A 57671-nucleotide genomic window follows, 5' to 3' on the forward strand; every position below is an offset into this window, starting at 1 on the left:
GGCGGCGGTGGGTGGCGGGCGGTGGGGGTGAGGGGGTTGGTGGTGTGGGGCGGGGGTTGGGGGCGGTCCTCTTTGTTTCAACCGACGCTTCAGGGGCGGGATAACGGCGTTTTGGTTTGTTGGTTTTTTAGGTTCACCCGGTTGGGTGGCCGGGGTGAGGGGTGGGTTGTTGCTGTTTGCGCTGGTCTGGGTGCTGGCGGGTGGGTTAGACCGGGTCGGCGGCGGGCTCGCTTGTGCTGGGGTGGGGTGCGTCTTGGAGGGGGTCTGCGGTGGGGTGTTGGTCGCGTTGGGCCTTTGGCTGGTGGTCGGCGCGTGGTGAGCGGTCGGGACGGCGCCAGGGCAGTTCCGGGTAGGTCGCCAGTTCCACGTGGGTGGTGCAGCGGGACAGTTCGGCGTAGGCGCCGGCCAGGACGGCGGCTCTGATGCGGCGCACCTGACCGACCGTCGGCAGCTCCCCCACCAGCAGGAACGGCAGCAGCAAGCGCCACGCGCCGACGGTGGCGGCACGGTGGCGGTGTGGTGCGCGCAGCACCGCGCGAGCCACTCGCAGCGCGTGCTCGCCGGCGTTGATCGCCACCGGGTACCCGGCGTGGTCCCACGACCAGCGCAGGGCGTCGGCCATGGCGCAGCGCACGCAGTCGGCGGGCCCGGTGGCCAGTTCCTCGCCGCACTGGGAGCACGCGAGCAGCGTCATCGCCCAGTCGGTGCAGGTCCACGGGTGCCGTCCGACCTCGTCGGCGAGGACGAGCTCGGCCAGTTCGCGTTCTCCGGCGCCGCCCTCGGCGAGCTGTTCGGCGGCCAGCAGCTCCTGCCAGTCGAGCAGCCAGTACTGGTCGACGAGCTCCGCGCAGAACCGGCACGCCGGGTAGCCGCGGCCGGCCAGGTCGCCGCACGACGGGCACGGCGAGACGGCGGCGGGGCGGGCCACGCGCCGGGCGCCGGGCGGGAACGGCTGGTGATCAGCCACGCGAGAAAGGTACGCGCAAACGGTGGCGCTTGGCATCCGCACCTTGGCATCGGCACCTGGCCGTGGCTATGGTCAGGCCGACAGCTCGACTCACACCGATAACTCAACACACGCGGGAGCTCGCGCCACAGCGGGCTGAGAGGGCGGCTGGAGCGCGAGGCTCCGGTGCCGCCGACCGCCTGAACCTGACCGGGTAATGCCGGCGTAGGGAGGAATGTCGTGACGGCACTTGACGACCGTTCGGTCAAGCCCAGTGTCACCACCGGACCGATCTCGGGCTCGCGCAAGGTCTACCGCGAGGTGGCCGAGGGTGTGCGGGTCCCGTTCCGCCGGGTTGGGCTGACCAACGGCGATCACGTCGATCTGTACGACACTTCCGGTCCGTATACCGACGACAACGCGACCATCGACGTCCACAGTGGACTTCCGAAGCTGCGCGCGGACTGGGTCGCGGGACGCGAGCCCGTGCACGGGGCGGTGACCCAGCTGGCGTACGCCAAGGCGGGGATCATCACGCCGGAGATGCGGTTCGTGGCGGCCCGCGAGAACATGAGCCCGGAGTTCGTCCGGGACGAGGTGGCGATCGGCCGGGCGGTCATCCCGCTCAACCGCAACCACCCCGAGGCCGAGCCGATGATCATCGGCAAGAAGTTCCTCGTGAAGATCAACGCGAACATCGGCAACTCGGCCGTGACCTCCTCGATCGAGGAGGAGGTGGAGAAGATGGTGTGGGCGTCGCGGTGGGGCGCCGACACGATCATGGACCTGTCGACGGGCAAGCGGATCCACGAGACGCGCGAGTGGATCATGCGGAACTCGCCGGTGCCGATCGGCACGGTGCCGATCTACCAGGCGCTGGAGAAGGTGGACGGTGATCCGGCGAAGCTGTCGTGGGAGGTCTACCGCGACACGGTGATCGAGCAGGCCGAGCAGGGCGTCGACTACATGACGGTGCACGCGGGCGTGCTGCTGCGGTACGTGCCGCTGACGGCCAAGAGGGTCACGGGCATCGTGTCGCGCGGTGGGTCGATCATGGCCGCGTGGTGCCTGGCGCACCACAGGGAGAGCTTCCTCTACACGCACTTCGAGGAGCTGTGCGACATCCTGCGCGCGTACGACGTGACGTTCAGCCTGGGTGACGGGCTGCGGCCGGGTTCGATCGCGGACGCCAACGACGAGGCGCAGTTCGCCGAGCTCAGGACGTTGGGCGAGCTCACGCACATCGCGCGGGCGAAGGACGTGCAGGTGATGATCGAGGGTCCGGGTCACGTGCCGATGCACAAGATCGCGGAGAACGTGCGGTTGGAGGAGGAGTGGTGCGGGGAGGCGCCGTTCTACACCCTCGGGCCGCTGGCCACGGACATCGCGCCCGCGTACGACCACATCACGTCGGCGATCGGTGCGGCGCAGATCGGCTGGCTGGGCACGGCGATGCTGTGCTACGTCACGCCGAAGGAGCACTTGGGCCTGCCGAACCGGGACGACGTGAAGACCGGCGTGATCACGTACAAGATCGCGGCGCACTCGGCTGACCTGGCCAAGGGCCACCCGGGCGTGCAGGACTGGGACGACGCGCTGTCGAAGGCGCGGTTCGAGTTCCGGTGGGAGGACCAGTTCAACCTGTCGCTGGACCCGGACACGGCGCGGTCCTACCACGACGAGACGCTGCCGGCGGCGCCCGCGAAGACGGCGCACTTCTGCTCGATGTGCGGACCGAAGTTCTGCTCGATGAAGATCACCCAGGACGTGCGGCGGTACGCGGAGGAGCGCGGTCTGTCCACTGTGGAGGCTATCGAGGCGGGCATGGAGGAGAAGTCGCACGAGTTCACCGACCACGGTGCCAAGGTGTACCTGCCGGTGGTCGAGTGATGGCGTCCACGCCACCGAGGGTCCTCACCATCGCCGGGTCCGATTCCGGTGGTGGTGCGGGCCTGCAGGCCGATCTGAGGACGTTGTTCGCGTGCGGTGTGCACGGGATGACGGCGGTCACGGCGGTGACCGTGCAGAACTCGCTGGGCGTCACCGGGTACACCGAGGTGCCGCCGGAGGTGGTGGCCGCGCAGATCGAGGCGGTGGCCACCGACATCGGGGTGGACGCGGCGAAGACGGGGATGCTGGCGTCGGCGGCGATCATCGAGGCGGTCGCGGCGGCGGTGGACCGGGTCGACGTCGGGCCGTTCGTGGTGGACCCGGTGGCGGCGTCGATGCACGGCCACCAGCTGTTGGCCGACGACGCGCTGGACGCGTTGCGGACGTTGCTGTTCCCGCGGGCGACGCTGGTGACGCCGAACCTGGACGAGGTGCGGCTGCTCACCGGGATCGACGTGCGCAGCCGTGCCGACCAGCGCAAGGCCGCCGAGGCGCTGCACGCGCTGGGCCCGCGGTGGGTGCTGGTGAAGGGCGGGCACCTGTGGGACGACCCGGAGTGCCTGGACGTGCTGTTCGACGGTGCGGAGTTCGTCGAGCTGCTCGGCCCGCGCTACGACGTCAAGCACACGCACGGCAGCGGTGACACGTTGGCGTCGGCGATCGCGTCGCAGCTCGCGCGGGGTGCGGACGTGCCGTCCGCGGTGCGGTTCGGCAAGGACTTCATCGTCCGCTCGGTGGCCGCCGCGTACCCGTTGGGTGGCGGGGTCGGTCCCGTGTCGCCGTTGTGGCGGTTGGAGGGCTAGCTTCGGTGGGGTGGAGGTCGACTTGACCGGTGCCCCGGAGACGATGCTGGCGACGCTGTACGCGCGGGCGCTCGACGCCCGCGCGCGGCAGCCGATCCTCGGTGACGCGGCGGCGCTGGACGCCGTGTCGCGCATCGAGTACGACTTCCCGCGCACCGGTATCACCGCGTCGACGGCGGCGGGGGTCGCGATGCGGGCGAAGCTGCTGGACGACTGGACCGCCGACTTCCTGGTGCGGCACCCTTCGGCGACCGTGCTGCACCTGGCGTGCGGGCTGGACACGCGGGCGCAGCGGATGGCGTTCGGGCCGGGGGTGCGGTGGGTGGACGTCGACCTGCCGTCGGTGGCGGTGCTGCGGGAACGGTTGCTGGACGTGCCGGGCGGGGACTACCGGCTGGTGCACGCGTCCGTGACGGACGACGGGTGGTGGGACGAGGTGCCGGCGGACCGGCCCGTGGTGGCCGTGTTCGAGGGGCTGACCATGTACTTGACCGGGGACGAGGTGCGCGGGCTGGTGCGGCGGGTCACCGGGCGGTTCGGGCGCGGTGAGCTGCTGTTCGACGTGTACGGGTCGTTCGGGATCAGGGTGCAGAAGCTGGTGCCGGCGGTGCGGCGGGCCGGGGCGACGTTGCACTGGGGGCTGGACGACCCGGCCGTCGTGGAGTCGTGGCACGAGGGGTTGAGGTGCGTGGACGCGGTGCGGTCGGTGGAGCTGCCGCAGATCGCCGCCGAGCCGCTGTCGGGGCGGGTGCCGATGTGGGTGATGGCCCGGTTGCCGAAGGTCAGGGACGTCGGGCGGGTGCTGCGGTACCGGTTCTAAGGATGCTCTAAGGCACCGGCGTGGAACTCGGGCGTCTTGTAAGACATGGGCGCACTTCAGGACGCTTACGTCGCCGAGCTGGTGTTGAGCCAACCCGAGGCGGTGACGGCGCTGTTCGCGGGCTCGGTGCTGTTGGGCGCGGTCGGGTTCGTGATGGCGCGGCGGCGTGGCTGGGCGGCGTTGCCCGCCGTGCTGGCGGGGTGCGGGCTGGCGTTGGCGGTCGCGGTGACGTTGGCCCGGCCGGGTGGCTCCTTCTCGGTCGCGACCACCGACCCGATCGGGATGTGCGTCGCCAACGAGTTCTCGCTGACCGGCTCCCTGCCGCGGCTGAACCTGGTGATGCTGGTGCCGTTCGCGTTCTTCGCCACGCTGGCCACTCGCAGGCCGGTGGCGGTGTTCGGCGTCGCGGCGGCGTTCAGCGGGGCGGTGGAGTTCGTGCAGGCCCTGACCGCGATCGGGGTGTGCGAGGCGCAGGACTTCATCAACAACACGGTGGGCGCGTTCTTCGCCGTGCTGGTGGCGTGGCTGCTCACAGCCGCCGCGGGTGGCCCTCGTACAACGCGCGGAGGTCGACCCTCTCGGGATCCGGCAGCCACAGGGTGAGCGCGCCTTCGAGGAACGCCGCCGGCTCGGCCGCCCGGTCCGCGCCGGTGGACACCGGCCTCAGCTGACCTCGCCGACCAGTTCCTCCAGCGCGGGCAGGGCGTTGACCAGGGCGTCGCGGTGTTCCGGGCTCAGTTCCTCGATCCGGCGCTGCAGCTCCCGCACCCGCGCCGAACGCACGCCGGACACCATCGTCACGCCTTCGGGCGTCGGCGTCGCCAGCCAGGCGCGGCCGTCCTGGGGGTCCGGTTCACGGCGCACGTACCGGGCCTCCACCAGGGCCGCCACGATCCGTGACAACGTCGGCGGCGCGACGCCTTCCTTGGCGGCCAGGTCGCCCAACCTCATGGGGCCGCACCGGGCCAGCGTGGCCAGCGCCGACACCGCACCCGGCCCGAGCCCGGGCGACCCGGTGCGCCGGAGCAGCCGGGATAGCCTGCCGATCGCGAGGTACAGCCGGGCGGTGGCGTCCTCGACCTGGTCGGCCGTCACGGCACTCCTCCTCGGGCAGACGGACACGGGCGAGCATCCATCATGCCGTGCGGGGCAATCACCCCATTGCCGGACTCGACGCGTGCGCCCAGAAACGCTTCGGGATCCGCCCCGCCAGCCGCGCCAGCCGGCCCGCCTCCACGCCCGCCCGCATCGCCGCCGCCATCCGCTCCGGGTCCTGCGCCCGCGTCACGGCGGTCGCCAGCAGCACGGCCGAGCAGCCCAGTTCCATCGCCAACGCCGCGTCCGACGCCGTGCCGACCCCCGCGTCCAGGATCACCGGCACGGACGCCCGCGACACGATCAGCTCGATGTTGTGCGGGTTGCGGATCCCCAGCCCCGTCCCGATCGGCGAACCCAGCGGCATGACGGCGGCGCAGCCGAGCTGTTCCAGCCGCAGCGCCAGCACCGGGTCGTCGGAGGTGTAGGGCAGCACCACGAACCCGTCGTCGACCAGCTTCTCCGCCGCGTCCAGCAGCTCCACCGGGTCGGGCAGCAGGGTCTGGTCGTCGGCGACGACCTCCAGCTTCACCCAGTCCGTGCCCAACGCCTCCCGCGCGAGCCGCGCCGTCAGCACGGCTTCGGCGGCGGTGCGGCAGCCGGCCGTGTTCGGCAGCGCGGTGACGCCCAGCCGGCCGAGCAGGTCCAGCACGCCGCCGCCGGACGAGTCCAGGCGCCGCATCGCGACCGTCGTCAGCTCCGTGCCGGACGCCACCAGCGCGCGCTCCAGCACCGACAGGTTCGCCGCACCACCGGTGCCCATGATCAACCGCGAGCCGAACTCGCGCCCGGCGATCACCAGTGGATCGTCCACGTCACCCTCCCTGCACGGCGGTCAGCACCTCGACCGCGGACCCCTCGGGCACCGACGTCGTCCCCCACGCCGCCCGCGGCACGACCTCGCCGTCCAGGGCGACCGCGACACCACTGGCGGGCGCGTCGAGCAGCGCGAGCACGGTGGCGACGGTCGACCCGTCGGCCAGTTCCCGTTCCAGACCGTTGACCTTCGCCTTCACCGGCTGTTTCCTCCTTCGCGGAGCAGGGTGAGCACCCGCCGCGCCGTGACGGGCGCGAGCAGCAGACCGTTGCGGTGGTGGCCGGTGGCGGCCAGCACGCCGGGTTCGAGCCAGTCGATGACCGGCGCGTTGTCGGGGCTGCCCGCGCGGAACCCGGCGGCGACCTCGGCCAGCCCGTACTCGGCGATGCCCGGCCACACCACCTCGGCGTCGCGCAGCAGGTCGCGCACGCCGCCCACGGTCACGTCACCGTCGAACCCGGCCTCGTACTGGGTGGCGCCGAGCACGAACCCGCCCTCGCGCGGCACCAGGTAGACCGGGCGGCCGGAGACCTGGGCGCGGATCGTGTGCCGCGGTGGCGGCAACGCGCCCGGCCGCGCCGACAGCCGCAGGATCTCGCCCTTCACCGGACGGATCACGTCGCGCAGCGCCGGGTGCAGGTCGCGGCTCCACGCGCCGGCGGCGATCACCGTCACGTCCGACTCCGAACCGGACTCCGGCGCGGTGTCCGACGCGGTGTCCGATGCGGTGTCCGATGCGAACACGACACCGTTGCCCGCGCACGCCTCCCGCAGCGCCCGCAGCAGCGCCCGGTTGTCCACGGCCACGTCACCCGGCACCGACAGTCCACTCCGGACCGGACCGAGTCCCGGCTCCAGCGCCCGCAGCTCACGGCCCGTCACCTTCGACGCCGACCGACCCATCCGGCCCAGGTAGGCGCACAACTGGTCCAGCACCTCGACATCGGCCCGGTCGACGGCCACCGCCAACGTGCCCACCGGGCTCAGCGCGACACCGAGGGCACGCGCGAACTCCGGCCACAGCTCCAACGACTCGACGCCGAGCGCCAGCACGTCCTCGTCACCCGGCCACGCCTCGGTGATCGGCGCGAGCATCCCGCCCGCGACCCACGAACCGCCGTGCGGCGAACCGTGGTCCACCACCACGACCCGGTAGCCGGCGCGTGCCGCGTACCAGGCCACGGACAGCCCGATGACACCACCGCCGAGGACGGTCACTCGCATTGCCAAGGCACTCACGCTCCCTGCGCCGGCATGACCCGGATCAGGTTCGACGGTCGGAGCGAACCACGCTCCCTCTCAGCCCGGTGTGTTCCAGGCTCCCGTGCGGACCACGTCCACCGTAGCGCACGAAACGCCCCTGCGGTTACGGTGCCGCCCGTGCCAGGACTCGACGGAACGCGGATCAGGCGGCGGCTCGCCGACGCACGGCTCTACCTCTGCACGCCCGCGCGGCCCGACCTCGCCGAGTTCGCGGACGCCGCGCTCGCGGGCGGCGTGGACATCGTGCAGCTGCGGGACAAGGGCCTCGAAGCCAGGCAGGAGATCGCCGCGCTGGAGGTGCTCGCCGAGGCGTGCGCCCGGCACGGCGCGCTGCTCGCGGTCAACGACCGGGCCGACGTGGCGCTCGCCGTGGACGCGGACGTGCTGCACCTGGGCCAGGACGACCTGCCGGTGCCGCTCGCCCGCCGGGTCGTCGGCGACGACGTGGTGATCGGCCGGTCCACGCACGACGTGGCGCAGGCACGGGCGGCGGCGGTCGAGCCGGGCGTGGACTACTTCTGCACCGGGCCGTGCTGGCCGACGCCGACCAAGCCGGGCCGTCCGGCACCGGGCCTGGACCTGGTGCGCGCCACCGCGGGCACGACTGATCGGCCGTGGTTCGCGATCGGCGGGATCGACCGCGAACGGCTGCCGGAGGTGCTGGCGGCGGGCGCGGAGCGGGTCGTGGTCGTGCGCGCGATCACCGAGGCAGAGGACCCCCGGGCCGCCGCAGCCTGGTTGAAACTTCAACTAAAGGGCGTACAGTCGACGGCGTGATGCCTGTGCTGTACCTGGGCCACGGGGCGCCCCCGCTGGCCGACGACGAACGGTGGACCGGCGAGCTGAGGTCCTGGTCGGCGACGTTGCCGCGGCCCGAGTCGGTCCTCGTCGTGTCCGCGCACTGGGAGAACGACCAGCTCACGCTCGGCGCGACCACCACCGTGCCGCTGACGTACGACTTCTGGGGCTTCCCCCGGCGGTACTACGAGGTCACCTACGACGCGCCGGGCGCGCCCGAGCTCGCCCGCGAGGTCGTCGGGCTGCTCGACCGGCCCGTGGCGCACGACGAGCGGCGCGGGCTCGACCACGGCGCGTACGTGCCGCTGAAGGAGCTGTTCCCCGAGGCGGACGTCCCCGTGCTGCAGATGTCCATGCCCAGCCTCGACCCGCGCGACCTGTTCGACGTCGGCCGCCGGCTCGCGCCGCTGCGCGAACAGGGCGTGCTGATCGTCGGCAGCGGGTTCATGACGCACAACCTGAGCTGCGTGGACATGTCAGTCGGCCCCGACTACGAGCCGCCGTCGTGGTCGGCCGAGTTCGACGACTGGGCGGGCCGGGCGCTGGCCGCCGCCGACGTGGACGCGCTGCTGGACTTCCAGCGCAAGGCGCCCGCCGCCGGTGTCGCGCACCCGCGCACCGAGCACTTCGCGCCGCTGTTCGCGTCGTTGGGCGCGAGCGCCGCGCAGGAGGCCACGACCACCGTGGACGGGTTCTGGTACGGGCTGTCCAAGCGGTCCGTGCAGTTCGGCTGACCCACGCGCGAACGCCCCCCGGGTCGGAACCCGAGGGGCGTCGCGTGAAGCAGTGCGCGGTCCGCAGGGACGACCACGCGCTGACCCTCCAGGTCAGCCGATCGCGAGCCGCAGGCCGTAGACGCTGAGGATCTCGTTGACCGGCTGGAAGAAGGTCGTGCCGCCGGAGGAGCAGTTGCCCGAACCACCGGAGGTCACGCCCTGGGCCTGGCCGTAGCCGGTGCCCGCCACCCACGAGCCGCCGGAGTCGCCGGGCTCGGCGCACGCGTTGGTCCGCGTCATGCCGTAGACCGCGCCCTGCGCGTAGTTGACCGTCTGGTTCTTGGCCTGGACCGTGCCGCAGCGCCAGCCGGTGGTGGAGCCGGAACGGCAGATCGCCGCGCCGATGGCGGCCTCCGAGGAGCCCTTCACCACGACGTTGGTGCCGTTGTAGCGGTTGACCCACGGACGCGAGGTCCAGCTGGAGTTGGTGCGCACCCAGGCGTAGTCGTTGCCCGGGAAGGACGAGCCCGCGAACGAGCCCGAGGTGACGCGGTTGTAGCCCTGGGTCGCGGTGCCGGTGCGGCCGCAGTGGCCCGCCGTCACGTAGCCACCCGCCGTGACCGAGAAGCCGACCGAGCAGCGCCCGCCGCCCATGTAGTAGGCGTCACCACCGCGGGTGTCGTACAGCGTGGTGGGGCTGTGGTCGACCTCGACCACGCGCACCGCCGGGCTGACCGACCTGGCGGTCGCCAGGAACGACTCCGCCGCCGCGTCGCGCTGGAAGCGGTTGACCTCGACGACGACCGAGTTCGTCTGCTCGTCGACCCGCCAGCCGGTGATCGACGTCGGCGCCGACAGGCCGTCGATCGCCGACTTCGCGCCGGTCAGCTGCCGGTGGGAGAAGGCGACGTACTTGGCGTCGGCGCCCGCGGCCTTCGCCGCGCCCGCCTTGGCCGGGTCGGCCACGGCGACCACCAGCTTGCCGGTCGCCTGGTTGATCCACGACCCCGCGTAGGCGCTGCCGACCGCGGACCGCGCCGCGGACTCGACCTCACCCGCCCGGGTGTCACTCGCCAAACGGGCGGTGACCTGTTCGGCGGTCAGGCCGAGGTCACGCTGCGCCGCTTGGAGCAACTCGGCGGGGTAGCTCTCCGTGTCGGCCGGGGTTGCGCCATAGGGCGCGGCGGGTGCCGCGCCGGCCGGTACGCTGAGAGCTGTAGCCGTGCCGGCGGCCAGCAGGACGGCCGTGGCAAGGCGGACCGCACTCGTGCGGTTCATTAGGCGTCTCCCTCATCTTCGGGTGCAGGGAACCCGAGAGCCTGGTTGCAGGGACCGCTCTCGGGGGCTCTAGGGGGACGGGTGGTGGGGCGGCGGCAGGGGTCGCCCCACCCCTTTACTTCTCGCCCGTGTCGTCGCTCGGGCCTTCGAGTCCGTCGTCGCGCTCGTCGCGTCCGGTGAGGCGCGCGGCAGGGACCGCTCTTCCGCGTCTCGCATGGCACTCCTCCCCGGTCGCTACCGATCAGTACTCGCCCGTTCGAGCGACGTTATGACCCTGTTACCTATTACGGTTCGGGCCATCTGAGGGCGAAGTGTGTCACAGGACACGCCGAGGTGACTGCGCTGTGTAGCGTTTGACAGTTAACTCTCACTCAAGGTAGTGAGACGATCACCGATTCGGGCGGATTTGCCAGAAGTAAGCGATTCGGTGAAGCAAGCCACGGACGTGTGAATGCTGTTGCTCTGGGCGGGTGAGGCAGGAGAAGTTCCGGTAACGACCCGTGTAGTCGCGATGCCGCCGCAGGGGTGAGGATCGGCCCATGGGACTCGTCACGATCTCCGACCTCCAAGCCGCCGCCGACCGCATCAAGGGCGCGGCGGTCCGCACTCCCCTGCTGCGGTTCGACGACGGGTTGTGGCTCAAGCCGGAGAGCCTGCAGCCGGTCGGCGCGTTCAAGATCCGCGGCGCGTACAACGCGCTGGCGCGGCTGCCCGAGGACGTGCGGGCGCGCGGCGTCGTCGCCTACTCCAGCGGGAACCACGCGCAGGCCGTCGCGTACGCGGCGAAGCTGTTCGGCGTGCCCGCGGTGATCGTCGTGCCGGACGACACCCCGCGGGTCAAGGTCGACGCGACCCTCTCGCACGGCGCCGAGGTCGTGCAGGTGCCGATGGCGCAACGGGAGGTGCGGGCCGCCGAGCTGGTCGCCGAACGGGGCGCGACGCTGATCCCGCCGTTCGACCACCCGGACGTCATCGCCGGTCAGGGCACCATCGGGCTGGAGGTGATCACCGACAAGCCGGACGTGGCCACGGTGCTGGTGCCGGTCAGCGGCGGCGGGTTGATCTCCGGGGTGGCCACGGCGGTGAAGGCGCTCAGCCCCGCCACGCGGGTGGTGGGGGTCGAGCCGGAGCTGGCCGGTGACGCGGCCGAGTCGCTGCGGGTCGGCACGCTCATCCGGTGGCCCGCCGGTGATCGGGCCCGGACCATCGCAGACGGGCTGCGGGCCGAGCCGTCCGAGCTGACGTTCGAGCACATGCGCGCCTACGTGGACGACATCGTGACGGTGTCGGAGGAGCAGATCGGGGCGGCGGTCGGTGTGCTCGCGCGGCGGGCGCGGCTGGTGGTGGAGCCCAGCGGTGCGGTCACCGTCGCCGCGTACCTCGCGCGGCGGTCCGAGTGGGGGTCGGCGGGTGGGACGGTGGCGGTGCTGTCCGGGGGGAACGTCGATCCGGAGGTGTTCACCCGGTACCTCTAAGCCGATGTCTTCAGCGGGGTCGTCAGCCCGGGGTCGTCAGTCGTGCACGCGCGCGGGCGGGGCGTCCACGCCGCAGCTGTGGCACTCGGGCACCTCCGGGGTCGGTTTGAGCACGCCGTTGTCCGTGCCGAGGGCCAGCAGGCCGCCGACGATGGACGCGACCGCGCACACCAGCAGAGCCGTCTGCCAGCCCTCGGTGAGCGCGGTCGGGTCGGCGTACTGGGCGCCGGTCAGGCCGGCCACGGCGGGCAGCACGGCCACCGCGACCAGGCTGCCGGTGCGGGCGACGGCGTTGTTCACGCCCGAGGCGACCCCCGCGTACCGGTCGGGGGCGGCGGCCAGCACGGTCGCCGTCACCGGCGCCACCACGGCGGCCAGGCCGAAGCCGAACACCAGCAGTCCGGGCAGCACGCCCGTCCAGTAGCCCGCGCCCGGCTCGACCCAGCGCAGCATCAGCATGCCGACCCCGATCAGGACCGGTCCTCCGACGAGTTGGGCGCGGGGACCGATGCGCTGGGCGAGCGCGCCGGAGCGGGCGGAGAGCGCCAGCATGATCAGCGTGATGGGCAGGCTCGCCAAGCCAGAGGCTGTCGGCGAGTAGTGCAGTGACACCTGCAGCTGCAGCACCATGAGCACCATCACCCCGCCCAGGGCCGCGTATACGAGGAACGTCAGGGCGTTGGCCAGCACGAACGTGCGATCGGCGAACAGCTGCGGCGGGACGAGCGGGTCACGGCCCCGGCGCTGCATCACGACGAACACCACCAGGCAGCCCACGCCGACCACCGCCGCCGTGACCACGAGCGCGTCCGCGCCCCGGACCGGCGCCTCGACCAGCGCGCCCGTGATGCCCGCCAGACCGATCGCGCCGACGAGCGACTCGCCGATGTTCGGGTGGCCGGTGAGGGCCTCGTCACGGGATTCGGGCACGTGGCGGCGGGCCAGCCACACGCACAGCGCCGCGACCGGCAGGTTGATCAGGAACGCGAGCCGCCACGACCAGGCCTGGACCAGGAGGCCTCCGAGCAGCGGCCCGATCGCCGTGGCCACGCCGGACAGGCCGGACCACGCGCCGATCGCCCGGCCCCGGTCGGCGCGGACGAAGACGGACTGGAGGATGGCGAGCGAGCCGGGGGTCAGCAGCGCTCCGCCGACGCCTTGGAGCACCCGTGCGACGACCAGCAGTTCCGTGGTCGGTGCCAGGCCGCAGAGCAATGAGGCCGCGCCGAACCAGAGCACGCCGAACGTGAAGACCCGGCGGCGGCCGTAGCGGTCCCCGAGCGAGCCCGCGATCAGGATCAGCGAGGCCAGGGCCAGCAGGTAGCCGTCGAGGATCCACTGCAGGCCGGCGACCGAGGCGTCGAGCTCGGCGCCGATGCGGGGCAGGGCGACGTTGACGATCGTGCTGTCGAGCATCGCCATGCCCGAGCCGAGGATGGTCGTCGCCAACACGGCCTTGGCCCGGCCCGTGCCCCACACCACAGTCTCCGCCACCCGGCCATTGTGCGCTCGGAGTTGTCCACAGGTCGCGTCGGAGTGCGCCGGATTGTCGGTGGGTGGTGGCAGGATCAAGAACAGGGGTCCCCCTGGGCGGGGGACGCCTTGGTGGTGTGGGCGGTTGGGGAGTTGTGGGGCTGCCTGGGGTGGAGGCGGAAAGATAAAAAAATTAAAAAAAGATGAAAGCGTCCTCGCCGGACGGGCAGATCAGCAGGATGACCCCAACTACGCCTGGATGTTCCTGTTGCGTTGTGGGTCCGGGTTTCGTGTCATCCCACCGACCTCCCTCCGGGCTACCGCACGCGTCAAGAGGGCGCCCGCAGTTGACGCCGCGGGCAAAGCTGGACCAGCCCTCTTGACGCGTGCGGTAGGGCTACGCCAGGTCGGCGGGATGACACGAACCCCTCCGTTGAGAAGGTCGAGGGGCGTCGCGGCCGCACGCGCACCGGTGCCGTTCGACCCCGCGCTCGATGGACCTTCGGACCGTCTGACCGCCGGTCTTTTTCTGCGGAGAAGGGTTCGTGTCATCCTGCTGGTCTGACCGCCGGTGACGGTTCGGTATTTGCGGTGAGGTCAGTCGGCGGGTCGGTTCAGGGTGGCCACGAACTTGTAGCGGTCGCCCCGGTACACCGAGCGCACCCATTCCACCGGGTTGCCCTCCGTGTCGAACGAGTGCCGCGACAGCAGCAGCATCGGCAAGCCGATGTCGGCGCCCAGCAGTTCCGCCTCCTCCGGTGACGCCAGAGCCGTCTCGATCGTCTCCTCCGCGTGTCCCATCTCGACGCCGAACCGCTCCCGCAGGACCTGGTACAGCGACGCGCCCGGTGCGAGGTAGCGGCGCAGGCCGCGGAACCGGCCCAGGGCCAGGTGGGTCGTCTCGATCGCCATCGGCTCGCCGTCCGCCAGTCGCAGCCGGTGCAGGCGGAGGACCTTGGCGCCCGCCCTCACGCCCAGCAGCCTGGCCAGCTCGGCCTCGGCGGGCATCTCCGACGCCTCGATCAACCGCGACGACGGCTGCCTGCCCTGGGCTTTCATGTCCTCTGTGTACGACGACAGCTGGAGCCGTTGCGCCACCTTGGGTTCCGCCGCGAACGTGCCCTTGCCCTGCACGCGCAGCAACCGACCCTCCACGGTGAGTTCGGCAAGCGCTTGCCGCACCGTGGTGCGGGACACGTCGAACTCCGCCGCCAGCGAACGTTCCGTCGGGATCGGCGATCCGGGCGGCAACGCGCGCAGGAGGTCGAGCAGATGCCGCTTGAGTCCCCAGTACTTCGGCTCGCGCTGCGCGCGAGTCCTGGCGTCCACGCCAGTCGCAGGGCTCGTTTCGAGCATGCCTTCCTCCTCGCCCCTAGCCAGCCGACCTTGCCAGCGCTCCCGGACACAGGATGCCTTGTCCTCGTCGGATCGTGCGCCCGAACCCCCGACAAGTGCCGAGAAAATGGTCCGATGACTTTGCAACGGTCCCGCAACGGCCTTGACATGCCCTGTGGCGAGGCACACTCTAGGCCGCATTGGTCTACACCACTTAGGCGTTCCGGTCGCGGGACCGGGGCATGGGGAAAGGGCGCACAACGTGAAGGGCTGGAGAGGACTGGCCGTAGGTGCCGCCGCACTCGCGGTGGCCGTGGCCGGATGTGGCACGAGCTCCGACGGCGGCAGCGGCAACTCCGGAGAACCCAAGACGCTGACGGTGTGGTTGATGGACGGCTCGGCGCCGACCACCCTGACCGACGCGCTGAACAAGGAGTTCCAGGACGCGCACCCCGGCGTCACCGTCAAGTACGAGGTCCAGAAGTGGAACGGCATCCAGGAGAAGCTGACCACCGCGCTGACCAGCAACAACCCGCCGGACGTCATCGAGCTGGGCAACACCCAGACGGCGAAGTTCGCGGCTGAGGAGACGCTGCTCGACCTCAGCGGCGACGTCTCCGGCCTCAACGGCGACCAGTGGCTCAGCGGCCTCGAGGACTCGCTGACCTGGGACGGCAAGCAGTACGGCATGCCGTTCTACGCCGCGAACCGCACGGTCATCTACCGGACCGACCTGTTCGAGGCCGCGGGCGTCACCGCCGCGCCCAAGTCGCGTGACGAGTGGATCTCCGCGATCGAGAAGCTGAAGGCCGCGAACGCCGCCGACCCGGAGTTCCAGCCCCTCTACCTGCCCGGCCAGTCGTGGTACGCGCTGCTGTCGTTCATCTGGGACGAGGGCGGCGACGTGGCCAAGCCGCAGGGCTCCGCCTGGGCGGGCGCGCTGGACACCCCGCAGGCCAAGGCCGGCCTGGAGTTCTACAAGAAGCTGGTCGACACCTCCGGCACGAAGGCGCCGAAGGACGCCGACGAGGCCACGCCGCAGCAGATGGAGGTGTTCGCCACGGGCAAGGTCGGCATGATGATCGGCCTGCCGTGGGAGCTCGCGGGCGCCGTCAAGGCCAACCCGGAACTGAAGGAGAAGACCTCGGCGTTCCCGATCCCGTCGAAGACCTCGGGCAAGACCGCCCCGGTGTTCCTCGGCGGCTCGAACCTCGCCATCCCGGCCGGCAGCAAGAACGCCGACCTGGCCAAGGAGTACCTGAAGCTGCTGAGCAGCAAGAAGTACCAGGACATGCTGGCCGAGGGCGGCGCGGTGCCGGGCACCTCGACCGACACGGCGAAGCTGGCCACCACCCCGCTGGGCAAGGCGCTGGCCGAGTCCGCCCCGAACGGCAAGGTCACCCCGACCACGCCGTCCTGGGCCGCGGTGGAGTCGGGCCAGAACCCGCTCAAGGACATGCTGACCGCGTACCTGACCGGCGCGAAGCCGCTGGACCAGGCCTCGGCCGACGCGAACACCGCCCTGTCGAAGACCCTGGGCGGATGACGATCGGATGACGGCCGTGCACACGACCGACGCCGCGGTGCCGACGAACAACTCGTCGGCACCGCGGCGTGCCGCACCGGGCGGCGCGCCGCGCCGTCGGGGCAGCACCTTCGACCGGCTGCTGCCCTACCTGCTGCTGGCCCCCGCGCTGGTGGCCATCCTCTGGTTGATCGGTTGGCCCGTCCTCTCCGTCCTGGTGACCAGCTTCCGCAAGCTGAACCTGCGCGAGCTGACCCGCGGCGAGGTCGTGTGGACCGGCCTGGACAACTACACCGAGATCCTCGGCGACCCGGCGTTCTGGGTCATCGCGGTGCGCACCGTGGTGTTCACCGCGCTCGTCGTGCTCGTGTCGGTCCTCGCGGGCCTGCTGATCGCGCTGCTGATGCGGCAGATCAGCACGGGCGTGCGGATCGTGCTGCAGGTGGCGATGCTGCTGGCGTGGGCGATGCCGCTGCTCGCGGCCACCACGGTCTACCAGTGGATCTTCGACCAGCAGTACGGGATCCTGAACAAGACCCTGGTCAAGGTCGGGTTCGACTCGTTCGCCGGGTACTCGTGGTTCTCCACCGGCACGTCGACGCTGGCGGTGACCGGGCTGCTGATCGTGTGGCAGGCGATCCCGTTCCTGGCGTTCTCGCTGTACGCCGGTGCCATCGGGATCCCGAAGGACCAGTACGAGGCGGCGGGCATCGACGGCGCCTCGACGTGGCAGACGTTCCGCGCGGTGACCTGGCCGGAGCTGAAGCCGCTGCTGCTGATGGTGACGTTCCTGTCGATGCTGTGGGACTTCAAGGTGTTCACCCAGATCTGGGCGATGCGCAAGGGCGGCCCGGACGGCGGCAGCACGACGTTGCCCGTCTACCAGTACCTGGAGGGCATCTCCAAGAGCCACTTCGGGGTGGCCGCGGCGGTGTCCGTGGTGATGGTCGCGCTGTTGGCGCTGCTGACCGTGCAGTACCTGCGCAGGCTGGTCCGTTCCCAGGAGGGCGAGCTGTGAAGACCAAGAAGGTGTCCGCGAACGTCGTCGCGCTGGTCGTGGCGCTGTTCTTCGCGTTCCCGACGTACTGGATGGTCGCGACGGCGCTGAAGCCGCGCAAGGACCTGCTGTCCAGCGGGTACGACCTGGTCCCGTTCTCGGTGACGGGCTCGAACTTCGCCACCGCGTGGGCGAAACCCGGGTTCCTCACCGCGCTGGGCAACAGCCTGCTGGTGTCGTTGGGCGCGGTGCTGGCGGCCATCGTGGTCGGCCTGCTGGCGGCGCTGGCGTTGTCCCGGATGCGGTTCAAGGGCCGCAAGGGCTTCGTGATGATGATGCTGGTGGCGCAGATGGCGCCGTTCGAGGCGCTGCTGATCCCGATGTTCCTGATGATGCGCGACCTGGACCTGCTCGACCGGCTGCCCGCGCTGGCGCTGATCTACTTCGCGGTCACGCTGCCGTTCTGCGCGTGGACGCTGCGCGGGTTCGTCAACGGCATCCCGCTGGAGTTGGAGGAGGCGGCGATGGTGGACGGCTGCGGCCGGTGGGGCGCGTTCCGCCGCGTCACGCTGCCGCTGCTGGGCCCCGGCCTGGTGGCCACGTCGGTGTTCGCGTTCGTGACCGCGTGGAACGAGTTCCTGTTCGCGCTGTCGCTGATCAACGACCAGGCCAAGCAGACGCTGCCGGTGTGGCTGTCGGGGTTCCAGTCGGCGTTCGGCACGGACTGGGGTGGCGCGATGGCGGCGTCGGCCCTGTTCACCCTGCCGGTGCTGGTGTTCTTCCTGATCGTGCAGCGCAAGATGGTCACCGGTGTCACGGCCGGTGCGGTGAAGGGGTAGGACCGCATGTCGTTGCACCGGCTCGCGTCGGGTGTGCTGCTGCCGGGGTTCCACGGGACCACCGCGCCGGACTGGCTGCTGAAGAGGGTGGCCGATGGGCTCGGCGGTGTCGTGCTGTTCGGGCGGAATGTGGTGACCGTCGACGGAGACGACAATCCAGCCCGAGATGCGCAGGTCAAAGCACTGAATGCACAGCTGCGAGGTGTGCGCGCGGACGTCGTGATCGGGATCGACGAGGAGGGTGGTGACGTCACCCGGCTCGACGCGGGCCGCGGGTCGGAGGTGCCGGGCAACCACGCGTTGGGCGCGGCGGACGACGTGGGCCTGACCCGGGCGGTGGCGGCGTCGATCGGGGCGCGGCTGGCGGCGTGCGGGGTGAGCCTGAACCTGGCGCCTTCGGCCGACCTGGTGCTCACGCTGGACGACCCGGTGATCGGCGTTCGGTCGTTCGGGTCGGACCCGGTGGCGGCGGGCGCGCACGTGGCGGCGTTCGTGGAGGGCCTGCAGGCGGTCGGGGTGGCGGCGTGCGCCAAGCACTTCCCCGGCCACGGCGCGTCCACGGTGGACTCGCACGCGGCGCTGCCCGTGCTGCCGCGTTCGGTGGCGGAGTTGGCGTCGGTCGAGTTCGTGCCGTTCGAGGCGGCCGTGCGGGCGGGGGTGCGGTCGATCATGACCGGGCACCTGGTCGTGCCGGAGTGGGGTGAGGCGCCCGCGACGCTGAACCCGCGGGCGGTGCGCGTGCTGCGGGAGGACCTGGGGTTCACCGGGGCGGTGATCACCGACGGGCTGGACATGAAGGCCGTGGGCGGTGACCTCGCCGAGGGGTCCGTGCGGTCGCTGGCGGCCGGGGTGGACGCGTTGTGCCTGGGTGGCGAGCCGTTGGACGACGACGGTCTGCAGTGGCTGATCGACAGCATCGTGGCGGCTGTGGAGTCGGGCGCGCTCCCGCCGGAGCGGCTGGAGGAGGCGGCGCGGCGGACGGCCGCGCTGGGTGCTCCGGCGGGCGCGGTGGACGCGCACGACCCGTCGTTGGGGCTGGTCGCGGCGCGGCGGGCGGTGGAGGTGCGGGGCACGTTGGCGCTGTCCGGGCCGCCGGTGGTGGTGGACCTGGCGGTGGAGCCGTCGATCGCGGTCGGTGACGTGCCGTGGGGTCTCGGCCCGTACTTGGCGGAGCTCGTGCCGGGTACCTCGGTGGTGGCGTCGACGTCCGCGGACGAGATCGCGGCGCTGGCCGGCGGGCGTCCGGTCGTGGTGGTGACGCGTGAGGCACACCGCCATCCGTGGGCTCGCGAGCTGGTGTCCGCACTCGCTACTATTGGTCTAGACCTTGTGCACGTCGAGACCGGCGTGCCGGGGCCGGACCTGGGCGCCGTCGCCCGCGTGGACACCCACGGCGGTGCACGGGTGTGCCTGCGAGCCGCGGCGGAGCGCATCGCCGACGCCCTTCAGACCTGAACGGACAGGGGAAACTTGCGATGACCGACCACCAGCCCGGCGGGCACATGGCGGCCGAGATCGACCAGCAGCCGGCGATCTTCGCCGACCTGCACGCGCGGCGGGACGCCATCGCGTCGGTCGCCTCGGTGATCGCCGAGCGCCGGCCGCGGTTCGTGCTGCTGGCCGCGCGCGGGTCGAGCGACCACGCGGCGCTGTACGCGAAGTACCTGACCGAGGTGTTGCTGGAGCTGCCCGCCGGGCTGGTGTCCCCGTCCACGACCACGCTGTACGGTGCCCAGCCCGACCTGCGGGACGTGCTGCTGGTGACGGTGTCGCAGTCGGGCGGGTCGCCGGACCTGCTCGAGGTGACCGAGTCGGCGCGGGCCCGCGGTGCGTTGACGGTGGCGGTGACGAACACGGCGTCGTCGCCGCTGAACGCCGCCGCCGAGCTGTCGGTGGACGTCGGCGCGGGCGTCGAGCAGGCCGTGGCGGCGACGAAGACGTACTCGGCGACGTTGCTGGCGCTGTACCTGCTGGTGGACGCGATCCGGGGCGGTGACGGCTCGGCCGCCGCCGGGCTCGGTGACCTGGCGCGGGCGACGCTGGACTCGTCGGCGGACGCGGTGACCGAGGCGGTGCGGCGGTACCGGTTCGTGGACCGGGTGCTGACCACCGGGCGCGGCTACTCGCTGCCGACGGCGCTGGAGTCGGCGCTGAAGCTGGCGGAGACGTCCTACCTGGCGGCGCGGGCGTACAGCGGGGCGGACCTGCTGCACGGGCCGGTGGCGGCGGTGGACGCGGAGACGGCCGTGCTGGCGGTGACCAGTGCCGGCAAGGGCGGTGACGCGCTGCACGACGTGCTGGACGCCGTGCACGGGCGTGGCGCGGACGTGCTGGCGGTCGGTTCGGCGTCGGACAAGGTGTCCGCCGCCCTGCGCATCCCGGTGGCCGAGACCTCGGAGGAGGTCGCCCCGATCCTGGAGATCCTGCCGATCCAGCGCCTGGCCCACGGCCTGGCCCTGGCCCGCGGCGGCGACCCGGACAACCCGCGCGGCCTGAACAAGGTCACCCGCACCCGCTGACCCCCGCGAGAGTCGTCCCTTCACCTCGCGCGTGTCCTACGTTCGGAACGCGCGTGTCCTACGTTCGGAACACCTGAATTCAACGCTCAGAACACGGGAAGAGGCCCGAGGGGTGATCCCCCCGGGCCTCTTCCCCGTGCGGCTACTGGCCGGCGGCGGCCAGGCCGACCGCGGCGTTCTCGTACGCCGCCTCACGGTCGAACACGACCTCGCCGTCGACCCACACCTTGCGCGGCCGGAGGTCGTCGTCCCACCAGACGAGATCCGCCACGGCGCCGGGCTCCAGCCGGCCCAGCGTGGGCTCGCCGATCGCGTCGGCCGGGACGACGGTGGCCGACGCGAGGGCGTCCGCCGGGTCCACGCCCACCGACACGATGTTGCGCACGGCCCGGTCCAGCGTCAACGCGCTGCCCGCGATCGTGCCCTCCGGCGAACGCGGCACGCCGTCCTCGGTCAGCAGCACGTCCAGGCCGCTGAGCTGGTACCGGCCAGGCGGCATGCCCGCGGCGGCCATGGCGTCCGTGACCAGCGCGACCCGGTGACCGGCGGCGTTGAACACCAGCCGGCAGACGTCCGGGCCGACGTGCGAGAGGTCCGCGATCAGGCCCAACGTGAACCGGTCGTCCACCAGCGCCACCCCCGGCACGCCCGGCTCGCGGTGGCCGAGCGGGCGCTGGGCGTTGAACAGGTGCGTCACCATGCGGGCGCCCGCCTCGGCGGCGGCCCTGGTCTGCTCACCCGTCGCGTCGCTGTGCCCGACCGCGACCAGCACGCCCGCCTCCGCCAGCCTGCGCACGGCCTCCAGGCCGCCCGGCTGCTCGGGCGCGAGCGTGACCATGCGCAACCCGCGGCGCAGCACCTCGTCGCCCAGCAGCACGTCGATCTCCGCCGCGCCGGGCGCCACCATCAGCGCCGGGTCGTGCACGCCCGCGCGTTTCGGCGACAGGAACGGCCCTTCCAGGTGCACGCCGAGCGGCTTGGCGCCCGCGTGCGGCGGCAGGGTGGCCGACGCCGCCAGCACGGCGTGCGCCTGACGCACCGCGACGGGCACGGGTGCGGTGATCAGGGTCGGCAGGAAACGGGTCACCCCCGATCGTGGGAGCGCTCTCGCCACCGCGGCCATGCCCTCGGGGTCCACCTCGGCGAAGTCGACCCCGACCGCCCCGTTGACCTGCACGTCCACCAGGCCCGGGGTGAGCAGGCCGTCGGTCAGCACCTCGGCGCCGTCGGGTGGTGAACCCGCGACGACCTCCACGATCCGGCCTGCCCTGAACCTCAGGCTGACGGGACCGGTGATGGTCCGACCGAGCAGTGCTCGCGGAGCTGCGACAACCGTGTCCAAGGTCCCTCCTCAAATGGTCCAGACCATTATGGCCGGAAGTGGTGTACGGCGTCACGTGTGGTTATAAGATAACCGAATAGAGTAAGGATGAGTGAATGTTTCGCTGCACGGCGAGGTGGGCCGCGCGGCGCTTCGGCGTGGCCCATACTTGGCGGCCAGACATCCGAGGTTTAGCTGACGAGTCGAGGGCCGCCGTGGCAGTTACCGACGACGCCATCCTGCGCGTCAAGGAGATGATCGTCTCGGGCGAGCTGAAGCCCGGCGACCGGCTGCCGCGGGAGGCCGACCTGGCCGAGCGGCTCGGGCTCTCGCGGAACTCGCTGCGTGAGGCGGTCAAGGCGTTGTCGCTGGTCAGGGTGCTGGACGTGCGGCAGGGCGACGGCACGTACGTGTCCAGCCTGCGTGCCGACGACCTGCTCGGCGCGCTGTCGTTCGTGCTGGACCTGCACCGCGGTGAGGACTCCGTGCTGGAGGTCCTGCAGGTGCGCCGCATCCTCGAACCGGCCGCGGCGGCGATGGCGGCGCAGCGCGTCGGACCGGACGAGCTGGCGGCGCTGCGGGCGTTGTGCGACGCGGCCGAGTCCGCCCGGTCGGTGGAGGAGCTGGTCGAGCACGACCTGGAGTTCCACCGGGCCATCGCCCAGGGCTCCGGCAACGCCTACCTCGCCCAACTGCTGGACACGCTCGCCGGACCGACCGTCCGGGTCCGCATCTGGCGCGGCATCACGCAGGGCGGCGCGGTCGACCGGACCGTCGCCGAGCACCGCGCCATCGTCGACGCCCTGGCCGCCCACCAGCCGGAACTGGCCCGCGCCTGGTCGACGGTGCACGTGGCGGGCGTCGAGCAGTGGCTCTCCGACCTCGCCTGACCGTTCCGAGCGTTCAACTCGGGTGTTCCGAACGTAGGACACGCGTGTTCCGAACGCAGGACACGCGCGAGGTGAAGGGACGACTCTCGCGGGTCAGAGGAGGGATAGGTCGTGCCAGAGGGTGTCGGGGATCGGGGTGGAGGCGGCGGAGGCGTTGGCGCGCATCTCCGCGGCCGTGCGGACGCCCAGCAGGACCGAGACCACGGCCGGGTGCTGGGCGGGGAAGGACACGGCGGCCTGCGGCAGTGTCACGCCGTGGCGCGCGCAGACCGCGGCGATCTGACGGGCCCGCTGGACCAGCGACTCCGGCGCGGCCCGGTAGTCGTAGGTGTCGCCGACCTCGGGCCGGGCCAGCAGCCCGGAGTTGAACACCCCCGCCGCCACCACCGACACCCCGCGTGACGCGCACAGGTCCAGCAGCGGCGCACCCGTCTGCTCCAGCACGGTGTACCGCCCGGCCAGCAGCACCACGTCCAGGTCGGTCTCCCGGACGAACCGCGCGGGCATCTCCCACTGGTTCATCCCGACGCCGACCGCGCTGATCACCCCTTCGGACCGCAGCGCCAGCAGCGCGGGCACCGCCTCCGACACCGCCTGCTCCCAGTGCGCGTCCGGGTCGTGCAGGTACACCACGTCCACCCGGTCCAGCCCGAGACGGTCCAAAGAGGACTCCAACGACCGCCGCACGCCGTCCGCGCCGAAGTCCCACCGCCGCCACGCCGTCGCGGGCACGGCGAACCCGTTCGCCCGGTCGTCACCGTCGCCGAACCCCGGCTCGAGCACCCGGCCGACCTTCGTGGACACGACGAACGACTCGCGCGGCCGACCGGCGAGGAACGCGCCGATCCGCCGCTCGGACAACCCGAGCCCGTAGTGCGGCGCGGTGTCGAAGTACCGGACACCGGCGTCCCAAGCGGCCTCCAGCGCGCCGAACGCGTCCTCGTCGGACACCTCCGCGTACAGGTTGCCGATCGGCCCGCCGCCGAAACCCAACGGGGACAGCGTGATCACTCCTGCGCCTTTCCCGTGGCGAACCGGGTCACCACCAGTGCCACGATGATCACCGCGCCGTACGACGCGTTGATGTAGAACCCGCTGACGCTGAGCAGCCGCAGGATGTTCTCCACCAGCCCGAGCATCAGCACACCCGACAGCGCGCCGAACAGCGTGCCGCGCCCGCCCTGCAACGAGATGCCGCCGATCACCGCCGCCGCGAACACCTTGAAGATCATCCCGTCGCCCTGGGTCACCGCGACCGTGCCCAGCCGCCCGGTCATCAGGATGCCCGCCACCGCCGCCAGCACACCACCGATGACCAGCACCGCCCACACCACCCGGTCCACCCGGATGCCGGCGGCCAGCGCGGCCTCCTTGTTGCCGCCCACCGCGTACAGCGCGCGCCCGACCCGCAGGTAGCTCAACGCCGAGATCCCCGCCGCGAACAGCAGCACGCAGATCCACACCGCCGCGGGCAGCCCCAGCCACGTCGCCGCGCCCAGGTACAGGAACGACGCGGGCACGTCGAACAGCGTCTGCCCCCTGGTCAGCGCCTCCTGCAACCCGCGCAGCATGGTCAACATCCCGAGCGTCACCATGAACCCGGACAGGCCGAGCTTGAGGATCAGCAACCCGTTGAGCCCGCCGACCAGCGCGCCCACCAGCAGGCACACCGGGATCGCCGTCCACGCGCCCAGCTCCACCCCGAGCCCGTTGGACGACGCCGGGATGACCAGCGCGATCGCCAGCGCGGGCGCGATGCCGATGGTCGACTCCAGCGACAGGTCCATCTTGCCGACGATCAGGATCAACGCCTGCCCCAGCACCAGCAGCGACAGCTCGCTCTGCTGCTGCAGCACGGCGACCAGGTTGTCCGCGGTGAGGAAGATCGGGCTGACCACCGCGCCGACGACCAGCAGCACCACGATCGCCGGCACCAGCGCCAGGTGCTGGTAGCGCCCCAGCCGCCCGGTCACCGCCCCATCCCTTCCACCGCGGCGATCAGCTCCTGGTCCGACCAGCCGCGCCCGAACTCGCGCACCACCCGGCCGTGGAACAGCACCAGCACCCGGTCGCACGCCCGCAGGTCGTCCAGCTCGTCGGACACCACGACCGCCGCCGTGCCCGCCCGCGCCCGCGCGTCCACCACGCCGAGCAGCGACTCCTTGGACTTCACGTCCACCCCCGCGGTCGGGTTGATCAGCACCAGCACCGCCGGGTCGGCGGCCAGCGCCCTGGCCAGCACGACCTTCTGCTGGTTGCCGCCGGACAGGTCGGACACCGGCTGCCCCGGGCCGTCTGCCTTGATGTCGTAGGACGTGATCGCGGCCTGTCCCGCGCGGTGCAGCGCCGCGCGCCGCACCACCCGGTCCAGCACGCTCAGCCGCGCGTTCTCCGCCACGCTCAGGTTCAGCACCAGCCCCTGGTGGTGGCGGTCGCGCGGCACGCACCCGACACCCGCGCGCAGCGCGCTCGGCACGTCCTTCACCGGCACACCGCGCACGGTCACCGTCCCGGCCGAAGCGCGCCGCAGCCCGTACACGGTCTCCGCGAGCTGGTGCTTGCCGCTGGACGCGCTGCCCGCCAGCCCCACGACCTCGCCCGCGCGCACGGTCAGCGACACGTCGGCGAACGCATCACCGGACAGCTCCCGCACGGCCAGCACCTCCTCCCCCACCGCGCCGCGCCCCGACGCGCCGGGCACCGCCAACCCGCCCGGGTCACCGGTCATCGCCTCGATCAGCCGAGGTTCGGGCAGGTCGGCCACCGGCGCGGTCACCACGTGCCGCGCGTCCCGGTACACCGTCACGGTCTGGCACACCTCGTAGACCTCCTGGAGGTGGTGCGAGATGAACAGGAACGCCACCCCGCCGGCGCGCAGCGACCGCATCCGCTCGAACAGCCGCTCGATCGCCGGACCGTCGAGCTGCGCGGTCGGCTCGTCCAGCACGATCAGCCGCGCGCCGGTCGACAGGGCACGCGCGATCTCCACCAGCTGCCGCTGCTCCACGGTCAGGTCGGCCACCCGCGCGGCCGGCGACACCGCCACGTCGTACTGCTCCAGCAGCTCCGCGGCCCGCCGCCGCAGCCGTGACCAGCGCACCACCGCGCCCTGCCGGTTGAGGAACAGGTTCTCCGCCACCGACAGGTCCGGCACCACCGTGGACCGCTGGTAGACGCACGACACCCGGGCCCGCCACGCCGCCCGGTCGGCCACCGGTGGCGCGGGCGCGCCGAAGAACCGCACCTCGCCCGCGTCCGGCACGCGCATCCCGGTCAGCACCGACACCAGCGTCGACTTGCCCGCGCCGTTGCGGCCGACGAGCGCGTGCGTCTCCCCCTCACGCACCCGGATGCCCACGTCGGCCAGCGCGACCGTGCGCCCGAACCGCACGTCGACGCCCGCCGCCTCGACCGCGAACGCGGGCATCACGACCCGAGCTGGTTGCCCCAGAAGGCCTTGTCGTCCACGTTGTCCTTGGTGATCAGCGGCGCGGGCAGCTGGTCCTCGAGCTGGCCGCCGCCGACGTCGACGATCTCGCTGCCGTGGTCGGTCGGGCCCGGCCGGAACGTCTTGCCCTCGACGGCGGCCTTGGCGTAGTACAGCCCCCACTCCGCGTACTGGTCGGCGGGCTGGGACACGGTCGCGTCGATCTCGCCCTTGCGGATGGCCTCCAGCTCCTGCGGGATGCCGTCGTTGGAGACGATCACGACGTGGCGCGGGTCGTCCGGCGGCACGAGCATGTTCTTCTGCCGCAACACCTGCAGCGTCGGCGCCAGGAACACGCCACCGGCCTGCATGTAGATGCCGTCGATGTCCGGGTGCTGCGTGAGCCGGGTCTGCAACGCGGCCGAGGCCTTCGTGCCCTCCCAGTCCGTCGGCTCCTCGAACACCGTGATGCCCGGGTAGTCCCGCTTCATGCACTCGGCGAACGCCTCGGACCGGTCCCGGCCGTTCACCGACGACAGCGAGCCCTGGAACTCGACCACCTTGCCCGTGCCGCCGAGCTTCTCGCCGAGGAACTTGCACGCCTTCTCGCCGTACGCCCGGTTGTCCGCGCGCACCACCATGTAGACGCCGCCGCGGTCGGGTCGGGTGTCCACCGTGACGACCGGGATCTTCGCCTTGGCCAGCCGGTCCAGAGTGGACGTGACGGCGCCGGTGTCCTGCGGTGCCATCACGATCGCCTTCGCGCCCTGGCTCTGCAACGACTGGGCGTTGGCGACCAGGTTCTCCACCTTGTTCTGCGAGTTCGTCGGCGCCATCAGGTTAATGCCCAGCGCCTTCGCCTTCTCCGGCGTGTACTTGATGTAGGAGTTCCAGAAGTCCGAGTCGGCCCGCGGGAAGTCGACGCCGATCGGACCGACCCCGGACGCGCCGGTCGTGCCGGTCGTGCCGCACGCGGTCAACGCCAGGCACACCGCGACGGTGAGGATGCTGCGAGGCTTCATGGATACCTCGTTCCTAAGGCTGTGCTGGTTTCTCTTGAGGACGCAACCGCAACCCGTGCATGCCGCCGTCGACCGCGAGGACGGTGCCGGCGGTGGAACCGGAGAGCGGACCGGCCAGGTAGGCGATGGCGCCCGCGACCTCGTCCGCCGAGACCAGCCGGCCGTGCGGCTGCCTGGCCTCCAACGCGGCCCGCTCGGCGTCCGGGTCCGGCGCCGAGTCGAGCAGGCGGCCCACCCACGGGGTGTCCGCCGTACCGGGGGCCACCGCGTTCACGCGGATGCCCTCGCGCACGTAGTCCGCGGCCATGGCCAGCGTCAACGCGTGCACCGCGCCCTTGCTCGCCGAGTACAGCGCGCGCTGCGGCAGACCGGCCCACGCCGCGATGGAACCGGTGTTCACGATCGCCGCCGCCGGTGACCTGCGCAGGTGCGGCAGCGCGGCGCGGGCGACCCGGGCCATGCCGACCACGTTCACGTCCAGCACCCGGTGCCACTCGTCGTCCGGGTTCGCGGTCACGTCGCCCTGCGCGCCGACGCCCGCGTTGTTCACCACCACGTCGAGCCGGCCGAACCGCTCGACCACCTCGTCGACCGCCGCGCGCACCGAGGCGTCGTCGGTGACGTCCACCCTGATCCCGTGCAGCGGCGGGTCCACCTCGGGGTTGAGGTCCAACGCCACCGCGGTCGCGCCCCGTGCCGCCAGCAGCCGCGCGGTCGCCAGGCCGATGCCCGACGCGCCGCCGGTCACCACCGCGACCAGGCCCTCGAACTCGCTCACCGCTCCTCCAACCCGGTCCACACGGGACCGTCCGGGTACCGGTAGTCGGTCAGGGTCTCGTCGCGCAGCCGGGCCGAGAAACCGGGCTCGGCGGGCGCGACGTACCGGCCGCCGCGCACCACGGCCGGGTCGGTGAAGTGCTCGTGCAGGTGGTCGACCCACTCGATGACGCGGCCCTCGGTGGTGCCCGAGACGGCCACGAAGTCGACCATCGCCAGGTGCCTGACCAGCTCGCACAGCCCGACACCGCCCGCGTGCGGGCACACCGGCACGCCGAACTTCGCCGCCAGCAGCAGGATCGCCACGTTCTCGTTCACGCCGCCGACCCGGCACGCGTCCAGCTGCACCACGTCCACCGCACCGGCCTGGAGCAGCTGCTTGAACACCACCCGGTTCTGCACGTGCTCGCCGGTGGCGACCCTGATCGGGCTCACCGCCCTGGCGATCGCGGCGTGCGCCAGCACGTCGTCCGGCGACGTGGGCTCCTCGATCCAGTACGGGTCGAACGGCGCCAGCTCCCGCATCCAGGCGATCGCCGTGCCGACGTCCCACCGCTGGTTGGCGTCCACCGCGATGCGCACGTCGGGGCCGACGACCTCGCGGGCCAGCCCGAGCCGCCGCACGTCGTCGTCCAGGCTGCCGCCGACCTTCAGCTTGATCATGTCGAAGCCGTCCGCCAACGCCTGCCGCGCCAGGCCCGCCAGCTTGTCGTCGGTGTAGCCGAGCCAGCCCGGCGACGTCGTGTAGGCCGGGTAGCCGTCCCGGACCAGGGCCGCCGCCCGTTCGGCACGTCCCGGCTCGGCGCGCCGCAGGATGTCCAGCGCCTCGTCCGGCGTGAGCGCGTCGGACAGGTACCGGAAGTCGACCAGGCCGACGATCTCCTCCGGCGTCATGCCGGACAGGAACCGCCACAGCGGCAGGCCCGCGCGCCGTGCCGCCAGGTCCCAGGCGGCGTTGACCACCGCGCCCAGCGCCATGTGCGCGACGCCCTTCTCCGGGCCGAGCCAGCGCAGCTGCGAGTCGCCGACCAGCTCCGCGGACAGCGCGGCCAGGTCGGCGGCGGTCTCCGGGACGGGCCGGCCGACCACGTGGTGCGCGAGCGACCGGATCGCGGCGGCCTGCACGTCGTTGCCGCGGCCGATGGTGAACGCCAGCCCGTAGCCCTCCGGGCCGTTCGACGTGCGCAGCACGACGTACGCGGCGGAGTAGTCCGGGTCGGGGTTCATCGCGTCCGAGCCGTCCAGCTCGCGCGAGGTCGGGAACCGGATGTCCAGCACGTCCAGCGCGACGATCCGGTCGCCGTCGCCCGAACCGGTGGTCCCGGCCGGTCCGCCGCGCCCGTCCGTCCCGGCGGTCATCACGCCTGCCCGAGCGTCTGCCGCTGCCTGCCCAGCCCGTCGATCTCCAGCTCCACCACGTCGCCCGCCCGCAGGTACGGCTTCGGCTCCGGTTGGCCGAGCGCCACGCCGGCCGGCGTGCCCGTGTTGATCACGTCCCCCGGTCGGAGGACGAGGAACCAGCTCAGGTAGCGGACCAGCTCGGCCACCGGGAAGATCATGTTCTTGGTGGAGGAGTCCTGCCGCGGCACGCCGTTGACCCACAACCGCAGGCCCAGCGCCTGCGGGTCGCCGACCTCGGCCGCGGGCACGAGGAAGGGGCCGAGCGGGTTGAACGTCTCGCAGTTCTTGCCCTTGTCCCACTGCCCGCCGCGTTCGAGCTGGAACTCGCGCTCGCTCACGTCGTGCGACAGCGCGTACCCGGCGACGCAGGCCAGCGCGTCGTCGGCGGTCTCCAGGTACCGGGCCTCGCGCCCGATCACCACCGCGAGCTCGACCTCCCAGTCCGTCTTGACCGAGCGGCGCGGCACCAGCACCTCGTCGTTCGGCCCGACGATCGTGTCGGGCGTCTTGAGGAACACGACCGGCTCGGGCGGGATCGGCAACCCGGTCTCCTCCGCGTGGTCGCGGTAGTTGAGGCCGATGCAGACCAGCTTCCCCACCCCGGCGACCGGCGGTCCGATCCGCACGCCGTCGTCCACGATCGGGTGGAGTTCGCCGGCGGCGAGGGCGGCGCGGGTGCGGGCGATGCCGTCAGCGGCGAGGAACGCGCCGGTCACGTCGTCGGTCACCGGGGTCAGGTCGTACGTGACCCCGTCGTCGGCACGGACGGCGGGGCGTTCCGAGCCCGACGGTCCCAGGCGCAGCAACTGCACGGCAGGTCCTCCTCCACAACCGGTCGATAGATCGGATGTATAGCGCTCCCGATTACCCCCGTCTAGGGGTTATCCAGGTATTGATCCGATGAATCCCGGTCACGAAGGGTCGCGATGACATTCCACCGCGCCGTGTGGGCACCCGCCGCCACGGCCGCCGCCCTGCTCGGCACGCTCCTCGTCGGCACCGCCGCGGGAGCCGACCAGGCCGCCAGACCGCTGCCGCCCCACCGCGCCGACCACACCACCGGCGGCTCGTCCGGGCAAGCGCTTGCGCGCGCCAAAGGCCCGGTCACGGCGTTCGTCGAGCTGGCCACCACCCCGGCCACGCGGGCGTACGGCGACGAGAAGGCACGCGGCGGCGACCCGGCGGCAGCCGCACGGGTGGCCCGGCAGCACACCGACGCGCAGGCCGACCGGGTGCTGACGGTGTTGCGCGGCCGGGACGCGAAGACCCGCGAGGTCGCGAAGACCCGCAACGCCGTGCCCGGCGTGGTCGTCACCGCCGACGCCGCGAGCCTGCGCGACCTGACCGCGTTGCCCGAGGTCGAGTCCGTGCGGCTGACCGTGCCGAAGTCGGTGCGCAACGCGGGCGCGGTGGAGCTGACCCGGGTCTCACGGGTGTGGCGCGACACCGGGCGGTACGGCGAGGGCCTGCGGATCGGCATCGTGGACACCGGCATCGACTACACGCACGCCGACTTCGGCGGGCCCGGCACCGCGGCGGCGTACGAGGCGGTCGACCGCACCGCGCCGTGGACGCCCACCGCCAAGGTCGTCGGCGGTCACGACTTCGCGGGCGACGCCTACGACTCGACCAAGCCGGAACTGGCGGTGCCCGCGCCCGACCCGAACCCGCTCGACTGCCAAGGCCACGGCACGCACGTCGCGGGCACCGCCGCCGGGTACGGCGAGAACGCCGACGGCACCCCGTTCCGCGGCGACTACTCGACGGTGACGCCGGAGGCCCTGACCGGGATGAAGATCGGCCCCGGCACCGCGCCGAAGGCGTCGCTGTACGCGTTGAAGGTGTTCGGCTGCACCGGGTCCACCGAGCTGGTCGGGCAGGCGCTGGACTGGTCGCTCGACCCGAACGGCGACGGCGACTTCGCCGACCACCTCGACGTGGTGAACCTGTCGCTGGGCAGCGACTTCGGCGGCCAGGACGACCCGGACAGCCTGTTCGTGCGCAAGGTCGTGGAGCACGGCGTGGTGGTGGTCGCGTCGGCGGGCAACGGCGGCGACTTCTACGACGTCGGCGGCTCGCCCGCGAACACGCCCGAGGCGCTGGCGGTGGCCAACACGCGGGACGCGTTCGCGCTGCTCGACGGGGTCGAGGTGGCGGGTGGGCGGCAGTCCGGGCAGTACGGCAAGAGCTACACCGGGTACGCGGCGCTGGACCTCGCGCTGCCCGTCGTGCCGGTGTCCGACCAGGGGAACCTGGACGGCTGCGCGCCGATCACCGAGGACCTGAACGGCCGGTTCGTGTGGCTGGAGTGGGACGAGGACGACGCGACCCGGGAGTGCGGCTCGGCCGCGCGGACCGACCACGCCGAGGCCGCGGGCGCGGAAGGCGTGCTGCTCACCGCCACCAGCGACGTGTTCAAGGCGGCCATCGCGGGCAACGCGGGCATCCCGGCGTTCCAGTTCACCCGGGCCGCGACCGAGGCGGTGCGGCCCGCGCTGGTCGACGGCACGCTCCAGGTCCGGATGCTCGGATCGCTGCGCAACGCCGTGCCCACGATGACCCCGACCCTGGCCGACACGATCACGCCGTCGTCGTCACGGGGATCGCGCGGTGCCGCGGCGGCCAAGCCGGACGTGGCCGCGCCCGGCGACACGATCGTGTCCGCGTCGTCCGGCACCGGCACCGACGCGGTGAGCATGGGCGGCACCTCCATGGCCGCGCCGCACGTGGCCGGCATCGCCGCGCTGGTGCGCGAGGCACGTCCGGAGTGGACGGTCGAGGAGGTCAAGGCGGCGATCATGAACACCGCGTCCGGTGAGGTGACCGACGGCGACGACCGCACCACCGGCACGCCCGAGGCGCCGATGCGGGTCGGCGCGGGCCGGGTCGACGCGCTGGACGCGGTCGGCGTCGACCTGCTGGCCATGGTCGCCGACGACCCGGGAACGGTGGGCGTGTCGTTCGGCCCGGTCGAGGCGGCGTCGGAGTCGACGGTCGAGAAGACGGTGGAGGTGGTGAACAAGTCACTGCTGCCGCGCACGGCCCGGCTGACCTACGAGGCGGCGACCACCGTGCCGGGTGCGGAGGTCGAGGTGTGGCCACCGGTGGTGCTCGTGCCGCCGGGTGGGACGGCGACGGCTTCGGTGACGCTGACCGTGACGCCCGAGGACCTGCGGAAGGTGGCCGACCCGACGATCGAGAAGCGGCAGGCGGACGTGGCGCGGCAGTTCCTGGCCGAGGTGTCCGGGCGGGTGCTCGTGCGGTCCGGCGACGTCACGCTCCGGGTGCCGGTGTACGCGGCGCCGGAACCGGTCGCGGACGTGGAGGCGGCCGACGTCGGCGACGGCACGGTGCAGCTGCGCGGGCGTGCGCTGGACCAGGGCGAGGGCGACGAGGCGTACCGGTCGCTGGTGAGCGTCCTCGCGTTGCACGGCTCCAGCCCGGAGCTGCCCGCGTGCGGGGACGGCGTGCCGGCGGACTGCGCGGTGAACTCGTCGGCCAAGGGTGGCGACCTGCGGTACGTCGGGGCGGCGGTGGCCGACGGGATGCTCGCGTTCGGGGTGGTGACCTGGCACGACTGGGTCACGCTCGGCATCGCGAACAGCCCGGCGGTCCGGCTCGACACCAACGGCGACGGCGCGCACGACTACACCGTGCAGGCCGTGAAGCCGACCACGGGCGAGGTGGTGACGGCGGACGTGTGGCTGGCGCGGACCGTGCGCGAGGCGGACGGCGTGGTGGTGGACGAGCAGCCGTTGAACGGCCAGTACGGCGACGTGGACACCAACGTGATGGACAGCAACGTGGTGGTGCTGCCGGTGACGTTGACCGCGTTGGGGATCGACCCGGCGGCGGCGAGCGCGCCCCTGACCTACACGGTCGCGGTGTCGGGGAACTACCCGGCGCCGGGGAACGCGGACGGGTTCGTGGACCGGATCGACACACCGCTGTCGTTCGACCCGCTGCGGCCGGGGCTCGCGGTCGAGGGCGGGGTGTCGTTCGTCGCGGAGGTCGGTGCGGTGCTGCGGGTGCGGCGGGACCCGGTGGGCGGCAGCCTGCTGTTCCTGCACCACCACAACGCGTCCGGTGACCGTGCGCAGGTGCTGGCGGTGGGGTGACGTCACCGTTCCGGTCGTCACGCAGAGCCAGGTCCGGCACAACCCGGTTGGGTGTGCCGGACCTCGTTCGTGCTGGGCATACTCGGGCGAATGGGTTTCGTGGTGGGTCTGGACGCGGGCGGCACGAGCACCCGGGCGTTGGTGCTCGACCTGGACGGCGCCCGCCTGGGTGCCGGGGTGGCCGGTGGCGCGAACCCCAACTCGCACCCTCCCGAGCTGGCCGCCGCGCACGTGCGGCAGGCGTTGACGGCGGCGTTGGACGGGTTGGACCCGGCGAAGGTCGAGTCGGGCGTGCTCGGCATGGCCGGGTCGAGCAAGCTGCTCAGCGATCCGGCGGTGGCGGCGTTGTTCGAGGCGGCGTGGGCGGGCGCCGGGCTGCGCTGCCCGCTGCGGGTGATCACCGACTGCGAGGCGGCGTTCGCGACCGGCACGGCGTCGCCGGACGGGACCGTGCTGGTGGCGGGGACGGGGTCGATCGCGGCCCGGATCGAGCACCACGAGCTGGTGTCGACGGCGGGCGGGTACGGGTGGCTGCTGGGCGACGAGGGTTCGGCGTTCTGGCTGGGCCGCGAGGCCGTGCGCGCCACCCTCGGCGCGTTGGAACAGGACGATCAGGACGCCCTGACGACCGCCGTCCTGGCCCGTGCCGGCATCCCCGACCTGCCCCGGCGTGAGCAGTGGCGTCGGCTGATCACCGTGACCAACGTCGCCCGCCCGATCGCGTTGGCCACCTACGCGCCCCTCGTGACGGCGCACGCCACCGCACCGTCAGCGGACCGCATCGTCACCGCCGCCGTGCGCGCTCTGGCCGACCTCGCCGAAGCCGCCCGTCCCGCCGACGCCCGCACCCCGATCGTCCTCATGGGCGGCCTGATCCACACCCACCCCCTGGGCACGCGCCTGAAGCTCGAACTGGCCACCCGCACCTCGGCCCCGATCACCGTCGCCACCGAGGGCGCCGCCGGCGCCGCCTGGCTGGCCGCCGTGAAAGTCCTGGGCGACTCCGCCCCCCGCCCCACCTAACCGCGAGAGTCCAACGCTCACGCCGCGAGAGTCCAACGCTCAGGACACCTGAATTCAACACTCAGACACGACGAACCCGGGTACCGCTCGTCGTGAGCGTTGAATTCAGGTGCTCTGAACGTACGACTCTCGCGCGCTGAACGTTGGACTCGCGCGGGTCAGGGGGTGCGGGGGTGGCGGAGGCCCGGGTGGTCGGAGGGGAGGGTGCGGCGGAGGACCCACCAGCTCACGGCGATGCACGCGACTTGGACGGGCCACGACAGGGCGGCGCGCATGATGCCCAGCAGGACGACCTCGCCGGCCAGCCACAAGGCGCCGAAGACGAGGACGCGGAGGACGTACTGGCCCACCCACGGCCAGGACGCGTAGCGGTAGGCGCGGAGCAGGTCCGGGTCGCGGCGCCAGCGGAACTTCTGGCCCGTGACCAGGCCCACGACCACACCGAGAAGAGGCCACCGCAGGACGATCGACGCCGCCCACACCAGGGCCGACGCGGCGTTCAGGAAGAGCTGCACGAGGAAGAAGTCCTCCGCGCGGCCGGTCTGCAAGGCCACGTACGCGGCCAGGACCACCAGGGCCACCGAGAGCAGGAGCGCACGGGGACGGCCGCCGCGCAGCACCCGGACCACGCCGACGACCACGCCGCACGCGACGGCCGCCAGCGCACCGACCTCGATCGAGTTCCCGCCCAGGAGCCAGCCCACGACGAACGCCAACGGCGGCAGCGAGGCGTCCAACGCACCGCCCCGCCCGCCCAGCAGTGCGGCCAGCGACTCCTGACGCGTGTCGGTCATACCTCCAGAGTGCCTTAGGCGAGCCTAATCCCGGCAACAGACCCGGCCCGGCCCATTGACGCCCGTGGGGCCCGTCACTACCGTCGTGCCGGTAATTAGTCTGGAAAGTTAACAGTCTCAAAGGAGACCCAGATGCGAGCCGGGAGCCCCAGGCTGCTGCGCGAGATCAACGACCGCGCCGCGATCGAGGCCTTGCTCCGCAACGGCCCGCTGACCAGGGCGGAGCTGGAAGGGATCATCGGCCTGTCCAAACCGGCCACCGCCCAGCTCCTCACCCGCCTCGAAGACGACGGCACGGTCCTGCGCACCGGCCTGCGCGGCGGCGGACGCGGCCCGCGGGCCCAGCTGTGGACGGTCAACGGCGCGCTGGCCCACGTCGCCGCCGTCGACCTCACCCCCGACGCGGTGGACATCGCCATCGCCGACATCTCCGGCGCGACGCTCACCGAGCACCGCGCCCCCATGCCGAAGACCGGCGTGCTGGAGGCGTTCCACGGCGCGGTCACGAAGGCCGCGGCCCAGGTCGGCCTCACCACCGACGCCCTGCACCACGTCGTCGTGGGCAGCCCCGGCGCGGTGGACCCGGCGACCGGGCGGCTCGACTACGCGCCCCACATGCCCGGCTGGGCGGACCGGAACATCCCCGAGGAGCTGGAAGCGCTCCTGGACACCTCCGTCACGGTCGAGAACGACGTCAACCTGGTCGCACTGGAGGAGATGATCACCGGCCGGGCCGTCGGGGTGAAGGACTTCGTCCTGCTCTGGCCCGCCGACGCGGTGGGCGCGGCGGTCGTGGTCAACGGCGTGCTGCTGCGCGGCGCGACCGGCGGCGCGGGCGAGATCGACGCGATGCGGGTCCCCGACCACGCGCACGCCGACACGGGCACCGAGCGCACCGGCAGCCGTTACGGCGACCTGCTCGACAGCGCCGCGATCGCCCGCCTGGCCCGCGCGCACGGCGTCTCCGCCCGCACCGGCCAGGACGCCGTGGCGAAGGCGTTGAGCGAGGGACCGGCCGGCCGGGAGTTCCTGGTCGACCTGGCCCGGCGCATCGCCACCGGCGTGGCGAACGTGGTCGCCGTGCTCGACCCCGAACTGGTGCTGCTCTCCGGCGAGATCGCGCAGGCGGGCGGCACGGCGCTCGCCGACCTCGTCGCGGCCGAGCTGCGCGAGCTGGTGGTGCCCCGCACCCCCGTCCGACTCGCCCTGGTCACCGGGAAACCGGTGCGTTCCGGCGCGCTGCACGCGGCGCTGTCGGTCGTCAGGGAACAGGTGTTCGGTCTGCCCGCCGCCACGACCGAACCCTTCCGCGGTCCGAACCGTCCGGACGCGACCGCGCCGAGCACGTCGACATGAAGGAGAGCACATGCGCAAGCTCCACCGCGCAGCGTTGCTGTGCGTGGCCGCAGCGGTGTCCCTCACCGCTTGCGCGGCGGGCTCCGGCAACCAGGCCGGGCAGTCCGGGCCGGCGGCGGCGCCCGGCCGGGACGACGAGTTCTCGCTGACCGTCTGGAGCAACTACTCCGGGCGCGAGCAGGACGAGGTCACCAAAGCCCTGGAGAGCTTCAAGCAGAAGTTCCCCAACGCCGAGATCAAGCACGAGGGCAGCCAGGACGACGACAAGATCACCGCGGGCATCCGCGGCGGCAACCCGCCGGACGTGGCCCTGTCGTTCACCACCGACAACATCGGCCAGTTCTGCTCCAGCGGCTCGTTCGCCGACCTCAAGCCCTACCTCGCGCGCGACGCCGTCGACCTCGACCAGATCACCGACGCGGTGCGCGCCTACACCGAGTACAAGGGCACCCGCTGCGCGATGCCCATGCTCAGCGACGTGTACGGGCTGTACTACAACAAGGACATGCTCGCCGAGGCGGGCATCACCGCGCCGCCGAAGACCACCGCCGAGCTGCTGGACTTCGCCAAGCGCACCACCAAGAAGGCGGCGGACGGCTCGATCGAGGTCGCGGGCTTCCTGCCGAGCATGCCGCACTACGCCAACAACCCGCAGATCTGGGCGCCGCACTTCGGCGCGAAGTGGGAGGGCGCGGACGGCAAGTCGGGCCTCGCCAGTCCCGAGTGGGCGCAGATGCTGCAGTTCCAGAAGGAGCTGGTGGACTTCTACGGCCACGACGCCCTGGAGAGGTTCCGCGCCGGGCTCGGCCAGCAGTACTCGACCGACCACGCGTTCCACCAGCGCAAGATCGCCATGATGGTCGACGGCGAGTACCGCACGGCGTTCCTCGCGGACCAGGCGCCGGACGTGCGGTTCGGCACCGCGCCGTTCCCGACGAGCAAGCCGGAGCTGTACGGCACCGGGTTCACCGCGGGCACCATCATGGGCATCCCGAAGGGCGCGAAGAACCCCGGCGCGGCGTGGGAGCTGATCAAGCACCTGTCGTTCGACACCGAGGCGATCATCGGCCTGGCCAACGGGATCAAGAACATCCCACACACGAAGGCCGCGCTGACCGACCCGCGGCTGGAAGTGGACGAGAACTTCAAGACGTTCATCGACCTGGCGACGTCGGACAAGCTGCAGGGCAACCCGGTGACGCCCATCGGTGACGCCCACATCAAGTCGATCAGCGACTTCGCCACCTCGTGGCAGAGCGGCAAGGTGCCCGACCTGATGGCGGGGCTGGCGGAAGTCGACCGGCGGATCGACGACCAGATCGCCAAGAGCGGCAAGTGACGCGATGACGGCCACGCTGGAGCGCGTGGACGTGGTGCGGACCGCCCCCGCCAAGGGGCGGTCCCGTGCCCGCACCCGTCACCGCCTGACCGTGCTGGCGTTCCTGGCGCCCGCGATCCTCGGGTTCGCGCTGTTCTTCGGCTACCCGCTGATCGCCACCATCGGGTTCTCGTTCACCAGGTACGACCTGATCAACCCGCCGGAGTGGGTCGGCGGGGAGAACTACGCCTACATGTTCGCCGACCCGCTGTTCCGCACCGCCGTCTACAACACGCTGTGGTTCGTGGTGGTGCTGACCGCGGCACGGGTGGTCTTCGCGCTGGGCGTGGCGTCGGTGATCGCCCGGTTGAAGTCGGGCGTCGGGTTGGTGCGGACGTTGTGCTACCTGCCCTCGCTGGCGCCACCCGTGGCGGCGACGTTGGTGTTCTTCCTGGTGATGAGGCCGAACGAGGGCCCGCTGGACGCGTTCCTCGGGTGGTTCGGGATCGAGGGACCGCTGTGGTTCGCCGATCCGGTGTGGGCGAAACCGGGGATCGCGGCGGTGGTGCTGTGGGTGTCCGGCGACCTGATGATCATCCTCCTGGCGGCGATCCTGGACGTGCCGCAGGAGCAGTACGAGGCCGCCGAGCTGGACGGCGCGGGACCGGTGCGGCGGTGGTGGCACGTCACGCTGCCGTCGATCTCGCCGGTGCTCGTGTTCGGCGTGGTGAACTCGATCATCCTGGCGTTGCAGCTGTTCACGCAGGCCGTGGTGGCGGGATCGGCGGCCAGCGGGTCGGCGGACGTGACCGGGTCGACGAAGGTGCTCGGGTTCCCGGAGAACTCGACGTTGACGTTCCCGGTGTGGCTCTACACGCAGGGGTTCCGGTACTTCGACATGGGTTACGCGGCGGCGATGGCGACGGTGCTGTTCGTGATCTCGTTCGCGGCGACCGCGGTGCTGGTGCAGCGGATGCGCAAGGCCACCCACCAGGAGCAGTCGTGACGGCGGCGGTCGGGGTGCGGGAGCGGCCGTTCGCGTGGCGGAAGACGGTGGACTGGGTCGCCGTGCACAGCCTCGGGTTGGCGCTCGGGCTGATGTTCACGTTGCCGATCGTGTTCGTGTTCCTGACGGCGGTCATGTCGGACGGCCAGGCGTTCACGGAGGACCTGTGGCCCCGGGAGTGGCACTGGGGCAACTTCCTGGAGGTGTTCGAGCGGGCGCCGTTGCTGAAGTACCTGGGCAACAGCCTGCTGTACTCGTCGTTGGCGACGGCGGGGATGCTGATCTCGTCGATACCGGCGGCCTACGCCCTGGCGAAGTTGCGGTGGCGGGGGCGCAACGTGGTGTTCCTGCTGGTGGTCGGCGCGATGATGTTGCCGCCGCAGGTCGTCGCGGTGCCGCTGTACGACACGTGGTCCAGCCTCGGGTTGACCGGGACGCTGTGGCCGCTGATCGCGCCGTACTTCCTGTTCGACGCGTTCAGCATCTTCCTGCTGCGCCAGTTCATCCTGACCATCCCGCAGTCCTACGTGGACGCGGCCAGGGTGGACGGATGCGGCGAGTTCCAGGCGATGCTGCGGATCGTCGTGCCGATGGCGCGGCCGGGCATCGCGGCGACCGCGCTGTTCTGCTTCCTCTACACGTGGAACGACTACTTCGGACCGCTGCTCTACACGAGCGAGAAACCGGACCAGTGGACGCTGTCGCTGGCGCTGTCGACGTTCAAGGGCATGCACCACGTGCAGTGGAACCTGGCGATGGCCGTCACGCTGCTGATCATGGTCCCGGCGGTGGTGCTGTTCGCGTTCGCGCAGCGCTCGTTCGTCAAGGGCATCACATTCACGGGGGTCAAAGGGTGAAGCTCACCGTTGTCGGAGGCGGGTCGACCTACACGCCCGAACTGGTCGACGGCATCGCGGGGCGCAGGACCAGCCTCGCGGTGGACGAGATCGTGCTCGTGGACCCGGACGTGTCGCGGCTGGAGGTGGTGGGTGCGTTCTCGCGGCGGTTGCTGGCGCACTTCGGGCATCCGGCGAAGGTGACGACCACCACGGAACTGGAACGCGGGGTCGACGGCGCGTCGGCGGTGTTGCTGCAGCTCAGGGTTGGCGGGCAGGCGGCACGGGCGTCGGACGAGACGTTCCCGCTGGTGTGCGACTGCGTCGGGCAGGAGACGACCGGCGCGGGCGGGCTGGCCAAGGCGCTGCGGACCGTGCCGGTGGTGTTGGACATCGCGCGGCGGGTGCGGGAGGTGGCGGGCGACGCGTGGATCGTGAACTTCACCAACCCGGTGGGGATCGTGACGCGGGCGCTGCTGGCCGAGGGGCACCGGGCGGTCGGGCTGTGCAACGTGGCCATCACGTTCCAGCGGTGGACGTCGGCGTTGCTGGGCGTGGAGCCGGAGTCGGTGCGGCTGGAGCACGTCGGGCTCAACCACCTCAGCTGGGAGACGGGGGTGTTCGTGGACGGGGTGGACCGGCTGCCCGAGCTGCTGGACCGGCACGGGGAGGCGTTGGGCGGGCACATCGGGCTGCCGGCGTCGTTGATGCGGCGGCTGGGAATGGTGCCGTCGTACTACTTGAAGTACTTCTACGACCACGACGAAGTGGTGCGCGAGCAGAAGACCGAGCCGCCGCGGGCCGAGGTGGTGGCCGGGGTGGAGAAGGAGCTGCTGGACTTGTACGGCGACGTGGGGGTGGTGACGAAGCCCGCGCAGTTGTCGCAGCGCGGGGGTGCGTACTACTCGGAGGCGGCCGTGCAGCTGGTGCACGCGTTGACGGGCGGGGTGGGCGCGGAGCAGCACGTGGTGAACGTGCGCAACGGCGGCACGCTGCCGTTCCTGCCCGCGGACGCGGTGATCGAGGTGCCCGCGGTGGTGGACGGAGGCGGTGCGACGCCGCTGCCGGTGCCGCCCGTGCCGCCATCGGTGGCGGGGTTGATCGCGCACGTGACGAGCTACGAGCACCTGGCGTTGGACGCGGCGGTGCGCGGAGGGCGTGACCGGGTGGCGGACGCACTGCTCGCGCACCCGTTGATCGGGCAGTACGCGGTGGCGGAGAGGCTGGCCGACGAGTTGGTGGCGCGCAACGCGGAGTTCTTGCCGTGGGCGAGGAGGGCTGTGTGACCGACCGGGTGCTCGCCATCGACGGCGGGAACAGCAAGACGGCGGTGGCGCTGGTGGACGTCGAGGGGAGGGTGCTCGCCCGGGTGCTCGGGCCCGGGGCGTCACCGCAGAACGTCGGGCTGGAGCGGAGCCTGGAGGTGTTCGACGGGCTGGTGCGCGAGGCGGCGCGGCAGGCGGGGCTGGGTGCCGGGGAGTCGATCGCCGCGCACACCGCCGCGTACCTGGCCGGGGCGGACCTGCCCAGGGAAGAGGACGAGTTGAGGGCGGCGGTCGAGGCGCGGGGGTGGTCGGCGACCTCCGTGGTCGGCAACGATACGTTCGCGCTGCTCAGAGCGGGTACGGCCGATGGGATCGGGGTGGCCGTGGTGTGCGGGGCGGGGATCAACTGCGTGGCGGTCGCCCCGGACGGGCGGACGCACCGGTTCCCGGCGTTGGGGCGGATCTCGGGTGACTGGGGCGGTGGCGGGCACATCGGGTCGGAGGCGTTGTGGCTGGCGGCGCGGGCCGAGGACGGCCGGGGGGAGCCGACCGCGTTGCTGGACGCGGTGACCGCGCACTACGGGACGGCGACGGTGGCCGAGGCGGTGCAGCGGCTGCACTTCGAGGAGGTGGAGTTCGACCCGCACGCCCTGTGCCCGTTGTTGTTCGAGGTGGCGGCGGGTGGTGACGCGGTGGCGCGGTCGGTGGTGGACCGGCTGGTGGAGGAGGTCGTGCTGCTGGCGCACGTGTCGTTGTCGCGGTTGGAGCTGCTGGGTGAGCCGGTGGACGTGGTGCTCGGGGGTGGGGTGCTGACCGGGACGGGCGGGGTGGTGGTCGACGCGGTCGCGGCGCGGTTGGGTGCGGTGGCGCCGGCGGCTCGGGTGCGGGTGGTGGACGTGCCGCCGGTGGTGGGGGCGGCGTTGTTGGGGTTGGACGTGGTGGGTGCGCGGCCGGGGGCGGAGTCGAAGCTGCGCGCGGCGTACGAGGCGGTGGCGGCCGAGGTGGTGGCCGGCCGCTGAGGTGGCGGCCGTCGACCGGTGATTTTCGCCGCACCCGGGTGGGTCGAAGCCGAGGAATCGCCCATTGCCGACACCGGTTCACACCACTGGGTGACACCTTGGTAACAGCGTTGCCAAGCGCGGCTGGCGTTGGGTCGACTTGGCGTTGCATGCTGTCCTGCGCGGTCATGGGGGTGCCGCGCGGAGTGGAGGGGATTCATGGAGGGACTGGACAGCTTCGTAGCGGTGGGGGACAGCTTCACCGAGGGGATGGACGACCCGGCGCCGAACGGCACGTACGTGGGGTGGGCCGACCGGCTGGCCGCGATGATCTCGGCCAGGCAGCGGGGGTTCCGGTACGCCAACCTCGCGATCCGGGGCAAGATGCTCCAGGAGATCGTGGACGAGCAGATCCCGTTGGCGGCGGCGTTGAAGCCGAAGCTGGTGACGCTGTGCGGTGGCGGCAACGACATCCTGGTGCCCGGGAGCGACGCGGACGCGTTGGCCGAGGTGTACGAGATCGCGGTGGCCGACCTGCGGGCGGCGGGCGCGGAGGTGCTGATCTTCACCGGGTTCGACCCGAAGCACACGCCGTTGCTGCGGTCGTTGCGCGGGAAGATCGCGATCTACAACAGCCACCTGTGGTCGGTGGCGGAGCGGTACCACTGCAAGGTGGTCGACCTGTGGTCGATGAGCGTGCTGCACGACCGGCGCGCGTGGAGCGAGGACCGGTTGCACCTGTCGCCCGAGGGGCACCGGCGGGTGGCGTTGCGCGCGGCCGAGGTGCTGGGGTTCGAGATGGACGATGCGTGGAACACCCCGTGGCCGCCGTTGGTGGATGAGGATTGGATGACGCAGCGGCGGCACGATTTGAAGTGGGCTCGGGAGCACGTGGTGCCGTGGATCGGGCGGCAGTTGCGGGGTGAGTCGATGGGTGACGGGTTGGCGCCGAAGCGGCCGGATTTGCTGCCGGTGCGCGACTGAGCGAGAAGGTCTTCGGGTCGGGGCAGGTCTGGGCAGGTCTGGGTCGGGGCAGGCTCGATTTGACATGGGGCCCCTTACGGGCACTCCAGGCAGGCCAAAGCCGGGCAGGCCTGGCGGATAAGGCGCCCGCCAGGCCTGCCCGGCTTCGACCAGCCTGAAGCACCCGAACCCCAGGTAAAATCGGGCCTTTTGCGGTTCTGTGCGGGTCCGATGTGGGCGAGCTGTTTGCGGACCTTTGCGGCGAGGTCGCGTCGATTGTCGGCGTTGCGGAGGCGGCGCAATTCAACAGAGCCGGTTGGCCGGCGCTCTCCCCCGAACGCCGGCCAGCCGGGGTTGGGTGGCTTCCCCCCTGGTTCCCCCTTACCAAGAGCCACCCGGCGCTGACCGCGACTCGGGTGATCAGCGCGCCTCCAAGTTCCCACGACTTCGCCATGTCGTGCTAAACAGCGGCTAAACCTCGGAGGTCAAGGCTTCAAGGGCCGTTCGGACCAACATCGCGCGCGGGGAGCCCAGGCGTACGAACAGCCGAAGTGATTCCGCCAGCTCTGCTTGCGCGGCAACGCGTTCGCCGCGTTTGGCCAGGACCGTGCCGAGCACCTGGCGGCCGAATGCCTCCTCGAACTGCATCGAGCCGCCGCGGGCCAGTTCCACTCCTTGCCGGGCGTGTTCCTCGGCCTCGGGTAACAGGCCCAATTCGGCGTAGAGCTCGGCCAGGTTGTTCATCGCCACCGCGTAAGCGCGCTCGTCGCCGTGGCGGTGGTAGATCTCCATGGCCAGGTATTGGTGTTGGGCCGCCGTTTCGCGTTGGCCGAGTCGTTGCTCCACTTGGGCGAGGTTGTTGAGCACGGTGGCTTCGCCGAGGGCGTCGCCGTCCCGGCGGGCCAGTTCGACGGCTTCCCGGTGGTGGCTGAGGGCTTCTTCCACCCTGCCTTCGGCGACCAGGGCCAGCGCGAGTTGGTCGAGGGTCATCACGAGGTAGCGGGGTTCGGCCAGGTCGACGGCGATGCGGTGGGCGAGTTCGGCCTGTTCCAGGGTTCCGCGGAGGGCGCCGGCGCGGTTGTTGATGTCGTGCATGGCGTTCAGGACGAGCATTTCGCCGCGCCGGTCGCCGATGACGCGGGCCGAGGCCAGGCCGAACTCGGCGATGCCCCGCCACTCGCGGCTGACGAGCCTGGTCACGCAGTAGGTGTGGACGAGGCGCACGAGTTGCCAGACCTGTTCGTGCAGGCCGACCTCGGAGCCCGCGTGCACGAGGGCGATGAGGTTGGGCCACTCCTTGTCGAACCACGACAGCGCCTGTGCCGAGGTGGCCGGTCGGGGTGCGGCCGAATCGCCGGTGAAGTCCAGGCCGTCGGACACCGGTCTGATCAGGCGGCGGGCGTGGTCGCAGGCGCACAGGTAGTGGTCCATCAGCCGGCGCAGGCCGCGTTCGCGGTGCTCCACGACGCCGCGCGCGTAGAGGCGGACCAGGTCGTGCAGGACGAAGCCGCCGCGCCACTGCTCGACCAGCAGGTGGGCGTCGGCGAGGTCGGCGAGGCGGGCGGCGGCGGTGCCCAGGTCGATGTCGCACACGGCGGAGATGGCGTGCGGGCTCACCCACCGGCCCGGCACGAGACCGGCGGCGCGAAACGTCTCCGCCAGCTCGGGCGGCAGGTTGCGGTAGGAGACGGCCAGGGCGCGTTCGACGCCGAGGCCGGTGTCGGCCAGGTCGAGGGTGCGCAGGCGGGCGGCGTCGTCGGAGAGCTGGTCGACCAGCGCCTCGACCGTCCACTCGGGACTGAAGACGAGCTTGGCGGCGGCGACGCGCAGTGCAAGGGGGAGGTTGCCGCACAGCTCGACGAGCATGCGGACGGCGGCCGGTTCCTGGTCGGAGAGTGGCTTGCCGACGACCTCGTCCACCAGGCGGATGGCTTCCTCGTCGGACAGCGTGTCGAGGGTGAGCATCCGGGCGCCGTTGCTGACGACCAGGGATTCCAGGCGTCGGCGGCTGGTCACGAGGACCACGGAGCCGGCACCGGGCGGCAGGAGCAGGCGGACGTGCTCGGGGTCCCAGGCGTCGTCCAGGACGACCAGGACGCGCCGCTTGGCCAGCACCGATCGGTACAGGCCGACGCGGTCGTCCAGGTCGCGCGGCACGCCGTCCGCGGGCACGCCCAACGCCAGCAGGAACCTGGCCAGGACCTCGGCGGGCTCGACCGGGTCGCGGTCGGGTGCGAAACCGTTGAGCGACGCGAAGAGCAGGCCGTCCGGGAACTGCTCGGCCCGGCGGTGGCCCCAGGTGACGGCCAGCTCGCTCTTGCCGATGCCGGCCGCGCCGTTGACCACCGCGATGGTGGTGGCCGCCAGGTCACGCCCGTCGCACAGGCGGTCCAACCAGGCCAGTTCCTCGTCGCGGCCGATGAAACCGCTGGCCGCGGCGGGCAGCTGGGCCGGCACGACGACGCCCGGACGGGGTGGCACGACGGCGGGTTCGGCCAGGCCGGGCGAGCTGAGCGCCGGGTCGTCGCGCAGCACCTGCTCGTGCAGCACGCGCAGGCCGGGGCCGGGGTCGATGCCCAGTTCGTCCACGACGCGCCGGTGGAAGCGCTGGTAGGCCTCCAGGGCGTCGGCGCGCTGGCCCGACCGGTACAGGGCTCGCATCATGTGGCCGACCAGGCGTTCCCGGAACGGGTAGTCGTTGACCAGCTGGCGGAGTTCGCCGACGAGCTCCAGGTGGCGGCCGAGTTCCAGCTCCGCCTCGATGCGCTCTTCCACTGCGGCAAGCCGAAGCTCTTCCAGGTCGGACGTGACCGGGTCGCCCGGGACGTCCGCCAGCACCGGGCCGCGCCACAGGCCGAGCGACTCGCGCAGCAGCTGCGCCCGGATCGGCGCGGGCTTGCCGCGCGCGCTCGACACGAGCTGCCGGGCCCGGTGGAAGTCCAGCCGCCACGGGTCGACCGACAGCTGGTAGCCGGGCGGGGTGGTGAGGATCCGGGCGGAGCCTGCCGGGTCGGCCTCCTCCAGCATCCGGCGCAGCCGCGACACGTAGCCGTGCACGATGGTCCTGGCCGTGGCGGGCGGATCGTCGGCCCACAGGCTGTCCACGATCTCGTCGATCGGGACGACCCGGTTGGCGTCCAGCACCAGCATCGCGAGCAGGCCGCGCATCCCCTTGCGGCCGATGAGGAGCTGTCGGCCGTCCGCGAGCACCTGCAACGGTCCGAGGACGCCGAACTCCAGCCCGCTCTTGCTCCGGTCAGCCATGCCCCTCCCCCGCCTCGTGCGCTTCGGCCCGGTCACTGGATCAGGTGCGGCCGAGGTGCCGTTGGATACCTGTGAGTAGATGTTGCTTGCACAACTAGTCGTGCTGCGCTCACCCGACCGGCGTCCGACGGCTAGGGTTTTGGCCCCGGACGTCCCGGCCGAGTTCTGGGCGAGTGCAGGAGGGCAAGAGTGCCGCGCGAGCCGATGAACGTGGTCGACCGTGGCTCGGCGTGCCTGTTGGGCGGCGCCCTGGGAGACGCCCTCGGCGCGCCCATCCAGTACCTCGGGTGGGCCGACATCCAACGGGACCACGGGCCGGAAGGCGTGCTCGCGCCACCGCGTCCCGCGCTGGTCACCGACGACACGCAGCTCACGCTGTTCACCGCGGACGGCTACCTGCGGGCCTGGGTGCGCGGTCGGACCACCGGCGAGTGGGACCCCGTCGAGGTGGTCTGGCAGAGCTACCGGCGGTGGTTGATCACCCAGCAGGTGGCCGCGCCGGAACCAGGCGCCGCGGGCCTCGTGGGCGACGAACGGCTGTACTCCAGCCGGTCGCCGGGCCTGACGTGCCTGCGCGCGCTGGCCGCCGACGCGCCGCCGACGCCCGAGGAGCCGCACAACGACTCGTCCGGCTGCAACGGCGTGACCCGGACCGCGCCCGCCGGGTTCGCGCCCAGCGCCGAGATCGCCTACGACCTGGGCTGCCGGTTCGCCGCGCTGACCCACGGCGGCACCGGCGGCTGGGTGTCCGGCGGCGCGTTCGCGCTGCTCATCCACCTGCTGGCGGTGCGCGGGCGGCCGATGCGGGAAGCCGTGGACCAGGTCATCGGACGGGTGCTGCGCGACGACCCGTACACCGCGAACACCCTGAACCGGGCCGTCGTGTTCGCCGACGAGCACCGGGCGCAGGGGTTCGACTCGGTGCGGGTGGACCGGCTGGGCAGCGGCTGGACGGGACCGGAGGCGCTGGCGATCGCCGTGCACACGGTGCTGGTGTACCCGAAGCGGAGCCAGTTCGTGGACGCGCTGCGCGCGGCGGCCAACCACTCGGGCGGCAGCGACGCCACGGCCGCGTTGACGGGCAACATCCTGGGCGCCCTGCACGGCACCTCGGCGTTGCCGCGCGACTGGCTGGCGGGCCTGGAACTGGTGGACCTGCTGACCCGGCTGGGCGCCGACCTGGGCCACTCGGTGACCGGGCAGGAGTTCGACTTCGCCCGCTACTCGTGAGAAAGGTGAAGCCGGCCTCGGCACGCACGTTCCCGAAAGCGTGCGACCGAGGCCGGCTCTCCACGCGGTCTGCGCAGGACAACGCCCCGAGCGCGGAACCCGGCTGACCTGGCCGTGGAGCGGGAAAACCCGTGGCGGAACCGTAGCAGAGAGCATGTGAGTCATCACACCCGGGCCACCTGTTTGCCGACGCGAAGTGGTCTCGGGCACAGCCCACCCTGTCGCGAACCTGTCGACTCGCTGTCGGCCGGCCCACGTCGGGTGGGGGTGCCGCACCATGGGCGGGTGGACAAGGGCACTTCGGTTCGACTGCTCGTGGTGGACGACGAGCCGCACATCGCGGACCTCGTGGCGACGGTGGCGCGGTACGAGGGCTGGCAGGCGGTGACCGCGGGCAGCGGCGAGGCGGCGCTGCGGACCGCGGCCGACTTCCACCCGGACATCGTGGTGCTCGACCTGATGCTGCCCGACCTGGACGGCTTCACCGTGCTGGACCGGCTGCGGTCGGCGGGTGCGATGGTGCCGGTGGTGTTCCTCACCGCGCGTGACGGCACCGCGGACCGGGTCGCGGGCCTGACCCGCGGCGGTGACGACTACCTGGTCAAGCCGTTCTCGGTGGAGGAGCTGATGGCCCGGCTGCGCGCCGTGCTGCGGCGGTCGACCGGGCCGACGTGGAAGCGGTCCGTGCTCGAGGTGTCCGACCTGGCCCTGGACGAGGACACCCGCGAGGTGCGGCGCGGCGGGAAGCTGGTCACGCTCACGCCGACCGAGTACGAGCTGCTGCGCTACCTGATGCGCCGCTCGCCCGCCGTGCTGACGAAGGCGCAGATCCTCGACCACGTGTGGGAGTACGACTTCGGCGGCCGGTCCAACGTGGTCGAGCTGGTCGTCTCGCACCTGCGGCGCAAGCTGGACGACGGCGGCGAGCCGTTGATCCACACCGTCCGCGGCGTGGGCTACGCGCTGCGGCGAGCCGCGGAGTGACGCGCCGCCGGCTGCGCCTGGGTACGCGCCTGGCGTTGGGCCTGGGCGCGTTGGCGCTGGCGGTGTTCGCGGTGGTCGGCACGGTGATGGCGCAGAGCATGCAGGCCTACCTGGAACGCAGGCTCGACGCGCAGATGAGCGACACGCAGGTGTCGCTGAAGAAGGACTTCGCCAAGAACGGCACGGTCAAGGGCAAGGCGTACGGCTGGTACTCGGTCGTCTACGACGTGCGCGACGGCGTGGCGACGCCGAAGAACCGCGACGACCTGCCCGCCGACGCGGGCGAGCTGGCCGAGGTGGCGTTGCGGGTCGGCGGGCCGGACCCGGTGTACCGGACGGACTACCTGCACGGCGACGGCACGTACCGGCTGCGCGGCTGCCGGGTGTCCGACGGCGTGGTGCTGGTCAGCGCGGCGCCGATGAACGACATCACCACCACCGTGCGGCAGCTGGTGATCGTGGAGGTGGCCGCGTTCCTGCTCGCGCTGATCGCGTTCGTGGTGATCGGGCGGGCGGTGCTGCGGCGCGGGTTGCAGCCGTTGAGCGACATGGCGCGGACCGCGCACGACATCACGTCGCACGACCTGACCGACTCGGCCCGGCTGCCGGTGCGCGCGGAAGGCGGCAACGGCGGCGTGGAGGTCGAGGAGCTGCGCACCGCGTTCAACACGATGCTGGACCACATCGACACGTCGTTGGCCGCCCGCACCGCCGCCGAGCAGCGGTTGCGCCGGTTCATCGCGGACGCCTCGCACGAGCTGCGCACGCCGTTGACGTCGATCCGGGGCTACGCGGACCTGTTCCGGTACGCGGCGGCGAACGCGCCGGAGGAACGCGAGGCGCACCTGGAGAAGCTGCGGTCGGAGGCGGCGCGGATGAGCGTGCTGCTGGACGACCTGCTGCTGCTCGCCCGGCTGGACTCGGCGGAGGTGGAGACGCCGTTGCGGCTGGCCGAGGGCGACCTGGCGGCGTTGGCGCGGGAGGCGGCGGACGCGTTCCGCGCGGCGCACCCGACGCACCCGCTCACGCTGACCGTGCCGGACGGGCCGGTGCGGCTGCCGTTCGACCCGCTGCGGCTGCGGCAGGTGGTGGACAACCTGCTCACCAACGCCGCCGTGCACACGCCGGTGGGCACGTCGGTGTCCGTCTCGGTCTCGGTGCGGGAGGCGTCGGCCGTGCTGCGGGTCGGCGACACCGGCCCCGGCATCCCGGCCGCCGACCGGTCCCGCATCTTCGACCGGTTCTACCGGGTGGACGACTCGCGCACGCGTGACCGCGGCGGCAGCGGGCTGGGGCTGGCCGTGGTGCACTCCCTGGTCGCCGCGCACGGCGGCACCGTGGAGCTGACCAGCCGGCCCGGCTCGACCGTCTTCACGGTGACCCTGCCCCGTTAGCCTGCGTTCGAGGACTCCGCCCACAGGTCGATGCCCGAGTCGACCGCGTGCACGTCGATCTGCTCGATCTCGTCGTCGGTGAGCGGCGGGCCGTCCAGCGCCGCCACGTTGGCCTCCAGCTGGCCGACGCTGCTCGCGCCGATGAGCACCGACGTGACCCGTTCGTCGCGCAACGCCCAGGTCAGCGCGAGCTGCGCCAGTGACTGGTTGCGCGACGCCGCGATGTCGTTCAGGGCGCGCACGTGCGTCAAGGCGGCCTCGCCGAGCAGGTCCTCGGACAGCGACTTGCCCTGGGTGGCACGGGAACCGGCCGGCACGCCGTCCAGGTACTTGTCGGTCAGCATGCCCTGCGCCAGCGGCGAGAACGCGATGCAGCCGACGCCCAGCCCACCCAGCGCGTCGAGCAGGTCCCGCTCGATCCACCGGTTGAGCATCGAGTACGAGGGCTGGTGGATCAGCAGCGGCACGCCCGCCGTGCGCAGCAGTTCCGCCGCCTCACGGGTCTTGGTCGCCGAGTAGGACGAGATGCCGACGTACAGCGCCTTGCCCTGCTGGACGGCGCTGACCAGCGCGCCGACCGTCTCCTCCAGCGGTGTGCCGGGGTCGAACCGGTGCGAGTAGAAGATGTCGACGTAGTCCAGGCCGAGCCGGGACAGCGACTGGTCCAGCGAGGCCAGCAGGTACTTGCGCGAGCCCCACTCGCCGTACGGCCCGGGCCACATGTCGTAGCCCGCCTTGGTGGAGATCACCAGCTCGTCCCGGAACGGCCGCAGGTCGTCGGCCACCATCCGGCCGAAGTTGACCTCCGCCGAGCCGTAGGGCGGGCCGTAGTTGTTGGCCAGGTCGAAGTGCGTCACGCCGAGGTCGAAGTGCGTCACGCCGAGGTCGAACGCCCGGCGCACGATCGCACGCCCGGATTCGTAGGGCCGGTCATCACCGAAGTTGTGCCACAGGCCGAGCGACACGGCGGGCAACTTGAGCCCGCTGCGCCCGCACCGCCGGTAGGTCATCCGGTCGTACCTCGAGGCGTCGGGTTGGTGGGCCACCTCACCACCTTGGCACGCCCGGCTGCCGTTTGCGCGCCGGGGAACGGGACGAAGTTGGTCTTTTCGGACCGTATCCGGCCGATCGCCCGATCATCCGCCAGGTGTGCCCGGACATCGTGGTCCGGCACCCGGGCCCCTGCGTCCGGACGCGCGAGTGGAAAGAGACCACATGCGTCACCTACTCAGACGCGGCACGCTGTTCGCCGTCGTCGCGCTGACCGCCTCAGCCGTCCAGTTCACCTCGCCCGCGGTCGCCGCCCCTGCACCCGCCGCCGCCGCACCGTGCGGTCCCCTCGACGTCGCGTTCGTCCTGGACGACACCGGCAGCATGGGCGGGGCCATCGCCAACCTGAAGACCGGCATCAACGCCATCGTCAACGACGTCGTCACCGCGTCCGGCGGCGACTACCGCCTCGGCCTGGTCACGTTCAAGGACAACGTCACCGTCCACAACAACCTCGCGCCCGGCAATGCGGCGGCGGTGACGAGCTACGTCACCAACACCCTCGCCGCGAGCGCGGGCAGCGCCGAGCCGGAGGCTTCCGACGAGGCGTTGAACACGGTCGTGAACAACCTGCCCGCGGCGGGTCGCCCGCAGAACGTCGACTTCAGCGGCGCGTGGCGGTCGAACGCGATGAAGTTCGTCGTGCTGGTGACCGACGCCCGACCCGGCGGTTTCGACAACGTGCACGCGGCCGTGGACGTGGCCAACGCCGCGCAGCGGGCGGACGACGCCCTCGGCAAGGGCATCAAGATCTCCCCGGTGTACGTGCCGACGTCGACCACCTACAGCTCGGTGATCACGCCGATCATGCAGGACTACGCCACCACGACCGGCGGTGTGTCGACGCAGACCACGTCCACCGGCGCGGGCACGGCGGACGCGATCCGCAAGCTGCTGTCGGACTGCCGGCAGACCGACGTGGTCATCCGCGACCAGGTGACCGACACGGGCGCCGAGCCCAACCCGAACGGCACCGTGTGGAACAGCCCGGACATCAAGGTCTGCCCGACCGCGGCGGACTGCGCGGGCATCCAGCCCGTCGTCGGCGCGACGAACGTCGTGCACGTGCGGCTGAACAACGCCTCCGCCCCGAGCACCGGCACGCTCAAGGTCTACCGCACCCCCGCCGGCGGCGGCACGACGTGGAACAACGCCACCAACGGCGACTGGGTGTACATCGGCGAGCAGTCGCTGACCGTGCCCACCGGCGGCACCGTGGCCAAGATCCCGTGGGCGAACATCCCGGGCCCCGGCCACTTCTGCCTGCTGGCGCGCTGGGTGTCGGCGACGGACCCGATGACGTTCGCCGAGGGCCCGAACACCGCGCAGAACACCAGGAACAACAACAACATCGCCTGGAAGAACCTCCAGACCGTGCGCGGGAAGGTGTTCGAGCCGGTGCGGTCCTGGTTCACCCTGGGCAACGCGACCGAGCGCGAGGTCAAGACCGACCTGGTGCTGACGGGTGAGCGGCCGGTGGCGGGCGCCGTGGTGATCGACCTCGGCCCGCGCCTGTTCGAGCGGTGGCGCGCGGGCGGCGGCCAGGCGGTCGGCGTGAAGCAGGTCGGCGAGACGGCGTTCCAGCTCGACCCGAAGCGGTCGGCGCTGCTGGGCGTGCCGCTCCTGCCGGGTGAGCGGTTCACCACGGAACTGACCTTCACGCCCGAGGCACCGGGCGAGTACCTGACGAACCTGGTCCAGTTCGTCGAGGGCGAGGACCACGGCGGCGTGGCCTACCAGGTCATCACCGACCGCGGCTGATCCGACGACGCGGCCCGTGCCCTCGGGCGCGGGCCGCGTCCACCAGGCCGGACCCGGTCGCGCGTCCCACCGTCGACCGCGACCAGCTATGATCATGAAACCACGCCCTGACCAGCGCTTTCCGCGGTCAGGGGTGGTCGAGGTGGAGCCGGTGGCGGGACTTGAACCCGCAACCTTTCGCTTACAAGGCGAGTGCTCTGCCAATTGAGCTACACCGGCGTGGCCAGGAGGCCTGGAACATCGTAAGCGCCCGCAGGGGGTGCTACCTGCGGCGAACGGTCTGCTCACGGTGGGCCCGCGTTGGTCCGTCCGGAGGTCGCGGGTACCGTCCGGGTGGCCCTGGGAACCCCTAAAACCGCTGGCCAGCGGTATCAACAGTGTTGAACGCACGGTGATCGAGTCACCTGGTCCAGGTACCCCGTCAGGGGGTGGTGCAGGACACAGCCTCGAATGTGACACGGTCGGGCGTGGCAGCCGGGTGAACGAGGGAGGTGGCGCCGGGTGCGGCTGTGGCGCCGGCGGTGGCAGCACACCGAGCAGGCACGACCGGTCGAGGGACCGTCCCTTCCGGACGACTCGACCGTCCACCTCGTACTCGACCTGGCGCTGCGCGTCGGCGAGGCGCAGATGGCGGGCGGGGCGGGCGCGGCCGACGTGACGGCCACCATCCTGGCGGTCACCACCGCGTACGGCCTGCCGCACACCGAGGTCGACGTGATCTACACGTCGATCACCGTCTCCTGCCACCGCGGCACGGAAGCCGCGCCCGTGACGTCCATGCGGGTGGTGCGCGGCCGCAGCGTCGACTACAGCCGGCTGGCCGCCGTGGAGGACCTGATCCGGCGGATCACCTCGGACGGCGTCACCGCGGCGGACGCGTCGGCCGAGATCGAGCGGATCAGCCGGGCCGACCACCCGTACCCGCGCTGGGTGGCCACGCTGGCGTGGGCGGGCATGGCGGGCGCGGTGGCGTTCCTGGTCGGCGGCGGGCCGCTGCTGGCGGCCACGGCGGCCGTCGTCACGGCGTTGATCGACCGGGTCGGCCGGATCCTCAACCGGCGCTCGCTGCCGTTCTTCTTCCAGCAGGTGGTCGGCGGTGCCCTGGCCACGTCGATCGCGGTGACGATGTACGCGACCGACCTGCTGCCGAGCGTGCGGCCGTCGTTGCTGGTGGCCACCGGGATCGTGGTGCTGCTGTCCGGCCTGTCGCTGGTCGGCACCGTGCAGGACGCCATCACCGGCTACAACGTCACCGCGGCCGGCCGCACGGTGGAGGTCGCGCTGCTCACCGCGGGCCTCATCGCGGGCATCGCGCTGACCCTGCGCGCGGGCGTGCAGTTCGGGGTGCCGACCAGCATCGCCGACCCGCTGCCCCCGCTGGCCTCCGACGTGCCGATGCAGTTCGCCGCGGGCGCGGCCACCTCAGCGTTCTTCGCCCTGGCCAGCTACGCGCCGGTGCGGGCGCTGCCGATGGCCGCCGCCGCGGGCGCGGTGGGCACGACCGGTTACGGCCTGCTCGCCCTCACCGGCACGAACTCCATCACCTGCGCGGTCGTCGCGGCCACCGTCGTCGGCTTCGTCGGCAAGATCGTCTCCCGCCGGCTGCGGACGCCTCCCCTGCTGGTCGCGGTGGCGGGCATGGTGCCGCTGCTGCCCGGCTGGACCACGTACCGGGGCCTGTACCAGCTGACCGCCGAGGGCGACACGGCCGGCCTGTCCACGCTCGTGCTGGCCGCCGGTACCGCGCTCGCACTCGCGAGCGGCGTCGTCCTGGGTGAACATTTGGGTCGTCCGGTGCGCACCGGCCTGGGCCGACTCGCCGCCCGTTCCCGGCGTTGAGCGGCTGAACACCGCGATTCCACGTGAGATCGGACACCTGACGGGCTTTCGTCAAGTCAACACAGTGTGACGGGAGTGACGACAGGGCATCCAACCTGGGCGTTCCCACTAACCTCGACGGTGGGCGAGACGAATCCCTTAGGAGGCGCTACCCGGTGAGCAGCATTGGCGAGAACGGCGCGGACTTCCTGGTCGTGGCCAACCGCCTACCGGTTGACCTGGAGCGCCTGCCCGATGGCACGCAGCGGTGGAAGCACAGCCCCGGTGGCCTGGTCACCGCCCTGGAGCCGTTCCTGCGCACGCACAGCGGGGCGTGGGTCGGCTGGCCCGGCATCGCCGACGCCGAGGTCGACGCGTTCGAGGAGGACGGCCTCCAGCTGCACCCCGTGGCGCTGAGCGCGTCCGAGGTCGCGGACTACTACGAGGGCTTCTCCAACGGCACGCTGTGGCCGCTCTACCACGACGTGGTCGCGCCGCCCGCCTTCCACCGGCGCTGGTGGAACGCCTACGTGCGGGTCAACCAGCGGTTCGCCGACGTGACCGCGAAGGTCGCCGCCCAGGGCGCCACCGTCTGGGTGCAGGACTACCAGCTGCAGCTGGTCCCGGCGATGCTGCGCGAGCTGCGCCCGGACCTGCGCATCGGCTTCTTCCTGCACATCCCGTTCCCGCCGGTGGAGCTGTTCATGCAGCTGCCGTGGCGCACGGAGATCATCCGCGGCCTGCTGGGCGCCGACCTGGTGGGTTTCCACCGGCCCGGCGGCGCGCAGAACTTCCTGTGGCTGGCCCGCCGCCTGGTCGGCCTGGAGCCGAGCCGCGGCGCGGTCGGCGTGCGCACCCGGCCCGGTGTGGTCCAGGTCGGTGACCGCACGGTGCGGGTCGGGGCATTCCCGATCTCTATCGACTCGGCGGGCCTCGACGCCCTCGCGCGGGACAAAGAAGTCCAGAAACACGCGAAACAAATTCGCGAAGACCTCGGGAATCCGAAGAAGATTCTGCTCGGGGTGGACCGCCTGGACTACACCAAGGGCATCGACGTGCGGCTCCGCGCGCTGCACGAACTCCTCGCGGACGGCCGCGTGAACCCCGGCGAGGTCACCATGGTGCAGCTCGCCACGCCCAGCCGCGAACGCGTCGAGCACTACAAGCAGATGCGGGGCGAGATCGAGCAGGCCGTGGGCCGGATCAACGGCGAGTTCTCCACCGTCGGCCACCCCGTGGTCCACTACCTGCACCAATCGGTCAACCGACGTGAGCTGACCGCGTTCATGACCGCCGCCGACGTCATGGTCGTGACTCCGGTGCGTGACGGGATGAACCTGGTGTGCAAGGAGTACGTCGCCACGCGCTACGACCTCGGCGGCGCGCTGGTGCTCTCCGAGTTCGCCGGGGCGGCGGCCGAGCTCACGAGCGCGTTCCTCGTCAACCCCCACGACCTGGACGGCGTGAAGAACGCGCTGGAAGCCGCCCTCACGCTGGATCCGGCCGAAGGCCGCCGTAGGATGCGCGCGCTGCGCCGCCAAGTCCTCACGCACGACGTCGACCGATGGGCTCGATCGTTTCTTGATGCCTTGGGCACGCAGTCCACGATCTGAATCAGTTCAGATTGATGATTCCTGACCTTGTCCCACCGAGCATTGAGGAGGGGCGTTGACCGCCGAGGCCCTCCCCGCCGAACTTCGTCGTGCGATCGTGCAGTTGGCACGCACACCGCGCCTGCTGGTCGCCTGCGACTACGACGGGACATTGGCTCCGATCGTGGCCAACCCAGAGGACGCCCGCCCGCTGCCCGAGTCGGTGGGCGCCCTGCGCTCCCTGGCCGGTCTGCACGAGACGACGACGGCGGTGATCTCCGGGCGCGCGCTGCGCGACCTGGCGACGCTGTCGCGCCTGCCGTCCGAGGTGCACCTGGTGGGTTCGCACGGATCCGAGTTCGACGTCGGTTTCGTGCACGCGCTGGACGCGGACGCGAAACAACTGCACCGCCGCCTGGAAACCGAACTGGAGGGGGTCGTCGCCGGGGAAGAGGGCGTCGGCCTGGAGGTGAAGCCCGCGAGCATCGCGGTGCACGTGCGCCGTGCCGACCCCGCCGTGGGGGAGCGGGTTCTGAACGCCGTGCGCACCGGGCCGGCCACCTGGGACGGGGTGCAGGTCACAGAGGGCAAGGCCGTGATCGAGTTGGCCGTGGTGCAGACGGACAAGGGCCACGCCCTGGACGTCCTGCGGCACCGCGCGTCGGCGACCGCGGCCGTGTTCGTCGGTGACGACGTGACCGACGAGAAAGCGTTTGCCCGGCTGAGTGGGCCGGACGTCGGCATCAAGGTCGGCGACGGCGAGTCGCTGGCCGAGTACTCCGTCTCCGACACCCTCGACGTGGCCACCGTGCTGGCGTTCCTGCTGGAGGAACGGCGGGCGTGGCTGCACGGCGACCAGGCCGTGCCGATCGAGCGGCTGACCATGCTCGCCAACGAGCGCTCGGTCGCGCTGCTGACCCCGGACGCCCGGCTGAACTGGCTGTGCCACCCGGAGCCGGACTCGGCGGCGGTGTTCGCCGACCTGCTCGGCGGGCCGGCCGCGGGCCACTTCTCGATCAAGCCGGAGCACGGCTCGCTGCCCCTGGGCCAGCGGTACGTGCCGGGCACGATGATCGTGGAGACCCGCTGGTCGCGGCTGCTGGTCACGGACTACCTGGACCACGACCTGGCCTCGCACCGCACCGACCTGGTGCGCCGCATCTCCGGCTCCACCAACGCGGTGATCACGTTCGCGCCGCGGCCGGAGTTCGGCCAGGTGCCGGTGCGGCTGCTGCGCGAGCGCGACGGCCTGCGGATCGTCGGCACCTCGGACCCGATGGTGCTGCGCTCCCCCGGCGTCGACTGGCAGATCACCTCCGACGGCATCCAGGAGACCGCGACGGCCGTCGTGCGCCCCCGCGAGGGCGCGCCGATCCTGCTGGAGCTGCGCTGCGGCACGGACGACCTGTCCGAGGCCACGCTCGGCGAGCCGGAGCGGCGGGCGCGGGCCGGCGCGTTCTGGTCGGACTGGGCA

Annotated in this window: 48 protein-coding genes, 1 tRNA gene and 1 riboswitch (1 of these 50 running past the window's edge); of the genes, 29 read left to right on the top strand and 20 right to left on the bottom strand. The window is 71.9% G+C overall.

Going from position 1 to position 57671, the window contains the following annotated elements; translation table 11 throughout:
- Positions 1-205: 205 nt before the first annotated feature.
- Positions 206-967 (bottom strand): hypothetical protein, encoded by a 762-nt coding sequence (locus tag B0I31_RS37075; protein ID WP_245950714.1) that lies wholly within the window; start codon positions 965-967, stop codon positions 206-208.
- 219 nt (positions 968-1186) lie between these two features.
- On the opposite strand from B0I31_RS37075, the gene thiC reads away from it, so the two are divergent.
- Genes thiC through B0I31_RS37095 form a run of 4 tightly spaced genes read left to right on the top strand, consistent with a single transcriptional unit; the run spans position 1187 to position 5062 of the window.
- Complete coding sequence (gene thiC / locus B0I31_RS37080; protein WP_106620055.1) at positions 1187-2836, top strand: phosphomethylpyrimidine synthase ThiC; 1650 nt, start codon at positions 1187-1189, stop codon at positions 2834-2836.
- A complete protein-coding gene (gene thiD / locus B0I31_RS37085; RefSeq protein ID WP_106620056.1) occupies positions 2836-3639 on the top strand; it encodes a bifunctional hydroxymethylpyrimidine kinase/phosphomethylpyrimidine kinase in 804 nt (267 codons plus the stop codon). The genes thiC and thiD overlap by 1 nt, the downstream gene beginning before the upstream one ends.
- Positions 3640-3649: 10 nt before the next feature.
- Positions 3650-4459: a class I SAM-dependent methyltransferase gene (locus B0I31_RS37090; protein WP_181320743.1), complete on the top strand. Its 810-nt coding sequence runs from the start codon at positions 3650-3652 to the stop codon at positions 4457-4459.
- A gap of 45 nt (positions 4460-4504) precedes the next feature.
- On the top strand, positions 4505-5062 hold the full coding sequence (locus tag B0I31_RS37095; RefSeq protein WP_106620057.1) for a VanZ family protein: 558 nt from the start codon (positions 4505-4507) through the stop codon (positions 5060-5062).
- A gap of 60 nt (positions 5063-5122) precedes the next feature.
- On the opposite strand, the gene B0I31_RS37100 is transcribed toward B0I31_RS37095, so the two are convergent.
- Genes B0I31_RS37100 through thiO form a run of 4 tightly spaced genes read right to left on the bottom strand, consistent with a single transcriptional unit; the run spans position 5123 to position 7595 of the window.
- Positions 5123-5554 carry a MarR family winged helix-turn-helix transcriptional regulator gene (locus B0I31_RS37100; RefSeq protein ID WP_073887014.1) on the bottom strand — a complete coding sequence of 144 codons (432 nt, stop codon included), beginning with the start codon at positions 5552-5554 and terminating at the stop codon, positions 5123-5125.
- A 58-nt stretch (positions 5555-5612) separates the two neighbouring features.
- Positions 5613-6368 carry a thiazole synthase gene (gene thiG / locus B0I31_RS37105; protein WP_106620058.1) on the bottom strand — a complete coding sequence of 252 codons (756 nt, stop codon included), beginning with the start codon at positions 6366-6368 and terminating at the stop codon, positions 5613-5615.
- Between the two features lies 1 nt (position 6369).
- The gene (gene thiS, locus B0I31_RS37110) at positions 6370-6570 is read right to left on the bottom strand and encodes a sulfur carrier protein ThiS (protein WP_073887012.1); all 201 of its coding nucleotides are present in this window, start codon (positions 6568-6570) and stop codon (positions 6370-6372) included.
- Entirely contained in the window at positions 6567-7595 is a 1029-nt protein-coding gene (gene thiO, locus B0I31_RS37115) for a glycine oxidase ThiO (RefSeq protein ID WP_106620059.1), read from the bottom strand. The genes thiS and thiO overlap by 4 nt, the downstream gene beginning before the upstream one ends.
- A riboswitch (TPP riboswitch) is annotated at positions 7596-7707 on the bottom strand.
- Between the two features lie 44 nt (positions 7708-7751).
- Between thiO and thiE the strand changes: the two genes are divergently transcribed.
- Positions 7752-8411, top strand: coding sequence for a thiamine phosphate synthase (gene thiE, locus B0I31_RS37120; protein WP_106620060.1), 660 nt, complete (start codon positions 7752-7754; stop codon positions 8409-8411).
- On the top strand, positions 8411-9166 hold the full coding sequence (locus B0I31_RS37125; RefSeq protein WP_106620061.1) for a dioxygenase family protein: 756 nt from the start codon (positions 8411-8413) through the stop codon (positions 9164-9166). The genes thiE and B0I31_RS37125 overlap by 1 nt, the downstream gene beginning before the upstream one ends.
- A gap of 93 nt (positions 9167-9259) precedes the next feature.
- On the opposite strand, the gene B0I31_RS37130 is transcribed toward B0I31_RS37125, so the two are convergent.
- Entirely contained in the window at positions 9260-10426 is a 1167-nt protein-coding gene (locus B0I31_RS37130) for a S1 family peptidase (protein WP_106620062.1), read from the bottom strand.
- Positions 10427-10965: 539 nt separating this feature from the next.
- Here B0I31_RS37130 and B0I31_RS37135 point away from each other — a divergent pair.
- The gene (locus B0I31_RS37135) at positions 10966-11901 is read left to right on the top strand and encodes a threonine ammonia-lyase (protein WP_106620063.1); all 936 of its coding nucleotides are present in this window, start codon (positions 10966-10968) and stop codon (positions 11899-11901) included.
- Positions 11902-11937: 36 nt separating this feature from the next.
- Here B0I31_RS37135 and B0I31_RS37140 read toward each other — a convergent pair whose 3' ends face one another.
- Complete coding sequence (locus B0I31_RS37140; protein ID WP_106620064.1) at positions 11938-13395, bottom strand: MFS transporter; 1458 nt, start codon at positions 13393-13395, stop codon at positions 11938-11940.
- 576 nt (positions 13396-13971) lie between these two features.
- Positions 13972-14730, bottom strand: a complete 759-nt coding sequence (locus B0I31_RS37145; protein WP_073887006.1) for a GntR family transcriptional regulator — start codon at positions 14728-14730, stop codon at positions 13972-13974.
- Between the two features lie 241 nt (positions 14731-14971).
- On the opposite strand from B0I31_RS37145, the gene B0I31_RS37150 reads away from it, so the two are divergent.
- From B0I31_RS37150 to B0I31_RS37170, 5 genes are read left to right on the top strand one after another with little or no spacing between them, the layout of a single operon-like run.
- Entirely contained in the window at positions 14972-16255 is a 1284-nt protein-coding gene (locus B0I31_RS37150) for a sugar ABC transporter substrate-binding protein (protein WP_106620065.1), read from the top strand.
- Between the two features lie 7 nt (positions 16256-16262).
- On the top strand, positions 16263-17252 hold the full coding sequence (locus B0I31_RS37155; protein WP_106620066.1) for a carbohydrate ABC transporter permease: 990 nt from the start codon (positions 16263-16265) through the stop codon (positions 17250-17252).
- The gene (locus B0I31_RS37160; protein ID WP_106620067.1) at positions 17249-18070 is read left to right on the top strand and encodes a carbohydrate ABC transporter permease; all 822 of its coding nucleotides are present in this window, start codon (positions 17249-17251) and stop codon (positions 18068-18070) included. The genes B0I31_RS37155 and B0I31_RS37160 overlap by 4 nt, the downstream gene beginning before the upstream one ends.
- Before the next feature lie 6 nt (positions 18071-18076).
- Complete coding sequence (locus B0I31_RS37165; protein WP_106620068.1) at positions 18077-19525, top strand: glycoside hydrolase family 3 protein; 1449 nt, start codon at positions 18077-18079, stop codon at positions 19523-19525.
- Between the two features lie 20 nt (positions 19526-19545).
- Complete coding sequence (locus B0I31_RS37170) at positions 19546-20589, top strand: SIS domain-containing protein (RefSeq protein WP_106620069.1); 1044 nt, start codon at positions 19546-19548, stop codon at positions 20587-20589.
- A 142-nt stretch (positions 20590-20731) separates the two neighbouring features.
- Here B0I31_RS37170 and nagA read toward each other — a convergent pair whose 3' ends face one another.
- A complete protein-coding gene (gene nagA / locus B0I31_RS37175) occupies positions 20732-21931 on the bottom strand; it encodes an N-acetylglucosamine-6-phosphate deacetylase (protein WP_106620070.1) in 1200 nt (399 codons plus the stop codon).
- Between the two features lie 194 nt (positions 21932-22125).
- On the opposite strand from nagA, the gene B0I31_RS37180 reads away from it, so the two are divergent.
- The gene (locus B0I31_RS37180; protein ID WP_073886999.1) at positions 22126-22800 is read left to right on the top strand and encodes a FadR/GntR family transcriptional regulator; all 675 of its coding nucleotides are present in this window, start codon (positions 22126-22128) and stop codon (positions 22798-22800) included.
- A 93-nt stretch (positions 22801-22893) separates the two neighbouring features.
- On the opposite strand, the gene B0I31_RS37185 is transcribed toward B0I31_RS37180, so the two are convergent.
- Genes B0I31_RS37185 through B0I31_RS37215 form a run of 7 tightly spaced genes read right to left on the bottom strand, consistent with a single transcriptional unit; the run spans position 22894 to position 30239 of the window.
- Positions 22894-23811, bottom strand: coding sequence for an aldo/keto reductase (locus B0I31_RS37185; protein ID WP_106620071.1), 918 nt, complete (start codon positions 23809-23811; stop codon positions 22894-22896).
- Positions 23808-24773, bottom strand: coding sequence for an ABC transporter permease (locus B0I31_RS37190; protein WP_219910980.1), 966 nt, complete (start codon positions 24771-24773; stop codon positions 23808-23810). Before B0I31_RS37190 ends, B0I31_RS37185 begins: the two co-directional genes overlap by 4 nt.
- Complete coding sequence (locus B0I31_RS37195; protein ID WP_106620072.1) at positions 24770-26227, bottom strand: sugar ABC transporter ATP-binding protein; 1458 nt, start codon at positions 26225-26227, stop codon at positions 24770-24772. The genes B0I31_RS37190 and B0I31_RS37195 overlap by 4 nt, the downstream gene beginning before the upstream one ends.
- A complete protein-coding gene (locus B0I31_RS37200) occupies positions 26227-27249 on the bottom strand; it encodes a sugar ABC transporter substrate-binding protein (protein WP_106620073.1) in 1023 nt (340 codons plus the stop codon). Before B0I31_RS37200 ends, B0I31_RS37195 begins: the two co-directional genes overlap by 1 nt.
- A gap of 13 nt (positions 27250-27262) precedes the next feature.
- Entirely contained in the window at positions 27263-28027 is a 765-nt protein-coding gene (locus B0I31_RS37205; RefSeq protein WP_106620074.1) for an SDR family NAD(P)-dependent oxidoreductase, read from the bottom strand.
- Positions 28024-29385, bottom strand: coding sequence for an enolase C-terminal domain-like protein (locus B0I31_RS37210; RefSeq protein ID WP_106620075.1), 1362 nt, complete (start codon positions 29383-29385; stop codon positions 28024-28026). The genes B0I31_RS37205 and B0I31_RS37210 overlap by 4 nt, the downstream gene beginning before the upstream one ends.
- Complete coding sequence (locus B0I31_RS37215; protein WP_106620076.1) at positions 29385-30239, bottom strand: fumarylacetoacetate hydrolase family protein; 855 nt, start codon at positions 30237-30239, stop codon at positions 29385-29387. Before B0I31_RS37215 ends, B0I31_RS37210 begins: the two co-directional genes overlap by 1 nt.
- 114 nt (positions 30240-30353) lie before the next feature.
- On the opposite strand from B0I31_RS37215, the gene B0I31_RS37220 reads away from it, so the two are divergent.
- Positions 30354-33545 (top strand): S8 family peptidase, encoded by a 3192-nt coding sequence (locus tag B0I31_RS37220; RefSeq protein ID WP_106620077.1) that lies wholly within the window; start codon positions 30354-30356, stop codon positions 33543-33545.
- A gap of 90 nt (positions 33546-33635) precedes the next feature.
- A complete protein-coding gene (locus B0I31_RS37225; RefSeq protein ID WP_106620078.1) occupies positions 33636-34568 on the top strand; it encodes an N-acetylglucosamine kinase in 933 nt (310 codons plus the stop codon).
- 158 nt (positions 34569-34726) lie between these two features.
- Here the strand turns inward: B0I31_RS37225 and B0I31_RS37230 are convergent, their stop codons facing one another.
- Positions 34727-35362, bottom strand: a complete 636-nt coding sequence (locus B0I31_RS37230; RefSeq protein WP_106620079.1) for a DUF3159 domain-containing protein — start codon at positions 35360-35362, stop codon at positions 34727-34729.
- A 132-nt stretch (positions 35363-35494) separates the two neighbouring features.
- Between B0I31_RS37230 and B0I31_RS37235 the strand changes: the two genes are divergently transcribed.
- From B0I31_RS37235 to B0I31_RS37265, 7 genes are all read left to right on the top strand, one after another.
- Positions 35495-36718, top strand: coding sequence for an ROK family transcriptional regulator (locus B0I31_RS37235; RefSeq protein ID WP_106620080.1), 1224 nt, complete (start codon positions 35495-35497; stop codon positions 36716-36718).
- A 10-nt stretch (positions 36719-36728) separates the two neighbouring features.
- Positions 36729-38057, top strand: coding sequence for an extracellular solute-binding protein (locus B0I31_RS37240; protein WP_106620081.1), 1329 nt, complete (start codon positions 36729-36731; stop codon positions 38055-38057).
- A gap of 4 nt (positions 38058-38061) precedes the next feature.
- Entirely contained in the window at positions 38062-39042 is a 981-nt protein-coding gene (locus B0I31_RS37245) for a carbohydrate ABC transporter permease (protein WP_106620082.1), read from the top strand.
- A gap of 14 nt (positions 39043-39056) precedes the next feature.
- The gene (locus B0I31_RS37250; RefSeq protein ID WP_219910981.1) at positions 39057-39899 is read left to right on the top strand and encodes a carbohydrate ABC transporter permease; all 843 of its coding nucleotides are present in this window, start codon (positions 39057-39059) and stop codon (positions 39897-39899) included.
- A complete protein-coding gene (locus B0I31_RS37255) occupies positions 39896-41164 on the top strand; it encodes a 6-phospho-beta-glucosidase (protein WP_106620084.1) in 1269 nt (422 codons plus the stop codon). Before B0I31_RS37250 ends, B0I31_RS37255 begins: the two co-directional genes overlap by 4 nt.
- Positions 41161-42162: an N-acetylglucosamine kinase gene (locus B0I31_RS37260; protein ID WP_106620085.1), complete on the top strand. Its 1002-nt coding sequence runs from the start codon at positions 41161-41163 to the stop codon at positions 42160-42162. The genes B0I31_RS37255 and B0I31_RS37260 overlap by 4 nt, the downstream gene beginning before the upstream one ends.
- Positions 42163-42360: 198 nt before the next feature.
- Positions 42361-43125, top strand: a complete 765-nt coding sequence (locus B0I31_RS37265; RefSeq protein WP_106620086.1) for an SGNH/GDSL hydrolase family protein — start codon at positions 42361-42363, stop codon at positions 43123-43125.
- Positions 43126-43575: 450 nt separating this feature from the next.
- Here B0I31_RS37265 and B0I31_RS37270 read toward each other — a convergent pair whose 3' ends face one another.
- A complete protein-coding gene (locus B0I31_RS37270) occupies positions 43576-46368 on the bottom strand; it encodes an AfsR/SARP family transcriptional regulator (protein WP_106620087.1) in 2793 nt (930 codons plus the stop codon).
- Between the two features lie 189 nt (positions 46369-46557).
- Here B0I31_RS37270 and B0I31_RS37275 point away from each other — a divergent pair, with 189 nt between their 5' ends.
- The 3 genes from B0I31_RS37275 to B0I31_RS37285 all read left to right on the top strand — a co-directional run bounded on the left by B0I31_RS37275 (position 46558) and on the right by B0I31_RS37285 (position 49976).
- A complete protein-coding gene (locus tag B0I31_RS37275) occupies positions 46558-47598 on the top strand; it encodes an ADP-ribosylglycohydrolase family protein (RefSeq protein ID WP_106620088.1) in 1041 nt (346 codons plus the stop codon).
- A gap of 285 nt (positions 47599-47883) precedes the next feature.
- Positions 47884-48582 (top strand): response regulator transcription factor, encoded by a 699-nt coding sequence (locus tag B0I31_RS37280; protein WP_106620089.1) that lies wholly within the window; start codon positions 47884-47886, stop codon positions 48580-48582.
- Positions 48579-49976, top strand: coding sequence for a sensor histidine kinase (locus B0I31_RS37285; RefSeq protein ID WP_245950715.1), 1398 nt, complete (start codon positions 48579-48581; stop codon positions 49974-49976). Before B0I31_RS37280 ends, B0I31_RS37285 begins: the two co-directional genes overlap by 4 nt.
- Here the strand turns inward: B0I31_RS37285 and mgrA are convergent.
- Positions 49973-51022: an L-glyceraldehyde 3-phosphate reductase gene (mgrA, locus tag B0I31_RS37290; RefSeq protein ID WP_106620090.1), complete on the bottom strand. Its 1050-nt coding sequence runs from the start codon at positions 51020-51022 to the stop codon at positions 49973-49975. The two genes, B0I31_RS37285 and mgrA, sit on opposite strands and share 4 nt — an antisense overlap.
- A 169-nt stretch (positions 51023-51191) precedes the next feature.
- Between mgrA and B0I31_RS37295 the strand changes: the two genes are divergently transcribed.
- Positions 51192-52787, top strand: coding sequence for a vWA domain-containing protein (locus B0I31_RS37295; RefSeq protein WP_106620091.1), 1596 nt, complete (start codon positions 51192-51194; stop codon positions 52785-52787).
- A gap of 143 nt (positions 52788-52930) precedes the next feature.
- On the opposite strand, the gene B0I31_RS37300 is transcribed toward B0I31_RS37295, so the two are convergent.
- A tRNA-Thr gene (locus tag B0I31_RS37300) sits at positions 52931-53006 on the bottom strand.
- Between the two features lie 282 nt (positions 53007-53288).
- Here B0I31_RS37300 and B0I31_RS37305 point away from each other — a divergent pair.
- The 3 genes from B0I31_RS37305 to otsB form a co-directional block, all read left to right on the top strand.
- Entirely contained in the window at positions 53289-54626 is a 1338-nt protein-coding gene (locus B0I31_RS37305; RefSeq protein ID WP_106620092.1) for a threonine/serine exporter family protein, read from the top strand.
- A 155-nt stretch (positions 54627-54781) separates the two neighbouring features.
- The gene (locus B0I31_RS37310) at positions 54782-56218 is read left to right on the top strand and encodes an alpha,alpha-trehalose-phosphate synthase (UDP-forming) (RefSeq protein WP_053715879.1); all 1437 of its coding nucleotides are present in this window, start codon (positions 54782-54784) and stop codon (positions 56216-56218) included.
- A gap of 55 nt (positions 56219-56273) precedes the next feature.
- Positions 56274-57671, top strand: the 5' portion of a protein-coding gene (otsB, locus tag B0I31_RS37315; RefSeq protein ID WP_106620093.1) for a trehalose-phosphatase. Its footprint extends 1137 nt past the window's final position; 1398 of the gene's 2535 nt are visible here — the first part of the coding sequence; its start codon is at positions 56274-56276; the stop codon falls past the right edge of the window.

It is taken from the genome of Saccharothrix carnea (genome assembly GCF_003014735.1).
GTDB lineage: Bacteria > Actinomycetota > Actinomycetes > Mycobacteriales > Pseudonocardiaceae > Actinosynnema > Actinosynnema carneum.

Bases quoted from the DNA above. Each gene is read 5' to 3' on its own strand.
- B0I31_RS37270 (WP_106620087.1), bottom strand. From the start codon at position 46,368: ATGGCTGACCGGAGCAAGAGCGGGCTGGAGTTCGGCGTCCTCGGACCG.
- B0I31_RS37145 (WP_073887006.1), bottom strand. From the start codon at position 14,730: ATGCTCGAAACGAGCCCTGCGACTGGCGTGGACGCCAGGACTCGCGCG.
- B0I31_RS37200 (WP_106620073.1), bottom strand. From the start codon at position 27,249: ATGAAGCCTCGCAGCATCCTCACCGTCGCGGTGTGCCTGGCGTTGACC.
- B0I31_RS37220 (WP_106620077.1), top strand. From the start codon at position 30,354: ATGACATTCCACCGCGCCGTGTGGGCACCCGCCGCCACGGCCGCCGCC.
- B0I31_RS37165 (WP_106620068.1), top strand. From the start codon at position 18,077: ATGTCGTTGCACCGGCTCGCGTCGGGTGTGCTGCTGCCGGGGTTCCAC.
- B0I31_RS37245 (WP_106620082.1), top strand. From the start codon at position 38,062: ATGACGGCCACGCTGGAGCGCGTGGACGTGGTGCGGACCGCCCCCGCC.
- B0I31_RS37135 (WP_106620063.1), top strand. From the start codon at position 10,966: ATGGGACTCGTCACGATCTCCGACCTCCAAGCCGCCGCCGACCGCATC.
- B0I31_RS37155 (WP_106620066.1), top strand. From the start codon at position 16,263: ATGACGGCCGTGCACACGACCGACGCCGCGGTGCCGACGAACAACTCG.
- B0I31_RS37170 (WP_106620069.1), top strand. From the start codon at position 19,546: ATGACCGACCACCAGCCCGGCGGGCACATGGCGGCCGAGATCGACCAG.
- B0I31_RS37195 (WP_106620072.1), bottom strand. From the start codon at position 26,227: ATGCCCGCGTTCGCGGTCGAGGCGGCGGGCGTCGACGTGCGGTTCGGG.
- B0I31_RS37295 (WP_106620091.1), top strand. From the start codon at position 51,192: ATGCGTCACCTACTCAGACGCGGCACGCTGTTCGCCGTCGTCGCGCTG.
- B0I31_RS37095 (WP_106620057.1), top strand. From the start codon at position 4,505: ATGGGCGCACTTCAGGACGCTTACGTCGCCGAGCTGGTGTTGAGCCAA.
- B0I31_RS37225 (WP_106620078.1), top strand. From the start codon at position 33,636: ATGGGTTTCGTGGTGGGTCTGGACGCGGGCGGCACGAGCACCCGGGCG.
- B0I31_RS37240 (WP_106620081.1), top strand. From the start codon at position 36,729: ATGCGCAAGCTCCACCGCGCAGCGTTGCTGTGCGTGGCCGCAGCGGTG.
- B0I31_RS37230 (WP_106620079.1), bottom strand. From the start codon at position 35,362: ATGACCGACACGCGTCAGGAGTCGCTGGCCGCACTGCTGGGCGGGCGG.
- B0I31_RS37235 (WP_106620080.1), top strand. From the start codon at position 35,495: ATGCGAGCCGGGAGCCCCAGGCTGCTGCGCGAGATCAACGACCGCGCC.
- B0I31_RS37210 (WP_106620075.1), bottom strand. From the start codon at position 29,385: ATGACCGCCGGGACGGACGGGCGCGGCGGACCGGCCGGGACCACCGGT.
- B0I31_RS37130 (WP_106620062.1), bottom strand. From the start codon at position 10,426: ATGAACCGCACGAGTGCGGTCCGCCTTGCCACGGCCGTCCTGCTGGCC.
- thiO (WP_106620059.1), bottom strand. From the start codon at position 7,595: ATGCGAGTGACCGTCCTCGGCGGTGGTGTCATCGGGCTGTCCGTGGCC.
- thiD (WP_106620056.1), top strand. From the start codon at position 2,836: ATGGCGTCCACGCCACCGAGGGTCCTCACCATCGCCGGGTCCGATTCC.
- B0I31_RS37125 (WP_106620061.1), top strand. From the start codon at position 8,411: ATGCCTGTGCTGTACCTGGGCCACGGGGCGCCCCCGCTGGCCGACGAC.
- B0I31_RS37265 (WP_106620086.1), top strand. From the start codon at position 42,361: ATGGAGGGACTGGACAGCTTCGTAGCGGTGGGGGACAGCTTCACCGAG.